The following is a 49,369-nucleotide window of genomic DNA, read 5'->3' on the forward strand; positions in this document are numbered from 1 at the left end:
TTAAATTGGGAACAGACTAACCTCAAAACGAGGAACTTTCAGGGGAGCAGGTCATCGTCGATCGGCCAAGAGCGCTCAGCACGCGCTAGATTGGGTGAAACGCCGACACTTGTTTCTTGGCGCAACGTGGCCCGCTTTGGTGAGGTTAAACCACTAAGAGACGTTCTTCTGTCGTCTCGGATTTCCGATCAAGCGAAACAATATATCACGTCACTTGATGATGATGATTTTAGGGAGAGATTTCTTAGAAGAGTCCACTTCGACTGCGGGGCCTTACAATCCAACCTTCTCAGACGACAGCTTGATTCAAAGGTAATTAAGGCGCTCCGGGAGCGCGGTGGAACGGCCTCTCAGGCAAAGCAGTGCGTCAATTCACTTCTCATTTTTCTTCTAAGAAAGACCGTCGAGCTTAACCGTGACGACCGCGTCGTCAACAAGGTAGATTTAGAATCTCTTTTTGAGAGCGCGACGCATGTCAACATCAACCGCGCTCAACTTGAGGCACAAACTGACCTAGTGAATAGAGCGCTATCGGCCGTCATTCCAACGGCTACCGATCTCATATCATCGGTGCAGCTTCCTAGGTCTGTTGGCGAGTTTCAGCTTCCGCCTGCTTTTGCTCCGAGAACCGAACACATTGATAGGATCATATCTTGTCTCTCTGAGGTTGGTATCGCTTGGGTCTACGGCGCGGCGGGAGTAGGCAAGACATTCGCAGCCAAGCTCGCGGCTCGGCAAATTGGCGGGAGTTGGTCGCTCGTCAACTATCGGGGCCTCTCGAGCGATCAGGCTAGCCAACTGATTTCGCAGCTTGCCGACCACGTTAGCGGTGAAAAGTCCATTCGCGGCATTCTCGTTGATGACTTGGAATGCACGCTTGAACCATCTGCGGTAGACGCTCTTCTTCTCCTATTGTCTACGTGCAAGTGCCAAGACATTCTTGTGCTGGTGACTGCTCCTCGCCCTCTTCAAAGCGACGTGGCTTTTGGTGCAGGTCTATCGGTAGACATAGAGACAAAGTTTGATGATTTTGATGAAGCAGACATCGCACACGTCCTAAGATCGTTAGGCGTGGAAGATGAAAACTGGGCAAAATACATCCGCGTCATTTCTGGTGGCGGGCATCCTCAGCTCGTAATAGCCGCGATCCAATCGATGCAGCGATCGGGTTGGAATGTTGAGGAGTTCAAAACGTTGAACTCTTTATTGGTTGGCAACCCAGAAGTTAGACAAGTGCGGGCTCAAACACGGGCACGTTTGCTTCGAGAACTGCCGGAAGGTAGCCGACGCCTGCTTGAGCGCCTTTCCGTCACGCCCTTGGCATTCAGACGAGCGCTAGCCGTGGATTTGGCTCGAATGACTCCCGCAATACCGGATGGAGGTATTCTCTTCGAGGAGTTGATTGGTACTTGGATAGATCAGCTCAATGGAGAACGCTTCTCGTTGTCGCCTCTTTTGTCTGATTTCGCGGCGAACACTTTGACTACCAGTGAAGTCAAAGCGCTGCATTTCAACGTTGCGGATTCACTTGTGCGAAATCAGCCTATTGACCCAGTTGATGGAGATTCGGCGTTACTATCTGCATGGATTGGTGGCAATTCTGGCGTTTTGCTAAGACTCTGCCTTTCTCTTCTGGGCTGCGACAATCGCGATGTTCTATTGATAAGTCCCCACTTTCGGTTCCTCCGAATGTTGAGAACGGACACGGCGGCATATCCCGATGACGAGAATGTCAGCCAAATTATCCGTGGCGCACAACTTCTCATTCTCGCGCATTCAGATGATGGGGCGAGGGAATATCTTGCTGCGCTCGATTGTTTCGAAGGGGAGTGCTCTTCTACCAGACAAGCAGGCAAACCGGATTTGTCGCTAGTAGTCTACGCAAAGATTTTGCTGTCAACACCGCCTTTCGGCGCGATCCCACAGTTCTGGCGAGTTGTCGAAAAGTTTGATGAATTTTTAAGTGCACCGGACGGAAGCATACCAGAAAAGCTACTGGCTGGATTCGGCGAGCAAACTGATGCATCCACAACCGTAGGGTTTATGTTCCTTAATCAAATTCGCCAAATTCGAAAAATTCAAGAGCTGATCCCAGCATTTGAGTTTCTCGATAGGTGCGACTTTGCTCTACGCAGCCGCATATTTCGGGTTCTCGACGACCCCAACAGGAGCGTTGACGCCGACATATACGTTAGCGGCGCTTGGCTTGCGGAACACGCTGCTGGGACAATGAACCCGGAACAGCACGTTGAAATCTTTCGGCAGCTAGAAGAACTTGCGATTGGATGGCCTCGACAAGACCTCGCTGTTGCATGTTGCAAATATCAAGCAATCATTGCCGATGAGTACGGCAACGACAGGGAAACAGCGCTTTCCATTCTCGAAAAAGGCTTTGATAGATATGGCGCAACGAATTCCGAGCTAGTGAGAGCCAAAGCAAAAGTCTTCTATCGAGCTGAGAACCATCAGGCCAACTTGGAGCTCGCGGCGGATCTCATTGAGGGTGATGCTAAACTAAGCTATGTCGAGAAGGCCTTTCTGGGCAGAGACGCCGCGATCAGCGCGGAAAAGCAAGGCGACTTCCAAAGGGCCCGCCGTTACTATCTATTTGGCGCGGAGGCAGCGAAGTCCAGTGAGCTTCCCGATATGCGCCCCATGCACCTAGGCCTACGCGCTGATGCTGCCCTCGCAGCTTGGCAAGATGAAGATCGACCCACCTGCTTAGTGGACCTAGTAGATGTAATTGCCGATACAGAAAAACTGGACCCTAAGAGTTCGCTACGCGCATCGCACTGCCATGCCTTAATTAGGCACATCCTACTTTGGCTGGATCAAGAATCTTCGCGCGAAGATCGAAACATCGCCGACGCAGCGCGCGCTCAGATTTACCCTGGAGTAGTAAGTAATCCAGAGCCGCATTCTGAAATCGGGGAACGCTTCCTGCCCGTCATGGAAGTATCTTGGTATATGCTCGCAAAAATCGAATGCCAATGCCTCTTGGACTTGGGCATAGCGGACAATATCGACAGTCATCTGAAGGGCGGGCCTGTCTACATTGGCCAGAGTTTGCTGATGCATGCTCGACTTGAGAAGTCGATACGTACGGCAAATTTAGAGCTGTTTGCCAGTGAACTCGAAAACTTTGTTGCTTTCAGTGTCTTCCTTGCAAGTGATCCCAGCAACCGCAGCAAGTGCGGTCTGGAAACGCCTACATATGGCAAAATCCCGCGACCGAGCAGAGAGGAGATTTCGAGGCAGACGGATATAGCCGAACGTGAAGTTCTCAATTTCGCGGTCCAGTCTTTGTTTCAGGGTGACGTGACGGTTCTTGATTCTCTGTATTCATTGCAAAACGACCGGAACGGCTTTGCTATCAGAGCTGAGTTTTCGAAGGCGCTTGCCGGCAGCGGTGAGCGCACGGATTTTAACCTAACGCTTGCGGCCATCATTCATCAGCTTGGAAGCGATATAAAGGGAAACGACCTCCTGACACCGATTCAAGTTTTCGATCTGTCGATGAAGGTGCTGCAGCTTGCTAAGGTTACAGTGTCGGGAGACACTGCCAGATTGCGGCTCTACGAATGGCTTTCGAAAAAGTGGGTTTTCATTTGGTCGCAACAGAGGTTCTTGCTCAACAACTCCGCGTTACACGAAAGCGCGATCATGAACGCGTTCTCTGCCGGGCGCGGTCTGAATAATGAGATTGTGACCATACTCGAAGCAATATTGCCTACCCTCGGGATTTCGAATGAGCAGGAAATGAGGGACCATCTGGCCGAACTTCGGGACAGCGGATAACTTACTAGGAGTTGGATCGAATTGCAGTAGTGCAAAGCTGCTTCTTTGATTTCGTAAGTGAAAGCAGACAATCCCCCCGGTCCCAATTCGGTCATTCGTTCCGACAGCAGCAAACTCCCGCTCCTCGCCCATCCCAGACACCACCCCTCAATGAAAATCCCGGCTCGGGAACAGCCGCTTGGCCTGTTCGCGCGGGTGCATGGCACGGGTGCGTTGGGCGTCTGATTTCAGATGCACAGGCACGTCGTCGGTCTTGGTGGTCGTCTGCCCCAGAACGTCGTCGTTGGGGTGGCCCAGAAGGGACAGGTCGCGGGAGCGGTCCTCGATGTGGTCGGCGATCAGGTGCACGACCATGCCTTCGCGCTCCAGCCGCCCGGTGACCTTCAGGAGCCGTCCGCCAAGAACGGCGGGCCTGAATTTTTCGTACATCTTCGGCCAGACAACCACGTTGGAAACGCCGGTCTCGTCCTCCAGCGTCAGGAAGATCACACCCGAGGCCGTGCCCGGGCGCTGGCGGGTGATCACCAGCCCGCAGACGGAAACGCGGCGCGCCTCGCGCGGGGTCAGCGCCGCCAGCCGGTCATGCGGGGTCAGATGCGGGATGTGCGGGCGCAGCAGTTCCATCGGGTGGGCGCGCAAGGTCAGCCGGGTGGACAGGTAATCCTCCACCACTTCCTGCCCCAGATGCATGGTGGGCAGGAGGACATCCGGCTCGAAGATCGCCTCGCCGTCGATGGGGTCGTTGAAGAGCGGCAGCGGTTTGGGGCTGCGGATGGTCTTCACCTGCCAGAGGGCGGCCCGGCGGCTGAGGCCCATGCCGGCAAAGGCATCGGCTTCGGCCAGCCGCTCCAGCGTGGCCGGCATGACGCCGGTGCGCAGCCACAGGGTTTCCGTGTCCGGATAGCCGTTGCCGCGGGCCGCGACGATCCAGGCTGCGTCCTCCTCGCGCAGGCCCTTGATCTGGCGAAACCCCAGGCGCAGGGCCAACGCGCCGTCGCTGCGCCGCTCCAGGGTGTTGTCCCACAGGCTGGTGTTGACGCACACGGGGCGCACCTCCACCTGGTGCTCGCGGGCATCGCGCACGATCTGCGCCGGGGCATAAAAGCCCATCGGCTGGGCGTTCAGCAGCGCGCAGGCGAACTCGGCCGGGAAGTGGCATTTCAGATAGGCCGAAACATAGGCCAGCATGGCAAAGGCGGCCGCATGGCTTTCCGGAAAGCCGTATTCGCCGAACCCCTCGATCTGGCCGAAGCAGTTCTGCGCGAATTCCAGCTCGTAGCCGCGCTCCAGCATGCCGGAGATGAACTTGTCCTTCAGCTGCCCGATGGTGCCCATGCGCCGGAAGGTGGCCATGGAACGGCGCAGCTTGTCGGCTTCCGATGGTGTGAACCCGGCGGCGACCACGGCGATCTGCATGGCCTGTTCCTGGAACAGCGGCACGCCAAGCGTCTTGCCCAGCACCTCCTCCAGCGCCTTTGAGGGGAAGGTGACCTTCTCCCGGCCCTGGCGGCGGTTGATGTAAGGATGCACCATGCCGCCCTGGATCGGGCCGGGGCGCACGATCGCCACCTCGATGACGAGGTCGTAGAACTGGCGCGGGCGCATGCGCGGCAGGAAGTTCATCTGCGCCCGGCTTTCCACCTGGAAGACGCCGATGGCATCGGCCACGCACAGCATGTCATAGGTCTTCCTGTCGGCCTGGGGCACGGTGGCGAGGGTCAGTTCCTGGCCGTGATGGCTGTCGATCAGCTCGAAGCACTTGCGGATGCAGGTCAGCATGCCGAGGCTCAGCAGATCCACCTTCAGGATGCCGAGCGCGTCGATATCGTCCTTGTCCCATTCGATCACCGTGCGGTTTTCCATGGCCGCGTTCTCGATCGGGCAGAGCGCGTCGAGCCGGCCTTGCGTGATCACGAAACCGCCGACATGCTGGCTGAGATGGCGCGGAAAGCCGATGATTTCGCGGATCAGCTCGATGGTCTGGCGAACGCGCGGATTGTCGAGATCAAGCCCGATCTCCTTCATCCGCGTTTCTTCCGGCCCCTTGCTGGAACTGCCCCAGATCTGCCCGGCCAGCGCGGCGGTGACATCCGCATTCAGCCCCATCACCTTGCCGACCTCGCGGATCGCCGCGCGGGTGCGGAAGTGGATCACCGTGGCGCAGAGCCCGGCGCGGTGGCGGCCGTATTTTTCATAGACATACTGGATCACCTCCTCGCGGCGCTCATGCTCGAAATCGACGTCGATGTCCGGCGGCTCGCCCCGATGTTCGGAGATGAAGCGCTCCGACACCATGGTGATGGTTTCCGGCCCCACATCGGTGATGCCGAGCGCATAGCAGATGATGGAATTGGCCGCCGAGCCGCGCCCCTGGCACAGGATGTTCTGGCTGCGGGCAAAGCGGATGATGTCATGCACGGTCAGGAAATAGGCGGCGAAGGAAAGTTTGCGGATCAGCTTCAGTTCCTTTTCCGCCAGCGCCAGCGCATGGTCCGGCACGCCCACGGGATACCGCCTCTCCAGCCCCTCGTAGGTCAGCCGTTCCAGCCGCTCCTGGGGCGGTTCGTTGCCCGTGATCTCATCCGGATATTGGTAGGAAAGTTCGGACAGATCGAAGCTGCAGCGGGTGGCGATCTCAAGGGTCCGGCGAAGGGCCGCCGGATGGTGGCGGAACAGCCTGGCCATGTCTGCCGGCGCCTTCAGCCGGCGCTCGCCATTGGGCAGGGCCCGTGTGCCGATGTCATCGATGGTGCAGCCTTCGCGCAGGCATGTCAGCACATCGGCCAGCCGGCGCCGGCCGGCATGGTGCATCATCACATCGCCAACGGCGACCATCGGCGCGGCAAGCGAATGCGCGGCGCGGGCGCAGGTGCGGAACCAGGCCTGGTCGGTGCCGTCATAGCGGGGCGCCGCGCCCAGAAACACATGTCCCGGCGCTTCCTGGCGCAGGCGGCGAATGTGATCCTTAGCCGTCTCACAAATCGTCTCGCGGGCCATCTCCGGCTGCGGCAGGGCAATCAGGATCATGCCCTTGCAGGCGTTCATCAGGTCGGTAAAGTTCAGGTGACACTCGCCCTTTTCCGCGCGCCGCTTGCCAAGGGTAAGTAACTGGCTCAGCCGCTCATAGGCGGCGCGGTCGGTCGGCAGCGCCACCCAGTGCAGCGGGCTGTCCTGCAGGCAAAGCCGCGCGCCGACGATCAGCCGCGGCAGCTTCAGCGTCTGCGGCGCAGGCAGGGGCGGGCTCGTGTTCGTCTCCTTGCGGGAGGACGTGTCGATCTGCGAATGCGAGCGGATCTGAACGCCTTCCTCGGCCGCGGCCCGCTTGATCTCCTTCAGCGCCGAATAGGCCCGGACAACCCCGGCCAGCGAATTGCGGTCGGTAATGGCAATCGCATCAAGATTGAGCATGGCGGCCCGGGTCACCAGCTCCTCCGGATGGGAGGCCCCCCGCAGGAACGAAAAATTCGACGTCACGGCCAGCTCCGCATAGCGGACCGGCTCGGGCCGGAAGTCGTCAGGAGACGGAAGCACGCTCACCGAAGGGCCTCCCTGTTCTTTCCGATGATGTTCTTGCAAAGACAGATGCACGAGACCCCGTGTCCCTGTGTGCCGCATTTGGCCGGGGAAGCAGCGGAGGCAAGGCGTAAACTGCGGGAACCCATCAGCCGAACTCCCCTTGCACGAACCAGGCCGGGTGCTGGGGCGTGTGGAACAGCCACAGGCGCTGGCCCTGGTGGGTGGCGATGCGCCAGTAGTCGCGCAGGCCCTTGGCCCAGCTGTCGTCCAGGTCCCACCAGGCAGGGGTGATCCGCTCCGGTCCCTCGGCCTCGAACACGGTCAGCGCCCGGCCGCGCCAGCGGAAGCGCCGGGGCGGTTCGAAGCCGGTGCCGGAAATCGGTTCGGGGGCGAACAGGCGGATCGGGCGCGGGCGGTTGGCGGGCCAGGCTTGCGCCGGGCGGCTGTAGGCGGCGGGCACCAGCTTGAAGCTGCGCTCGGGAATGTGGCTGTCGACCGGCTGGAACCGCAGGATATTGTCGAGGCCCACCCGGTTGCCCAGCTGGGTGATGAGATCATCTAACCCGTCCTTCTCCAGGCCTTCGGTGCGGTCCAGCTGGCGCATGCCGAGCGGTTCCACCTCTGTTGCCTCCAGGCGGATCATGTCGATGCCATAGCCCGCATCCACCGAGCTGACCCCGCGCTCGAAAAGGGCGAGGATCCGTTCCGGGTCGCGCATCGGCCGGGCGAGTTTCAGTTCCACCGCCTGGTTTTCCTGGTCGACCCGGCGAAAGGTCAGCTTCAGGCTGCGCGCGCCCTTCTGTGCGGTGTCGAGCCGCTGGCACAGATGCGCGGTCAGCCGGCGGGCGGCGGCCATGACATCGTCCAGAAGGCCGACCGGATCGGGCAGGGTCATGCGCACGGCAAAGCCCGGCTCCTCGCCAAGGGGGGAAATCTGCTCGGGCAGGGCCCCCAGCGCCTGATCGAGGCGGCGCAGGACATCGGGCTCGTACCGCCGGGCAACGGTGGCACGCGGCAGATTGTAGAGCTGCGAGACCGTGGCGATGCCGAGCCGTTCCAGACTGGTGCAGGTCTGGTCGGACAGCCGCAGGGCGGACAAGGGCAGCGGGCCGATGCGGGCAAGGGTCTCGCCGGTCTCGGCAATGCCTTCGGCAAACCGGGACAGCGCCCAGGCCGTTCCCGGGGTATCGGCAAGGCCGAGCCGGGCGGTCAGTCCCGCCCGGGCCAGCCGGGCACGGATGTCGTCCAGCAGCGGCTCCTCGCCGCCCAGCAGATGGGCGGAGCCGGTGATGTCGAGAAAGAGGCCGTTGCGCCCGTCAAGGCCCACCCAGGGGCAGTAGCGGGTCGCCCACCGGGCCAACAGCCGCAGGAAGCGCTGGTCGGCGGCCGGGTCCGCCGGCCGGGTCAGCAGGCCGGGGCAGAAACTGCGGGCGTGAACCAGCGTCATGCCGCGGTTGAGACCGAAGCTTTCGGCGCGTGGGCACAGGTCGTAAAGGCGTTCGGAATTGCGGTCGAAAAGACTCAGCGCAAAGGGCGCGTCGACCGGCCGGGCACGCAGGGAGTGCTCAGCCGCCAGCCTCGGAAACCACAATGACACGATGCGCCGCTGCATCCCAACGTACTACCCATTCCGATAATGTTCCTATTTTGTTCTTTATAAGCGACCAGCGCCAATGAGTCGAGTCATGACCATTTTGACGAGGCGCCGGGGTAAGCCCGGAAGTGGAAGCGGACGGGGCCGGAATGCCGGTGCTGCGCCAGCGGGTTTCGGCCGCATTGCTGCCCGCACCTTCCGGGATCAGCAGGATGGCCGTGGTGCGTCCGGCCTCGGCCGCCAGCTGCAGCCGGCGGCCCTCCGTCAGTCCTACAGTGCCGGACAGTTCGGCCACCACCAGCCCGGCAGCGCCGGACCTGAGCGCGGTTTCCGCACTTGCCAGAGCGGTCAGCTGGTTGGCGGCGCGGGTCAGAAGCAGCCGGCCCGGATCGCAATAGGGGGCAAGGCCTTCAGGGTTCACCGTCGGCCGCCAGTCTTCCGAAATCCACACGACGGCCCCCTTGGTCATCCCGGCGGTTATCGCGGCAAAGCTCAACGCGCTGTCGCCGCACACTTCGTGGGCGCGGGCGTGTTTCAACGGAAAGACGGAGGAGAAGTTCAAGGACATGCGAGGATCGTCTGTAGCAATCGGTTGAGCAAAGCCTAACCCATGGAAGCTGTTTGCGGAACCGGATAGAGGCTGTATCCATTCCAAACAGCCGTTGCCGGGCAGGAGCCGGGTTGCTATACGCCCCGGCACAACAGGCAGGAAAGCACCAATGACCAGCAGCCTTCTGGATGGCCGGAAGATCAGGACGATTTCCATCGTCGGCAACGGACCGATTTCCGAGGCCGATGCGCCGGAAATCGACAAGGCGGACCTGGTGCTGCGCTTCAACAGCGCGCCAGCGCTTGGGGCCGCGGGCCAGCGGGTCGACGTTCTGATGCTCAACCGGGCCCGGGTCTATATGTCGAAGCGGATCAACCCGCTTGCCCTCGAGCGCGCGCCGGAAGTCTGGGTGAACGACATAAAGGAGAACGGCGAGGTCGACTGGCTGTTCGCGCGCGAATGCAAGCCGCGCTATCTGGGCTTTGGCCCTGCGAACAAGGCGCGGGAACACCTGAAGAGATTCGATCCGTTCGACCGCAGCAACCCGACATCGGGCGCGTCCATCATCGCCGAATTCCTGGATGTTCTGCCGGACGCTGAAATCCACCTGTTCGGCTTCACCCATCAGGGCAAACAGCACACCCATGACTGGGATGCGGAAAAGCAGTGGGTCCAGCAGCTCTGCGACGAGGGACGCATTCACAAACATCTGACACCGGGGCCGAAGCCCCGGCGGAGCGTCATGGGCAGGCTGGAATATGCGTTCCGCTTTCTGGAAAAGCGGGCCAAGCATTATCTTTACAACAAGATTCTGCATTCCTCCGAAAGCACGAAGCGCCGGATTTTCGGGCAGGACGCCTGAAGGCGTGGCAAGGCGGGCCGAAGCCGTCTGCCGGGTCCGGACCTTATGTTCCAGGCCGGTAAGCGATTGAAAAAATCTGCACTTTCCACAGGCCAGCGAATGTCATCAAGAGTTCATATGAACGACTGATCAGTTTCATATGAGCCATCTAGAGTCAGTAAAAAAGCCAGCATTAACCGGGAATGCGGCTCAGGCGAAGCCGTGTCCGCAGGCGTGCCTTTGCGGCCGGAGGGGATCGCAAGTTCCGCTGCAACCGCAGCCTTGCATCCACTGAATGGCCAGGATTCTTCAAATTTAATCCGTTCCCTCTTGCGGACGCGGTCAAGGCGTCTTTTAATGTTCATATGAGCGTCATATAACGTTCATATGAAAACAATACGAAACGCAGGCGTTATCGTTTCTGGTGCCGATGAAGCCATTTCGGCGCCAAGTGAGAACCAACTGCTGACCGGGGCAAAAACGCCCTGCTAGATGGGAGCAAATGAACATGGCTTATCGCAAGACCGTCGCCAGCCTCGTGGCTGCGGCCGCCCTGTTGGGCACGTCCTCCGCTTCATATGCGGCGACCGACATCTCCTGGTGGCACGCCATGGGCGGCAAGCTCGGCGAAGTCGTTGTCGACATTTCCAACGGCTACAATGAATCCCAGGACGCCTGCCAGATCACGCCGGTCTTCAAGGGCACCTACGAAGAGACGCTGACCTCCGGCATCGCAGCATTCCGCGCTGGCGAACAGCCGAACATCCTGCAGGTGTTCGATGCTGGCGCCGCCACTATCATCGGTGCAAAGGGTGCTGTTGTTCCGGTTGAAGACCTGCTCAAGGACAATGGCGTTGCCTTCGACATCGAAGACTACATCGCCGGTGTTCGCTATTTCTACGCCGACAGCGACGGCAAGATGATCGGCATGCCGTTCAACTCCTCCGCTCCGATCCTCTACATCAACGAAGATGCGATGAAGAAGGCCGGTGTCGAAGCTCCGAAGACCTACGAAGAGTTCGAAGCCATTGCTCCGAAGCTGAAGGAAGCCGGTTACGTGCCGCTCGTTCAGTCGCACCTGCCGTGGGAATTCGTCGAGAACTTCAAGTCCCGTCATAACCTGCAGTTCGCAACCAACAACAACGGTTACGACGGCGCGGAAGGCACCGAGCTGGTTTTCGGCGAGCCGATCAAGAACCACTTCAAGGCTGCCAAGAAGTGGCTCGACGAAGGTCTCTTCGGCTACTACGGCACCGGCTGGGGTGACAACCAGACCCCGTTCAACGAAGGCAAGGTTGCCCTCTGGATCGGTTCTTCGGGCTCCTTCGGCGGCATCGCCGACACGGTCGACTTCCCGTTCTCCGCAACCTTCCTGCCTTACTGGGAAGCTGTTGAAGGCGCCAACAAGGCTTCCTTCATCGGTGGTGCGGCTCTCTTTGCAATGTCCGGCAAGTCGGCTGAAGAGAACAAGTGCGTTGCGTCCTTCTTCGAGTACCTGACCTCTCCGGAAGTCCAGTACATGTGGCACAAGGAAACCGGTTACGTGCCGGTCACCGAAGCTGCCTATGAGCTGGCCAAGAAGGACGGTCACTACGAGCGCACCCCGGCAGCCGAAGTCGGCATCCAGCAGCTTTCCCTGGAAGGCGGCGAGTGGACCAAGGGCTACCGCATGGGCTTCTACGTCCAGATCCGCGACGTCATGAACCGCGAACTCGGCAAGGTCTTCTCCGGCGAAACCAGCGTCGACGACGCGTTCGCAACGATCAAGGCCGACGGCGACAAGCTTCTTGAGCGTTTCGCCAAGACCACCAGCAACTAAGTCTGACCTGGTTGCCAGACCGATAGGGGCGCCCTGCGCCCCTATCGACCTTTGAGCGTGGCTGTATAGGCGTACCCATTCTGCGGAATTTGTGCGTTCATGGCCCGGGCCGACCGACATTCAGCCGGAGGGGGCGGGGTGGTCGATGTCGATCCGCAGCGAAATGAATGAAATTTCGGGCATTCGAACCAATGCCTGACGTTTCGGGCAGGCCGTCCCACAAGGGGTGGCCGGCACCAATCGTTCCCGGTGGTCGAGAAACGAAATAATGAAAAAAGTCCAGTTTCAGTCTCCGTGGCTGCCGTATCTGCTGCTCCTGCCGCAGCTTGGCATCGTGACGGTTTTCTTCCTGTGGCCGGCCGCGCAAGCGATCCAGTCCTCCTTTTATCTCGAAGACCCGTTCGGCTTCGGCTCGACCTACGTCGGTCTCGATAATTTCAAGGACATGGTCACGTCCACCGACTATGGCCGGGTGGCGCGCTTCACGGCGGTCTTCACCTTCTTCGTGACGCTGCTGTCGCTCGGGATCGCCCTTCTGCTGGCGGTCAAGGCAGACAAGGTTCTGCGCGGGGCGTCGTCCTACAAGACCCTGCTGATGTGGGTCTATGCGGTTGCTCCGCCCGTCGCCGGCCTGATCGGCGTACTCCTCTTCGACCAGCATGTCGGCCCCATCGTCGAATTCTTCGCCCTGTTCGGCTGGAAGATGCAGATCGGCGTAAGCTACTTCGACACCAGCTTCGCCATGATCGTCACTGCTGTCTGGAAGCAGATCCCGGTGAACTTCATTTTCTTCCTGTCCGGTCTTCAGGGCATTTCCAAATCCGTTCAGGAGGCTGCCAGCATCGATTGCCGGTCCGGCTTCCGGCGGTTCTGGACCGTTACCTTCCCGCTGCTGGCCCCCACTGGGTTCTTCCTGCTGATCATCAACATCACCTACGCCTTCTTCGACACCTTCGGCATCATCGACGTCATCGTGAAGAACGAGCCCGGCAACAATCCGGTGACCCTGGTCTACAAGGTCTACCTGGACGGCTTCCGCGGTAACGACCTTGGCGGATCCTCGGCCCAGTCCGTGATCCTGATGGTGATGGTGTTCATCCTGACAATCATCCAGTTCCGCCTTATCGAGCGGCGCGTGCACTACACGTAAGGGAGGCGGCGATGAAAAAACTGCAGATCTCGGATCACATCATTCTTCTTCTGGGCGTCTTCTTCATGGTCACTCCGGTGGTGCTGGCGTTCCTGACCAGCACGCACGATGCGATCACCATCTACAAGGAAGGCATTCAGTTCACCCCGGGCGGCAAGTTCATCGAGAACTACAAGACGGTCCTGTTCGAGGCCGGTGGCTTTACGAAGGAAGTCAACGGCTTCGTGATGCTCAAGAACTCGATGATCCTCGGCCTTGGCTTTGCCATCGGCAAGATCGTCATTTCCATGCTGGCGGCCTATGCCATCGTCTACTTCCGCTTTCCGATGGCAACCCTGTGCTTCTGGGTGATCTTCGCAACGCTGCTGCTGCCGCTGGAAGTGCGCATTTTGCCGTCTTATGAAATCGTCCAGTCCCTCGGCATGGTGAACACCTATTCGGGCCTGATCGTGCCGCTGATCGCCTCGGCGACAGGCACCTTCTTCTTCCGTCAGTTCTTCATGTCGGTACCGGACGAGCTTCTGGAGGCCGCGCGCATCGACGGCGCCGGTCCCTGGAAATTCTTCAAGGACATCCTGGTCCCGCTGTCGCAGACCATGATCGCGGCAATCTTCATCATCATGTTCGTCTATGGCTGGAACCAGTACCTCTGGCCGACGCTGATCACCACCGACGAGAGCCTGTTCACCCTGGTTCGCGGCATCAAGCAGATCCTGCAGGTCTGGGTCGGGGCGCAAATCCCGGACTTCAACGAGGCCATGGCGCTGGCGATCCTCGCCATTTTGCCGCCGGTGCTCATCGTGGTGATTTTCCAGAGCTGGTTCGTCAAAGGGCTCGTCGAGAGCGACAAGTGAGGTTTTTAGATAAATGGCAACGATAACTCTCGACAAGGTCCGCAAGGTCTATGGCGGCAACGTGGAAGCGGTCAAAGGCGTTTCCATCGACATCGCGGACGGTGAATTCATCGTCCTGGTCGGTCCGTCCGGCTGCGGCAAGTCTACGCTGCTGCGCATGATGGCAGGCCTTGAGGAAATCACCACCGGTGACATCCGCATCGGTGACAGGGTGGTCAACAACGTCGACCCGGCCGACCGCGACATCGCGATGGTGTTCCAGAACTATGCGCTCTATCCGCATATGACGGTCTACAACAACCTTGCCTACGGCCTGAAGAACCGCGGCATGGCCAAGGACGAGATCGACCGCCGGGTGAAGGAAGCCGCGCGCATTCTGGAAATCGGCGATTACCTGGAACGCAAGCCGCGGGCCCTGTCCGGCGGCCAGCGCCAGCGCGTCGCCATGGGCCGTGCCATCGTGCGCGAACCTGCGGCTTTCCTGTTCGACGAGCCGCTGTCCAACCTCGATGCCAAGCTGCGCGTGCAGATGCGCGTTGAAATCAAACGCCTGCAGCGCTCGCTCGGCACCACCAGCGTCTATGTCACCCACGATCAGCTGGAAGCCATGACGCTGGCCGATCGGCTCGTGGTTCTGAACGGCGGCAACATCGAGCAGATCGGTGCACCGATTGATGTCTACGACAAGCCGGCCTCCACCTTTGTGGCCAGCTTCATCGGTTCGCCGGCCATGAACCTCCTGAAGGTCAAGGCGGACGGCAACGGCCTTGCGCTTGCAACCGGCACAGGCCTCAAGGGCCCAAATCCAAAGGGCCGGGATGCCTACATCATCGGTATCCGTCCGGAGCACCTCGAAGTGGTCAGCGCGCCTGGCGAGGGCGAGGGCATCCATCTGGAAGCGAGCGTCAACGTGCTCGAGCCGGTCGGTGCGGAAAGCTATCTCTATTCCAGCTTTGCCGATGGCGGCGACGAGATCCTGGTTCGCGTGTCGAGCCATGCCCGTCATGAACCCGACGAAAAGCTCTATCTGCGCGCGGCGCCGGAAAACATCCATTATTTCGACGCCGAAACCGGACGGCGGATCGACTGATCAGCAAACGTCAGGCGAGGCGGTTTGACGAGGGCCGCCGAACCCGGACAAGCCACCCCGGTTATGCCGGGGTGGCTTTTTGTTTGTCGGACAACCGGCCCGGTCAGAGCGCTTCAACCTGCGAGCGCGTCGACCTTTCCACCTCATCCTGAGACAGCGCTGGCGTGCTTCCTCAGGATGAGGTCGTGGAACCCTCCTGACGGTGCTTGTCAGGAGAGTGGCAGGAGGTGTCTGGAACTCATTCGGAAGCTCTGGCAAACACCTCGACAACCGTGTCGGGGAGAAACCTTTGGAACCCTTCAAGAACAACATTTCACCGGATCTGGTGCGCTGCATCAGCAGCCATGTCGCGCAACATCATGCCACTTTTGACCGTCTGGGCTTTGAAGCGGACATCCTGTCGGAGCTGGAAGATCTGGAACTCAAGCAGCGGGCCGGCCTGATCGCAAGGCATCTGGACCGGCATCTGCCAAGGGATCTGTCGTCCCGCTTTGCCATCCTGCAGGCCATGCTGCACCCGATGACGGAAATCGCCTTCGACCGGGGCAGTGACGAACGCGGTATCCGCGGTTGGGGCATGATGCCGCTTGGCATGTTTGTCGCGGCCAGCGGCCTGGATGATTTCGATGCTTCGTTTGCGCTCTTGAAGGAAATGACCAAACGGGCGACGGCCGAATTCGACGTGCGCCCGTTTCTGGCACAGGATCAGGAACGGGCGCTCGCCATCATGGCCCCCTGGGTGAAGGACGAAAGCGTACACGTGCGCCGTCTGGTCTCTGAAGGAACCCGCCCGCGCTTGCCGTGGGGCATGCGGCTTCAGGCCCTGATGGCTGACCCCACACCCACTCTGCCGCTTCTGGAAGCACTGAAGGACGACCCGGAAGATTATGTCCGCCGGTCCGTTGCCAATCATCTCAACGACATTGCCAAGGACCATCCTGATCTGGTCGCCGGGATCGCCAAAAGCTGGCTGAAGGATGCGGACAAACCCCGTGAAAAACTCGTGCGCCATGCCTGCCGGTCGCTGATCAAACAGGGCCACACGGCAACGCTGGACGCCTTCGGGCTCAATCCGCCGGAGATCCGGGTCGAAGGCCCGCAGATCACGACGCCGGAGATCGCCTATGGAGACGTAGTCGGCTTCAACGTCGAGCTGGTCTCGACGGGCCGAAAGCCGCAGGATCTGGTGATCGATTATCTGATCCATTTCAGGAAGGCCAACGGCACGCTGGCGCCCAAGGTGTTCAAATGGACCAAGATGACACTGGACCCGGGCGAGCGGCTGACCCTTTCCCGCAGCCACGCCATCCGGCCGATCACCACACGTGTCTACTACGGTGGCACGCAGGCGGTCAGCCTCAGGATCAACGGTAAGGATTTCGGATTTTCGGAGTTCGAGCTGATAATGGAAAAAGAATAAGTCTTCTGAGGAAATGTGCAGTCCTAATATAGTTTGTCCTTATTTTCGATTTTTCGCATCCAAATAGCCAGAGCAAGAACGGCTGTGTACATCGAGAAAAGAAAAAGTCCGTAAAATAAGTGATTTAAAAATATTAACTTGCTATTCAGTTGTGTCACTAAGTAGTAAGAAGTCCATCCGACGAAACAAATTACAAATTCGTTGAAGAATGATGGGTCCTCCTGCTTTCTTTTTCTGTTGATGAGCTGTCCGAACAAAATGATTGTAAGAGATGCTAGGGCCCAAAAAACCTTATCGGCACTCCTCGATTTTGCTTCAGCCATCAGCAATAAAAAGTATGCTGGCCAACCCACCGCTAACGCAATTGCCGCAATCTTGAAGTCTCTGTCGCTCACTGATCTTGCCTTATCAAAGCCGTTTGAGCCTGAGCATCCCCATAATCCCGAATGCCGGGCCAAGGGCCATCACAGCAAACACACCGGGCCAGCCGATCAGTTCTGCGCCAAGCGGCGTCAGTTGGACCGTAAAGAAGGTCAGCGCGAAGCCGAGGGCGGTTTGAAGGCTCATCAGGCTGCCGGCCTGATCGGGCGGGGCGTAGTCGGCGACAAGGGCCGAGAACTGGGCTGAGTCCGGCAGGATGGCGGCGCCCCAGACGAGGACGCACAGGATTGTTAGCCAGACAGGCCCGCCGAAGGTGAGGGCCGAGGCAAGCGCGGCAGTACCGCTGACGACCATGGCCGCAATAGCGATATTCGCCTTGCCGACGCGGTCGGCCATGATGCCTGCAACGACGCAGGCAGCACCTCCGGCCGCAATGGTCAGGAAGGCGATCAGGCGGGACAACGGGATTGCGGTCTCTGATGGCATATGGGCGGAGAACGAAACGGCAAGAGCAACGCCGATCCACGCCCACATGGCATAAAGCTCCCACATGTGGCCGAGATAGCCTGCATAGGCATAGCGGATCTTCGGGTTTGTCCAGGCGGTGAAGATGGCCTTCATCTTCATGCGGGGGGCTTTGGCGTGGAACGGCCCGAGCCCGGCAAAAAGGCACAGCACGCCGCCTGCGGCAGAGGCAAGCGAGGCAATACTCAGGCTCCAGCGCCAGTCGGTACCGCCGAAAAGAGCCAGGAGATGCGGTGCGGCAGAGCCGAAAGTGAGCGCGCCGACAAGCGTGCCGACCAGGAACCCACGATCCTTCTGGCCCCAGCCGACAGCGATCTTCATGCCGACCGGATAGACGCCGGCCAGCAGAACACCGGTGGCAAACCGCGCAAGGATAGAGGCGAGGCTACCCGGCTCGACCACCAGCAGGCTGGCGTTGAACAGTGCGGCGGTGATCGCAGTGAATGCGAAGAACCGGCGAGGGTCGATCCGGTCAGCGAGGCCCAGCAAGGCCGAGGTGACAGCGCCGAACACAAAGCCGATCTGGACGGCACTGGAAAGCGCAGCCTGGGCGAAATCGGATATGGCGAATTCACGGGTCAGATCAGGCAGGATCGCAGCAGACATGAACCACAGGCTCATGGCAGCGATCTCGGCAAGCATCAACAGACCAAGCGACCGCCATTTGCCGGCCATCTCACCCGGCAAGACCCAGCTCCTTCTGCTGCTTCCGGGTCAGCTTGGCCGCAATGATCTTGTGGGCGGTCTCGATATAGGCCTTCAGGTCTTCGTCGGAAAGCGCGCCTTCCTCTTCCATCTGAACCCATTTTGCGCGGGCAAGATAGGGCGCGGGGATCATCCCTTCCTGCTGGGTGAGCAGGGAATACGAAATATCGGAGCACTTGAAACTGAACCGCGGAAAATCACCTTCGCCCCAGCCCGAGCAGATGGCGAAGATCTTGCCTCCGACCTTCCAGACCGACGCATTGCCCCATTGGATCACATGGGTGGTTGCCGGAAGCGTTTTGCAGAAGGCGTCAAACTCGTCGCGGGTCATCGGTGGGCTCGTTAAATCTTGTGATCGGAAACAGGTCCGTCGGCAGGAGCGGCAGAGTGGCTTTTCCGGCCAGATCGCGCAAGCTGCACGGTGATGAAAAAAACGTGTCTCAGAGCCCCCTCCGGCGCTCTTTGAAGTCCGAGCCGCGCCAAAGCATCACGTTCGAGCCCGCCAAGCCGGTGTTCGAGACCTCCCATGGCAGTCATCTGAACCCAGCTGAAGCTGACCCTTGTCACGCGGTCGGCGTTTCAGGAAACAGGGTGCTGCCGTCTGGGGCGGACGAGCCGCGGTCTGCCGCGCGCCCGCCAGATGTCATTTCGCAAGAGGTCTTGGAGAAGCGCCGGGGCTTTTTCTCTCTGGGCGGACGGCCGAGGCACATTTTCAAAAGTTTCAGCAGGAGAAGCTTTCGTCGTTTACGCGCCAGCCTTCTGCTGAGGTCAAGCAGCCGGACATGCTCCGGCATCTCCTGCGGCCAGAATTCCGCATGATGCGGATAGAGCGATCTGACGGGATCGTTCCAGCTTGGCAAGCGGGTCTCGCCGCATTTCCTTTGCAAAGGCATCGAATAGGGAATGAGCATCTGCGGCTCCCTTCAATTTTGATTTTGTTGAAAGGGTATTTGCAGATAGTCTCATGAGAGGTGCCTATTCCCATGTTTTCTAATTGAAAACGAGATTTCAAAAATGAAACGAAATATCGATTGGGAAGATCTTCGGCTGTTTCTGGCTGTTGCCAAAGCCGGCGGTCTTGCCGGCGCGGCGGACAAGACAGGTGTCAGTTCCGCAACACTCGGCCGCCGGGTTGCCGCTCTGGAAAAGAGCCTCGATGTCCGCCTGGTGGAGCGCGAAGCGCGAGGCTATCAGCTCACCGCCGCAGCACATGATCTTCTGCGGTACCTGGAAGACATGGATCAGACGGCCCGCAGCATCGAAGCCTGGAAAGAGGGAGAGGGACTGCGCAGGCGGATCCGGATTTCCGCCGGCGACTGGACAGCGCGGCTTCTCATCGACAACCTGTCGTCCTTCTGGACGCCTGACGCCGGATGGACGCCGGAAATTCTCGCCGATCTCAGGAAACGGGATATTGCCCGCCGGCAGATCGATATCGGCATTCGCAACAGCCGGCCGAAACAGGCCTGGTTGGCCGGGCAGAAGGTGGGAAGGGTGCAATACGCCGCCTATCAGGCCGCGAGTGTTCCGAAAGACACGGAGCCTGGCTGGATCGGGCTCGTGGAAGACGATGCCCATTCACCGACCGGTCTCTGGCTGAAGGAAAACCATGGCGCTGAAGCGGTGATCACCGTCAACAAGGCTTCGCTTGCCTTGTCACTGGTTCGAAAAGGCAATGCGCGCATGCTTTTGCCGACCTTTGTTGGCGATGCCTTTCCCGATCTTATGCGCATTGGCGGCCCCTTCGAGAGCATGGAGACCGAGCGGTGGCTTGTAATGCATCAGGACGAGCGCCATGAACCAACAGTTCGCCAGGCAGTGTCTGCTCTGACGAAGTTCTTGAAACAGAACCCTATTTTGTCTTCATTCTGTTGAATAATTCACAGAGAAGCCAAAGCAAAAATCGCGTGAAAGTCTGGCTCCTTGAATCAATTTTAACGAAGCTCCATATTTAATCGTGAAAGGAACCTGTTGGTTCCGGTCCGGATGCCTTGAAAGGGTCCGGGCGCAAGGTCGCTTCAACAAGGACTTTGAGGATGTCACGCATGTCAGCGTTTTCTAGCCCGTTCATGCTCGGGTTTGACGATATCGAGCGCGTGCTCGATCGAGTCTCCAAGGCCGCCAACGACGGTTATCCGCCGTATAACATCGAGAGACTTCCCAAAACGGAAGATCAGGGCGATGTCATCCGGATTACCCTTGCGGTGGCAGGGTTCACAAGAGAGCAGCTTGAGGTCTCGGTAGAAGAGAGTCAGCTGGTCATCCGGGGTCGTCAGGTCGACGACAAGACCCGGCAGTATCTGCATCGCGGCATTGCCGCCCGTCAGTTTCAGCGGGCCTTTGTCCTGGCCGAGGGGATCGAGATCCTCGGAGCCGACCTGAAAGATGGTCTTCTGTCCATCGACCTGGCACGTCCGGAACCGGAGCGTGTCATCAGAAAAATAGAAATCTCCAGCGGCGAATGAACGCTCGCCGGCCAACATATGGAGAATGACTGATGCAAAACCCCAATAGCCCCTCCTGGGCAGACCGCACGCTCTTTTCCGAGTTCATGTCGGTTGATGAGTTGACCGAACTGGGCACCGGAGATGTTGCCTACATCAAACAGATCAAGGCCCGGGATCTGAAGGAAATGTTTCCCGATGTCCCGCCGCTGCACGACAACATGACGCTTTACGCGCTCCTCAATGCGGACGGTACGCCGATCCTGCTGGCGGACAGCCGAGAAGCAGCCGTTGCCAATGCCTTTGAAGCGGATCTGGAAATGGCGTCCCTGCACTGACGCCAACCGCATAATCCGAACAACCGTTACGACACCGGCCATTTGGCCGGTGTTTGTGTTTTGAGGGCAGGGAACCGCCAGGGGTTGTCCCGGGTGCTTGAACGATGCACAGCGCGCTGGAAACGGAAGCGCCCGCAGAAGGTATTCTTCCGCGGGCGTTCAGGTTCAGGGAAGGCTTCGCGCCCTGTCTCACGTTAGGGCAGGTTCGCGGGGTTCGGCCTTGGCCTTGGCGGTCGGTTCACCGCCATCGGCGGGCGGGGTCTTCGGCCGCTCGGAAGGGCTGGAGGAAGAAGTTGCCGGCGGCTTGCGCCAGGGCTGGCTCTTGTACCAGCCGGCCACATAGGCAACGGCAATCAGGGCCAGGAACCCGAAGAGGTTGGACAGGATCTGCGGCAACCAGTCGCCACGGCCCCAGACCATGTCGCGCAGGATGCCTGCAGCCTGGGCAATGACCAGGCTGGCCATGAACACCGGCAGCGACTGTTGGCCCACTTTCTGGACGACGCGCACGAACCGGCCCCAGATCTCACCGTGTCCCAGCAGGCGCCTGCCGTGTTCGCCCGCGGCGACCCAGGCCAGATAGGCCAATGCCAGGAAGTGCAGATAGCGGAAAAGACCGAATTCCGTCTTGATCCAGAGCGGTGTGATCATTTCGCGGATTTCACGGGCCCAGACCAGGTTCAGGTGTGTTTCCTGATAGGCACGGAAGTAGGCGAAGGGAACGGTGACGATCAGAACAACCGCGCACAGCACCATCAAGGGCTTGCTGACCGGTGGCGCTGGAATCCAGCCGCGCATGAAGGCAAAGCCGGTGAAGAACAGCATTTGCCAGGCGAAGGGATTGAAGAACCACTCCCGGTCGGACCAGGGTTCGGCCGGCAGGCTCAGAAGATCGAACTGGGCAGCCAGCCACAAGCCGACCGACAGTGCGAAAGCACCCGGAATCGAATAGCGGGCAACCAGCATGATCATCGGGATCAGTGAAAGGATCACCACATACATCGGCAGAATGTCGAAATAATTCGGCACCCAGGTCATCGTCAGCAGTCCGGGCAGGGCGACCTCGGTCTTGTCGTAAAGATGCTGGAGATTGAGCGAGGCGACATAGTTTTCCGTCAGATTGCAGCACTCGGTCAGATAGCCGCTGTTCTGCAGCATGACGAGGCCGACGGCAATGACCAGGAACTGGCCGATGTGCGCCCAGTAAACCTGCCACATGCGATGCAGGATCCGGGCTGCCCCCATCCCCCAGCCGTGAATATCGAAGATCTTGCCGAAGGCGAGCGCGGACGCCATGCCGGAGCAGAAGACGAAGATTTCCGTTGCATCGGAAAAACCGAACCGGGCGGGGATCCAGAGCGTCCACCAGTTCCAGGGTAGATGGGCAACGTAGATAATGAACATTCCAAGGCCGCGGAAAAAATCGAGCCGCGGATCGCGTGGTCGTTTCGTTTGTGTGTGAGCGTTCACGATGGGTCCAGAGATAATTGGTCAATCGAGTGCCGGCAGGGGATCATACCGAGCCGGTAGCCCTGAGTTTTTGGTCTTCCATCACTCGGTGGGCGCGGTGCATTTTATCGCATAGTTCAAGGCGTTGTTCGGCAAATCGATCCAGCGCACCGCGTTTGCGCGTTCGGCTGTTGAGCAGCCGTTCCGCATCCTCAGGCATGCCTGCCCGCAGGGCTGCATCGATCGTGATTCGCTCGAAAACATCGCGCTGGGCGTGCGAGCCGCCGACCATGTATAGATTGTCTCTTGCCGAGTCCAGCAGCGCGAAGGCGGAGGCGTAATTGCCCTTTCGGTATTGTTCCAGGCCGAGGCCTGTCGGCAGTCCGGCTTCCGCGGTGATACGGCCAATATCCGTTTCGCTTTTCGCGCGTTCCTTCAGACCGGTCAGCAGCCGCTCGGCCCCCATGCGGCGGCCTCCGTTCAACAGGGCCAGAAGGTAATGCAGGTCGGCAAAGACGTTGCTGCCGTCTTCGGCGCGCTTGTCGGACAAAAGCGCCAGTTCGTCCCACCGCGCACCGGTGTCGATGCCTTCAATCTCCAGGCGGACAAGCAGAGAGGCCGCGTTGGAAATGTCGCGGTAATCGTCTGTCTTGTCCTTCCGGACATCGTTGTCATAGAGCGCCAGCGCCTTGTCGGCCTGGCCACGGTCCAGATACATCAGCGCCAGATGCCACCACACGTGATAGCCGAAGTTGTTGCAATGAGCCCAGCCTTCCGGCTGGGATTCCAGCCAGGCCGCGCCTTCTTCGGAGCGGCCGGTCATGTCATGCACATGGGCCACGGCGTGAAGGCCCCAGGCATCGTCGCGGGCAAACTCCAGCCCTCTGCGGCCGGCAGTCTCCGCCAGGCGGTAATCGCCGGTCTCTTCCAGCGAAAACGCGCGGCAGCCAAGCAGGTAGCCGTAGGCAGGGTGCGTTTCGTCATAGGCCGCATGAACCCGTTCGATCGACTTCCGCATCCCCGTCGCGTCACCCAGAACGAAGCGGATGGCGTGAACCAGCTTCATGATCAAGGTGTCTTCCGGAACCGTCACGAGCACGGCATCGAGAAGATCTGCGGAGCGTGTCGGATACCCCTGCAACCAGGTTCCAAGGGCATCGATGACAGCCTGTTCGCGGGCCGTAACCGGTGTGTTCCGGGCCGAGGTCCTGGCAATCGACAGGCATTCCTGTGCCGTTGCGGTCATCTCGCGGCGGCCAAGCAGCAGGCAGAAAAGCCCCCGGGTGGCATGCCCCAGCGCGAAGTCCGGTTCCAGGCCAAGACAGGTCTCAAGATATTGCGGGGTGGTCCTGCCATGTGCCAGAAAGGCTTTCACGGTCTCGTTCCAGGCGGTCAGGGCTTCCTTGCCGGACAGGGTAAGCTCATATCCGAATTGATCAGTTAGACGCATAACAGGCCTTTTTGTTTCTCACTCCGGTCCTCTGAAACCGGGTCCCGCCAACCGCGGCAACAAAGCTTCGGTCGGCTGAATATTCCCATTCAAAATCCGCAGGCAGCACTTGAACTGCAAAACACAAAAAGGTGTTGGCAATGTGTAGGTGAAGAAAAGACACCTTCGTTGCGAAATTAAGGCGGGAAGTGCAAGTCTTCGTATTGGGGTTTGAAAGTCGGATCTGCGCGGGAGCAGCAATACATGGCCTTGGCCGTCGGGAAATCTCAAGCAGCCGTTGTCGCCATCGCGGCCGGCCTTCTGGCCATGGTCGCCCTGGGCGCTTATGGCGAAGCCGGACCGCGCCAGGCGGTGGCCGCCCTGATCGGCGGTCTCGCAGGCCTGTCGCTCTATCATGCAAGCTTCGGTTTCACGGCTGCCTGGCGGCGGATCGTCACGGAAAAACGCGGCGGCGGCCTCAGGGCGCAATTCGTGCTCATTCTTCTGACCAGCGCCGTGTCCTTTCCCCTGATTGCCTGGGGGCATGCGTTGGGCTGGCCGACGGGTGGCTTCGTGTTTCCCTTCGGTCTGGCGGCCGCGTTCGGAGCCTTCCTCTTCGGCATCGGCATGCAACTGGGCGGCGGCTGCGGATCCGGCACGCTGTTTACCGCCGGGGGCGGCTCCACCCGCATGATGATCACCCTGGCAAGCTTCATCCTCGGTTCGGTGGCGGCCACCGCGCATCTGCACCTGTGGGGCCGTCTGCCCAAACTTCCGCCAATGTCGCTCATTCGGGAGTTCGGGCCTCATGGCGCGTTTCTTCTGACTGCATTTGTGCTCGGCCTGCTGGCAATTGCGACCGTCGTCATCGAGCGGCGCGCTCACGGCTCGATTGCCGCAGCAAGGCCCACAAAGTCATTTTTCGCCGGCCCCTGGTCGCCCATGATGGGAGCGGTGATGCTGGCGATCGTCGGCATTGCCACCTTGGTGGTGATCGGCCGGCCCTGGGGCATCACCTCTGCCTTTGCGCTCTGGGGTGGCAAGCTGCTTCATGCTGCCGGTGTGCCGGTGGACAGTTGGCCTTACTGGACCTGGCAGCGCGGCGCGCTGGAAAACCCGGTTCTGCGTGACACCACTTCCGTCATGGATATCGGCATCATTCTGGGCGCAATGGCCGCCGCAGGTCTGGCCGGCCGCTTTGCGCCGGTCTGGCGATTGAGCCGCCGCGACGTGCTGACGGCAATCGCGGGCGGTCTGATGATGGGCTATGGCGCCCGTCTGGCCTATGGCTGCAACATCGGTGCTTATCTGGGCGGCCTTGTATCGGGTTCGCTGCACGGCTGGCTCTGGCTGGTCTTCGGTTTCCTCGGCAGTCTTGCCGGAACCCGCGTGCGCCTGCGTCTCGGCATGGACTGAGGCAAGGGGCTGGCCCGCCACACCGCATTGTGAGGCGCCCGTGAGGCAGACGCCGCTAGAGTGAGCCGCACTGCAACATCGCTCGCGGGAGAATGAAGATGCGTCTGTTTGCCCTGGTTTTTGTCACCAGCCTGTTGGCCGCCGGACTGGCGAAAGCGGACGGACTGTCCGGCCGTGAGGGCTGGCAGGTCCTGCCCACGGAAAAAAGCTACACGGCACTGGTCGATGATCTGAAAAGCGCGATCACGGACGAAGGCATGCTGGCTGTAACTCAGGCCAGCGCGTCCGATGGTGCCAAGGGCAGAGCGATTACCATTCCCGGCAACCGGATCATCGGCGTTTACCGCAACGACTACGCCGTCCGGATGCTGGAAGCTTCCGTTGCCGCGGGCATCGAGGCGCCGATCCGGTTCTATGTGACCGAGAACGCTGATGGAACGGCAACGCTTTCCTGGAAAACACCCGGCTTTGTCTTCGCGCCATACATGGAAGAAGGCGGCTCGGCCCTGCAAGAACTGGCAGGCGAGCTCGACGAAGTGTTCCTGTCCATCGCCGATAAGGCTGTGGCCGCGCGGTGACACTTCTGTGAATTGCGTAACGGATTGGCAATCGCGCCTTGATTTTAGGCTTGTGAAACGGGTTTCGCGACCCCACACTATCAGTGTGTTCAACAACTGAAAGGAGGTGTGCCCATGTCTAATGAGTATCGGTGCGTGACCCAAGTATCTGGGCGGAATCGAACGGTGCTGGAGCAGCCTCTGGTAGTGCGAGATTTCGCTGGGATCTGATCCGGGACTTGTGTCACGTCGATCTCATGGGAGGGCCGCTAGCGCGGCCCTCTTTTGTTTTTGCGGCTTCGTTGGCCTATTCAGGTCCTCGCCTGGTTGAAATGCCCTCAGACTGGAGCGTCGACAGCAATCAAATCAGGCCGACAGACTTGCGCACATCCTCGTCGCGCAGCGAGCAGTCCACGCCGCGATAGGCATCGCCGGCAGGCGTGCACAGCCAGCAGATGGCTTCTCCCACCCAACTGGCCGGAATATGCACCGAAGGGTCGAGCTGGCTGACCGGGTTCAGTCCGGAAGACTTGATGTCGACCTGCATCTGCGTTGCCACCGTGCCCGGGCTGAGGCCGACGATGCGCAGGCCCTTGTCGCCGAATTCCTTGTCGGCACAGCGGGTGAGGGAGAGCGCGGCCGCCTTGGACGCGCAATAGTGGCTCCAGCCTTCCAGCGCGCTGACCGCAGCACCCGAGCTGATGTTGACCACGGTGCCGGCGCCCTTGGCCAGCATATGTTTGGCCGCCGCATGCAGGCCGTAGTAGACGCCCTTCACGTTGATATCGATGACCTTGCCCCACTCTGCCGGATCGCTGTCCTCGATGCGGGCGATGGGTTCGATCACCCCGGCATTGTTGACCAGGATGTCGAGGCTGCCATAGGTGTCGACGGCGGTCTGCACCGCCTTGACCACGTCATCGTAATCGGCAACGTCGCAAACCACGGCGGTCGCGTCGTAGCCTTCCGCGCGGATCTCGCCGGCAATGCGTTCGATATTCTTGCCGGAGCGCGCCGCCAGCACCACCTTGGCGCCATATTTCGCAAGGCTCCGCGCGGCAGCTTCTCCGATGCCTCGGCTCGCGCCCGTCACAAGGGCAACTTGTCCCGTCAAATCAAACATGTAACGCTTCCGTTCTGGATGGGCCTTTCCGGCCTCTGTACCTGCCGGCATTCGCGGGCGGTCGCAGGAACGCCGGAATGCAGACTGGTTCTGAAAAGTTTCGAGCCTCCTGCGTTCAGTGGAATTCAGGATGTCCCGGTTGATTAACCGCGGACATTAGTGCGGTCGGACGTGAGAATAAACAGCTTGTTTGCAGCAGCGTCGTGCGTCATCCGCACGAATGATCTATCTAGCGCACAAAGCGTATGCCGGTTAGGCCGGCAAGGAACAGGGGAAGCCGATGGCAGACACGAAGCGGAGTTTGCAGACAGTTCTGCGGCAGCTCTATTACGGCGACACGGTCAGGTCGCGGGCTTTCCGGTATTCGCTTCTTGTATTCGATCTGGTGACCATCGGTTATTTCATCGTCTCGTCGATGCTCGACAAGGACCGTATCCATCATGAACTGGATTACGCGATCGCCGGGGTTCTGGCGCTCGACTATGTTGCCCGCCTGATCGCCGAAAACCGGCGGGCAAAATATGTCGTCAGCTTCACCTCGCTTGCCGACCTTGTGGTGATTGTCTCATTGGTCGCCCCGGCCTTCTTCGATAATTTCGCTTTCCTGCGCGTCGTGCGGATGCTGCGGCTGATGCGCTCCTATCACCTGTTGAAGGAGCTGCGGCAGGCGTCGAAGTGGTTCCGCCGTAACGAGGAGATCTTCCAGTCGGGCATCAACCTGATCGTCTTCATTTTTGTCGTCACGGCGCTGGTGTTCGTGGTCGAGAACGACCGCAACGACAACATCAACAATTATCTCGACGCGCTTTATTTCACGGTGACAACACTGACGACCACCGGCTTTGGCGACATCACCATGACCGATAGTGTCGGCCGATTGATGACCGTGTTGATCATGATCTTCGGCGTTGCCCTGTTTCTGCGCCTGGTCCAGACGATCTTCCGACCGTCCAAGGTCAATCTGCCCTGTCCCGATTGCGGTCTGAACCGTCACGACCCGGACGCGGTACATTGCAAGCATTGCGGCCGGATTCTGAATATTCCGACCGAAGGCGCGTGGGACTGATCGGGTGCGGTCACCGCCCCCTTCTCGCTGATTTGTGAAGACTTGCCGCTGGACAAATGCCGTTTGCAGAGCATCCTTACCGGCGCAGCGGGGCAGTGGGTTTTACCATGCAAGGAGCACTTCATGTCATTGGCGACAGTTACCGGTCTTTCCAGACGCCTCAGCCTGCTGGCGGGCGTCGTGGTTCTGGCCCTGGGTGCGTTCAGCGCGCCGTCTCAAGCGGCGGGAACCGCAGGCTGCGGCGAGGAAAAGCCCTGCGAGTTGGCAAACGGTGAATATTACATTCATCTGCCGGCCAACCAGCCGGCGGACAAGCCAATGGGCGCGATCTTCTTTCTCCATGGCTATAAAGGCAAGGCGATCAATGAGATCCGTAACCAGAGCTTCCTTCAGATGGCGGATGACCTGGGAGTTGCCTTTGTTGCCGTGCAGGGCGTGAACGGCACATGGTCTTTCCCGACGTCGCCGCGCGACCTGCGCGACGAACCGGCCTTTTTCGACAGTGTCCTTCAGGATCTTTCCGACCGCTTCGGTATCGACCGCAGCCGCACGATGCTGTCCGGCTTTTCTGAAGGCGGATTCATGACCTGGTATACGGCCTGCGAGGATTCGGGGTTGTTTGCCGGATACGCCCCCATTGCCGGAGCCTTCTGGGAGCCTCTGCCGCAATCCTGCGAGGCGGAGACGCCCTATCTGTTCCACATTCATGGAACCTCGGACACCGTCGTGCCGCTGGAAGGGCGCTGGCTTGGCGAAGGCAAGTGGAAACAGGGTGATGTTTTCAAGAGCTTCGACGTCTGGCGCCGGCAGGACGGGCTGGCGGATACCGAGCCAAAGACCTACACCGACGGCAATCTCACCTGTGAAACCTGGCAGCCAAAGAAAGGTTTCCTGGAACTCTGCCTCCACGACGGCGGCCACAGCGTCAGGGCAAACTGGATCAAACGCGCCTGGAACGAACTCGCCGAGATGAAGGGCTGGGCGACGTAGGCAAGATTTGTTTTCAGGGACGTCGCCTGCCAACTCCACTCAAAGAGAAAAAAGGCGCAAGCTACAAGTCTCCTGTACCTCTCTCTCCTGTGTCATTGCCGGACTTGATCCGGCAATCCATGCCAGTTCCTCACAATCATGCAAGGCCGTGTTCTGTATGAGGGCGAACGGCATGAATGCCATGGTCAAGCCATGGCATGACGCAGTTAGGGCGAGGCAAACATGCCCCAGCCTTCTCTCTTGTTGGTGGGGAAATGGAGTTCGCCATTCCTCTTCCGTCCAGCCAGGTGTCCTTGTTCGCACGAGCCCGTGTCTCCGCGCGAATGTGCGCATACGTCTTCCCGTTTCTAACGAGAAAGTGAGGTGGCTTGTTCGGAGGGCTTGCGCTGGCTTGTTGACGGCGCCCACCGGCCTGTGGCCTTTACCGGAAAACGTCATTTCGAAGGTGAGCCTTGTCCCAGCTGTCCTCTGCCGCACCCGGTGCCTTGTCTGGCCTTGTTGTTCTCGACCTTTCCCGCATTCTCGCCGGGCCGACCTGCACGCAGATCCTGGGTGATCTTGGTGCAGAGGTGATCAAGATCGAGCGTCCGGGCCGGGGCGACGACACGCGCGGCTGGGGACCACCCTTCCTGAAGGACGGCGAGGGCAGGGAGACCGGCGAAAGCGCCTATTACCTTTCCTCCAACCGCAACAAGGCCTCCGTCGCAATTGACCTTGCGAGCCTCGAAGGGCAGCAGCTTATTGCCGATCTGGCGGCAAAGGCCGACATTCTGGTTGAGAACTTCAAGGTCGGCGATCTGAAGCGGCGCGGGCTTGACTACGACACGCTGAAAGCTCGCAACCCGCGCCTGATCTATTGTTCCATCACCGGCTTCGGGCAGACCGGTCCCTACGCACAGAGGGCCGGTTATGATTTCCTGATCCAGGGCATGGGCGGGATCATGTCGCTGACCGGATTTCCGGATGAGGACGGCGGCACGGAAACCAAATGCGGGGTCGGCATCGCCGATGTCATGTGCGGCATGTATGCGACGGTCTCCATCCTCGCCGCGCTCAACCACCGCAACAGCACCGGCGAAGGCCAGTCCATCGACATTTCGCTGCTGGATGCGCAGGTCTCCTGGCTGATCAACCAGGGTGTTGCCTATCTCACCTCCGGCAAGGTTCCGGGACGGCTCGGCAATGGTCATCCGACCATCGTTCCCTACGAGACGTTTCCGGCGAGTGACCAGTCCTTCATTCTGGCGGTCGGCAATGACAGCCAGTTCGGCAAGTTCTGCAAGGTCGCCGGTGCGCCGGAACTGGCTGATGATCCGCTTTTTGCCAAAAACGCCGACCGGGTGCGCAACCGCGCGGAGCTGATCCCGAAAATCCGCCGCCTTACCATCGAGAAGACCGCTGCAGAGTGGATCACCGAGCTCGAGGCCGCGGGCGTTCCCTGCGGTCCGGTGAACGATCTGGAACAGGTCTTCGCCGATCCGCAGGTGATTTCCCGGCAAATGCGCATCACGCTGCCACATCGGCTTGCCGGTGACGTCGATCTGATCGGCTCGCCCATCAATCTGGAAAAGACGCCGGTTGCCTACCGCTGCGCGCCCCCGCTTGTGGGAGCAGACACCACGGACGTTCTGACCCGTCATCTCGGCCTGAGCCCGGCCACCCTTTCCGATCTTGCCGGCAGAGGTGTTCTCGACCTCGGCCCAACCCCGCCAGACGCGGCGACTGAAGGACACAGCAGCAAATGACGACCGGTGCGGATATCATCGCAGGCAAGCTTCACGCGGCGGGCTGCCGTCACGCCTTCGGCATTCCGGGCGGCGAGGTTCTGGCCCTCATGCAGGCGCTGGACGAGGCCGGGCTGAATTTTGTCCTGGTGAAACACGAGAACGCTGGCGGCTTCATGGCCGAAGGCGGCTGGCATGCCGACGGCGCGCCGGGCGTGCTTCTGGCGACGCTCGGACCGGGTGCGGCCAATGCGGTCAACGTCGTTGCCAACGCGTGGCAGGACCGGGTGCCCCTGATCTTCCTCACCGGCTGTGTCGACCAGGGCGAGGCGGAAAGCTACACCCACCAGGTGTTCGATCATCAGCAGCTGCTGCGCCCCATCGTCAAGGCCAGCTTCTCTGCCCGTCTCGGCGCACTGGACGTAATGATGGAAAAGGCGCTGGCCATCGCGCTCGACGGTCAGCCTGGCCCGGTGCATATCGACGTTCCGATCCGTGTCGCCGAGGGGGAAACACAGGAAGCCTGGACCCGGGTGTTCCAGTCGTCTCCCGTTTCGACGGCACCTGTATCCGGACCGGATCTCGACACCGCGCTGGAGCTTTTCAGAAATGCCGAACGGCCGATTGCAATTGCTGGTGTCGATGCCGTCAACGAAGCAGCCTCGGCGGCAATCACCGATTTCTGCGAAGCGTTTCAGATCCCCCTTGTAACCAGCTACAAGGGCAAGGGGCTTCTGGACGAAAACAATCCGCTTGCCCTCGGCGGAGCGGGCCTGTCACCCAAGGCCGACGGGCTGCTGCTGCCGCTGATCAACAAGAGCGACTGCATTTTGCTGCTCGGCTACGACCCCATCGAGATGCGCATCAACTGGCGCAATCCGTGGGATGCCGACGCGCCGGTGGTCGACATCACCCCGGTGCTGCGCACCCATGGCATGCACAGCGTGCGGTCAACCCTGCGCAGTGCCGTGCAGCCGGCGCTGGATCTTCTGGCGGCGGCACGCCAGCCGTCAAAACCGTCCTGGCCGGAGGGAGAACCCGCCGCCGTTCGGGCAGAACTCGACAAGGCCTTCGCACCCGAAGCGGCCGGCTGGGGGCCGGGCACGGTCTTCCACACACTGCGCGCGGCTTTGCCGGCCGATACGGTGGCAACCGCCGACAGCGGTGCTCACCGGATTCTCGTCAGCCAGATCTGGCGCTGCCCGATGCCGCGACAGATGCTTCAGTCTTCCGCACTGTGCACCATGGGCTGCGCCGTCCCGCTGGCCATGGGCCACCGTGTGGTCGAAGGGGCGTCCCCTGTGATCGCCTTTGTCGGCGACGCGGGTCTGGAAATGTGCCTCGGCGAACTTTCCACCCTGCGCGACCTCAAGATCCCCGTCATCATCTGCGTTCTGGTCGATACAAGCCTGTCGCTGATCGAACTCAAGCAACGCTCCAGCCAGCGCCCGAATGTGGGGGTCGATTTCGGCGAAACCGACTTCCCGGCCGTCGCCAGGGCCTATGGCGGCCATGGGGTGTGGGTGGAGGATGCGGAGACGCTGCACCGCGAGGCCGAAGATGCGCTCACCCGCGAAGGCTTCACCCTGCTGGCCTGCCGGATCGAACGGCGGGCCTATGACGGGACGTTTTAGAGAGGGTTAGACCCAGCTCAGCGCAAAAATGAGAGTTGATGTGAATGAGAATTTTAAGCGTATTTCTTACACTCTTTAGCCTTTTTACCAATGCATGGGCCGAGAATACTACGACCCCGGTTCTTCAAATTGTTGCATTCAAAGGCGGTACATTAAGCCTGAGAGCTGAAAACATTACGGAAGTAAACGTTCAACCTGTTGCCAGGTCGCAAGAGATTGAAGTGAATATAAGAATGGATGCCGAGTACCGAGATGCTTTTCGGAAACTTAGCATCGAAAGTCGCAATCTTCTTGTCATCGTCTTGGTTTGTGGGGAGGAAGTTTTCAGACCAGTTATTCTCGAACCGATAATCAGTGGTCGAATTTACGTCGGCCAATTTTCAAAGGAACGCGCAAGTGAAACTGTCGATCTGCTCTCCGGTCGTCGTTCTTGTGGCGAATAACGCCGCGAAGCATATGTCTCCGAACGTCACGATTTGATCAGCCAGTGGAAGGCATCCCGGAGAAAGGCCTGGCCATTTTCGGACACCGGGGTGCCGTGCGCGATCAGAACCCTCTTGCAGGGCCAGTCCAGAATGTGCCGCACGGCAAACCGGGCGGCATCCCGGTTCGTGAAAGCGAGCCGGAATTTCCGTGGAACAGAAGGCGTTTGCCTTGTCATCAGGTCGAGGCGAGCAACCAGAGCACGCCATCCCTTGAACCAGCCGGGTGAAAACTGCTGCAGCAGATCCGCGAAGATAGCCGTGCCGCTGGCCCGGTGGAACAATACGGCTTCGCTGGTAATCCGGTTCCCTGGAACCACCACGACATCAATCTCTGCCTGCCAGCCGGGCACCGTGATGCCAGCGAGCTCGCCTGCGAAGACAAGATCCGGGCGCTTTTTACGCAGACCCGGTGGTGCGAGAATTTCGGCGTCGGGATAGGCCTGCTGCCATTCGGCAAGGAAGGTGTCATGCAGACTGTTCGGCGGAACGATGTAGCGGACCGTGCCGAGCGCATCGACGGCAGAACCGAGCTCCGGAGAAAAGGCAACGGGCGACCAGACGACTAACCCTTCGTTGGAAAGGCGGATGATCGCCATGCGCGTGGGATAGTGAAATCCGGCAGCGGCTCTCACTGTTGGGCCTTCCGCAATCCAGATTTCCGGTCCGAATTCCTTGAGCATGGCATGGCTCCATTTATTTACAAGAGTGTAAAATTACACTAGAGTATAAAAATGACAAGTCTGAAACGCACCGAGCGCTCGCGCGCACTCATCCTCGATGCTGCGGAAATCGCGTTTCGCGAACTTGGGTTCGAAGGGGCTACGGTTCATGTGATTGCCGAGCGCGCAGGACTGACGCGCAAGACCGTCTATAATCTCTTCGGGTCGAAGGAAGACATTGCTCTCAGCCTCATAGCGCGGGTGGAAGCCCGGGACACAGACTATCGTGAACGCATAGCCGAAGGGCAGCATGCGGTAACGTTGCTCGAAGCGGTGCTGATAGACAGTGCCCATTGGTGCATGGCCAACCCCGCAGTGGCGCGGCTTGCACTGGTGCCGGTTCAAAGACCTTCCCTCGAGCCACCGTCAGACCGCCCATCGTTTCAGGGTCTCGTGCGGGACATCCTGGCTCTCGGCCAGGCCCAGAGGCTGATCCGCAAGGATGAAGGACCGGAATTCATGGCCCTGATCGTACTGGGTGTCTATGGACAAGCCATGCTGAACGGTTTGCAGGCTGGCGTGGTTCCTGAGGCAGACATTCGCAAGATTGTGCGTCTTGTGGTGGAGGGCATTGGCGGAGTGACTGCCTGATGCATCCATGTGCAGTGACGCTGCCATTACTACCTAGCTTGCGAGCCTCCATGATGGGTCGAAGTTTAATCAGTATGGTAAGAAACTCCTAACCATCGGGCCCAAAACAATCTGCTACCCCGAGTTTCCCACCATCGGTGGTGGTGAGCGTCACCAAATTCCCCAATTCGCTGTGTCTGATTCATCTCATTGGGATGAGGAGTGACCGATGAGAGAAAAACATGCCAGGAGCGGCTACCCCTCTCTGGTGGTCGCCGTTTGCGGTTTTGTTGCCCTTGGAGGTGTGATTGCAGTGCTTACCGCCTGGTCGTTTGTCGGCCAGCGGCTGGAAGAGAGCCGAGATTCGGCACTTGCCGAAGCGGTGTCGGTCAGGGGCAAGGGGGTTGCACTCGAATTTGCCAGGGAGCTTTACCAGGATTGGCGCAATCTTCGGGTTATTGCCGTGGATATGACCGGACGGGGGGAGACGGCCATCAGGACCGCCTTGGATATGGTTGTTGCCGGTGAGGAACGAATTTCCTGGGCTGGTCTTGCGTCGGTCGATGGAACGGTCCTGACCGCCTCGGCCAGCATGCTGGAAGGAACAGATGTTTCTTCCAGCCCCTGGTTCCGGAACGGGTTGGGAGGAGATTTCGCCGGGGATGTTCTTCAGGCGGATCTCACACCGACTGCCGGAAATGACCAGCGGCGCTTTCTCGACATGGCAACACCTGTGACTGACGAGTTCGGAGAGGTCGAAGGGGTGCTGGCCTTCCACATCAATCATCAGTGGGTCGAGCAATATCTGGCAGAATCGGCGCATTCCATGGGACTGGAGGTCTATGTCATCGACCGGACAGGAAGCATTGTTGCAAGAACGGACGGTCTTTCCGACCCTATCGACAAGCTGCAGAGCTTCCGCTCTGCAATGACCGGAGCGCGGCAGACCAGGGCTGAGACATGGCCGGACGGCACAACTTACTTCACGACGGTGATACCAGACCTCGGCTATGCGGATCTGCCTGCATTCGGTTGGAGCATGATTGCGCGCGTCAACAACAGTGCGCATCCGATCGGCGATTTCACGAATGTGTTCATCGCCTACTTCGTGACTCTTGGCATCGTTCTGGCTGCCCTCACGACTTTGTTCATCCTGATTTTCGTTCGCCCTTTCCGAAGATTGGCAAACTCCGCCAGAGCCGTCATGCGCGGGGACGAGATCTACCCCTACGAGGCGAAGACAACGACCGAAGCGAACGTGCTGAGTGCGGCGGTTGCAAGACTGCAGAACGTGTTGCACCCGTGAAAGAGTGCCCCGTCAGCGGTGCGACGCCGACAGTCTTTTGGCCAGGTCGCCAAGCAATGCCCGGTAACGGGTCTTGGTGACACCGGGGGCCTCTCCTGTTGTGTAGAAGCGGCGCAGCAAGGCCTCATGCTGTTCCGGTTTCGGTTCCAGCAGCAGGCGGGCACCGTCGTCGCTCGGCAGTGTCACGACGGCATTGACGATGCCGACGCCCTCTATTTCGATCTTGACCGGCGCATCGTCATGCATGGCCGGTCCACGGATCCTGACAGAGTTTTGCGTAAGGTCGATTATCCAGACCCGGGTTCTGCCCTTGTCCGTATGAAGGATTGCCCGTTCGGGCTTGTCCTGGAAATGGATCTCGCGCCTTGGAAGTTCCACGCAGACAATCATCGTCACTCCAAGGACGATCAGGTTGTAGAACGTCCAGAACATGACAACGATTTTGCCGTCACCCGCGTCGTTATACGCAAAGTAGTCGGAGATGATTCCGAGCAGCAAGCCGACAACTGTCAGCCCGAAGAAGGTGCCAAAAAGGGCGATCAAGCGCCACTGGATGACCACACGGCTTCTGTCTCCACCTTTTGCGGTGACGGAGAAGGGATGCCCCTTCGGAAAGAACAGTCCCGTAATGGCTGCTCTGGTGATCGGCACGGCACCGAGCAACTGGCTGATGTCGTTGACGACCGGAACCACCAGACCACCGGACACGAAGTTCAGGGTAATCAGGATCCAGAGGTAATAGGTGCCGAAATACCGCAGGACTTCCTGCAAGGTCGCATCGACGACCATGATGTTGAAGTACCAGTAGAGCAGCGGATAGACGAGGATTGCGATCCGGAACGGAAAGTTCGTTGTCCAGTAGAGAACGCTGTCGATCACGCTCCAGCGGTCTGCAAGGTGCAAGCGATTTTGGGAAAAGGGGCCAAGCCTGCTGCGGGCAATCTGCATCATGCCGAGACACCATCTGGCGCGCTGGCTGATGTATTCCTTGAGCCCTTCTGGCGCGAGGCCTTCGGAAAGGGCTTCGTTCAGGTAGACAGAGGTGTAACCGGCGTCCTTCAGGCAGAGCGTCAGAAGGAAGTCTTCGGTGACACTTTCCGTCGAAAACCAGCCGATCTCCTTGAGTGCGCTCCACCGGATGACGGAGGAGGTTCCGCAGCAATAGGCAATGCCCCAGGCATCACGCGAGGGCTGGAGATAGTCGAAGAAAAAGCGCTGTTCGTCCGGATAGGACCGGCTGAGGCCGAGATTGTGCTGGATCGGATCGGCGTTGAAAAAATGTTGCGGTGTCTGAACCAGTCCAACCTTGTCGTCCTTCAGGAGAGCGACCGTTCTTTTCAGGAAATTGCTGTGCGGCACGAAGTCTGCGTCGAGAACGGCAATGAAGGCGGGCTCCGGACCTCCCGCAGCCATTTGCCGGAGCGCATGGTTCATGTTGCCGGCCTTGGCGCCCGTGTGCTCGGACCGCCTGACATAGGTAACGCCTCGCGAAGCACAGTAATTCTTCAGCCAGTCGCGCCCGCTGTCATCAAGCACATGAACGCTGAAATCCGGGTAATCGAGGGCAAGTGCCCCGACGATGGTCCGTTCCAGAATGTCCCGCTCTTCGTTGTAGGTGGGAATGAGAACGGCCACCTTCGGTGCGGGTTCCGGTTCCCACCAGTCCTGCTGCCTGCTCGCCTCCTGCCTGCGGTCGCGATGTCTCGACAGGATGAGAAACGCACTGAGCGACGACAGGCATGCGGAGCATTCGATGGCGAAGAACGACCAGCTAGCCAGACAGTCCAAGGTCAGGTCCAGCGGCGCAAGCGTGTAAGCGGCACGCCAATAAAGATATCGCCCGGTCAGCACGGCACAGGCTGCAAAGAGCAATGCCCTGTGCCAGGTCTTCTCCCTGGAGAGCAGCAAAGGCACAAGCATCCCGAATGCCAGCACCAGATTGAGCTGCACGATGCTGGAAATAGTGTCACTGAGATAGACGACCGGGAACATGTCAGAGCCAGAGGTTGCGCAGGAAATCGAGCGGTCTGGCCTCAAAGAAAACCCGGCCTGTTCGCCCGATGGCACAGGCAAGTGCCGGGTCTTCCCGGATCGTGGGCACAAGAAGCGTCACATCAAAGCGCTGCAGGTGCCGCTCGCTTGGCGCGACCGCAAGGTTCCTGTAAATCGTCTCTGCCCCGGAACCGGCCAGGCGCGTGATCGTACCGTCCAGAACCTTCTGGTCGTTGCTCACGCGAAACTTGGCAAGGTCACCGATCTTGAGACGGTTATAGACAGATTCCGCAACGCTTAGAGTGACGATCGCGGAGGAGCAATTCACGAGGCGCATCAAGGGTTCACCCCGTTCAACTGTCTCACCGTTTGCAGCCAGAACTTCCCAGATGGTTCCGTTGACGTTCGAAATGAGCTTCGAGGAGGTCATCCGGTTCACTCTGAGCCGCTCGACGTTGATGCGATTGTCCAAAGCCTCTGCCTTTGCCTTTTCCGCGGTGAGCAAGGCCTGTTTTTCGGACTGTTCGAGTGTCAGTTCCGAGATGCGTTGTTCGGAATAAGGGGCGTCATTGTACCCATCGCCAAGAAACGTTCCGTTCCGTGCTGCCTGCAGTTCGATTTCAACGACGGCAGCCCTCTGGCGCGCCCCTTCCAGGTCCTGAGCTGCCACCCGTTGCGTCGCCCTGATCCGCTCGAAAGAGGCCGAAGGTTCCAGCCCGCGGTCGGTCAGTTGCTTAGAGCGCTTGAAAGCCGCCTCTGCTTCATCCCCCCGGGCTTCGGCGGCGCCAATTTCGAACGTCAAGGCACGCAGCTCCGCTTCAAGCTGCAGGATTCGTTGCCGCTGATAGCGTTCCGATCTTGCCTGCAAATCGTTCACGGACTGTTCGATTGCGGCAACCATGTTAGTCAGCCGCCCGACCTCGGCTTTCGCAAAAGCCTTTTGGCGGATCAATTCATAAAGGTGGATGTTGTCGACAAGGGGATCATTGATCGACCCGAGTTGTTCGCCATCGCTAACGGAAGATCCCAGAAGCCTGTGTTCCAGCGTCAGGCGTCCGGCTGTTGGTGCCCGAACCGTTGTAAGCCTGGCATTGATGACGGCGTCTGCACTTGTGCCTGACAGATGTTCGCCCGCAATGACAAACCCCGCGGTGATGATGACCAGGCCTGCAAGCAACAATCTCAGAATCCGCATCGGACCTCTCAAGTGAGCCTATCGAGAATGAATGCCCCCAGTGCAGACTTCCGTATCGCGCTCTACGTGTAAAGTCAGCTTTTGGATTTCGTTGGCAGAGCAGAAGTTTTCGACAAAAAGCCAACCTATTCAATCAAAAATGATGCCTGACGGCCTTCAATCAGTAATTGTATATGGGGATGTAGCTGGCGCGATCCTGTCCCGGATATTGGTTGATCAGGCTTGGCCTGGTCTGTGACAGACATCTGTGTGCACCAGACAAAACGCATGATGTCGCAAGGCGCGACGTCCTTGCGGCGTTGCAGACGGCAGCGCAATTCAGACGCTTGTTTATGGTGTTCGCGTTTACTGACCGTCAGCCGGCTTGGGCAGATATCGGAAGATCGCATGGCCGCTGCGTTCGCCCCTTGTCCCAGGCCTTGAGCTGGTCAACGGCGCGTCTGGGGCCAAGGGTCAGGCGATAGAAATCAAACAGGCCCGGACGCACCGAGGCGAAAAAATAATTGAAGTGAAGCGCAAAGAAACGAAAGCGCAGGTGGCGAAACCTGTCTGCGGTCATCCTGTCGGGAATGCAGACGCTGAACCGTCTGGGCTCCGGGAGAGTTTCGCTTGGCCCGGCAGGCCGGGCATACCGCGCCACCGGTGCGGTGCGGCCACCGCAGAGCGGGTCGTGCGGGCCGTAAAGATCCGTCCAGTCGACACCGGACCGTGCCACCACCGTCATGGCCTCACCAAAACTGCCGTCCGGCCCGAACCCGCCCAGGCAGTCGAAAGCCGGACCCAGCGTGACAAAAGCAAAACCGCCGGGGCGCCGGACGATGTCCGGTTGCCGGCGCAGAACCGCCGCCAGAATATAGATCGCCACGAAGGTGCCGCAGCTATGAGACACGAATACGAGGTCTGTGTCGTCGTCCGCTTCGGCGGCGGCGGCAACGATCATGTCGGCGCTTTCCTCGATGCGGGCAAGCATCTCCGGGTGATCGTTGCTGGCGAGCCGGGCCATGAAGTGCCAGCTGTTGACCAGATACCGGAAGTAGGACTTTGGCTCCAGCCAGGTCATGAGCAGATAAACCGCAACCAGCCACGCCGCACTGCCTCCCAGCAACACGGACCAGGCGATTTCGTCCGCATGGTCCTGCCGGACTGCCGCGCCCACAGTGCGCAGAATGACCGGCGCCAGAAGAATGGGTGGCAGCAGGCTGGTCAGGAAATAGAGAATAAGACCTGCTGGCGGATATAGACAGAAGACCCCGTGCGCCCAGTTGCTTCTCAATGCGGCCCGATATCCGCCTGCGCGCGCCACCATCATGAAAGACCGGATCGCATCTGCAATCGTCCGCAGCCAGGAGCGTTGAAAATCGGGTTTGATGACATCCCGCCAGCCAATTTGCACGAACCTCGTGTCGACGTGGGCTTCCGGCCAGTCGACATACCCGTTCCAGCTGGAGGTGGTGCCGCCAGGCTCGAGACCTTCCTTCAGCTCGGACAAGGCTCCATCCACCTGCCGAATTTTCAGGAAGGTGTCGAACTCCTTTCGGAGCAACGGGAAACAGTGACGGGCCGGGCGCAAATCATAGCCGGGAAAATAGAGGACGAGCCGCTTTACATGCGTCTTGATAAGTCTCTCCCCCAGGTGCCGCGCCTTTGCCTTTGGCCTGTCTTCGAAAGCCGACTCTTCCTCTGGCGCTGTTGTTGCGCAAGTCTATGTCGTCTTCCTCACGCGGATCTACCTTGTAATAATAAACAGTGTCGGGGCCTGCAAACTCTCTGTTCCTTTGTACACTGGACATTCCTCTCTCCGTCATTATGCTGCACCCGCGAAAAGAAACCCCGGGCGGGAAACGGGGTCGCGGGAGGATTGAGAACGATGATCATCTGCCGGACGAAGGCGGAGATGCGCGAAGCCGTGCGAGGCTGGAAACGCGCGGGTGATACTGTCGCAGTTGTGCCGACAATGGGCTATCTGCATGAGGGCCACCTCGGCCTCGTGCGTATGGCGCGGCAAAAGGCGGACCGTGTGGTTACCACCATCTTCGTCAACCCCACCCAGTTTGGCCCCAACGAGGATCTGTCGACCTATCCACGCGATGAAGCGCGCGATCTTGCGCTTCTGGAGGCGGAAGGTACCGACGCCGTGTTTCTGCCGAGCGTTGAGGAAATGTACGGCGCCGGCGGAGATACCTTCGTCGAGGTTCCGGGCCTGTCCGTCATATTGCAGGGGGCCCTCAGGCCCGGTCATTTCCGTGGTGTGTCTACGGTCGTCACCAAGCTCTTCAACATCGTCACGCCGGATTTCGCCGTCTTCGGCGAGAAGGACTATCAGCAGCTCACCTTGATCAGGCAGATGGTGCGCGATCTCGACATGCCGCTGGAAATCGTGCCGCACAAGACGGTGCGTGAGGCAGACGGGCTGGCGATGTCGTCACGCAATGTGCGCCTGACGGCGGAGCACCGGGCCGAGGCTGTTCAGCTCAGTCGGTCGCTTACCGCTGCGGAGCAGCTTGCGAAATCGGCCCCGACAATTTCGGAGCTGGAAGCCGCTGTCCGAAAAAACCTTGGTGAAGCGCCCTCCGGAAAGGTTGAAAGCGTCGACATCCGCGATGCGGAAACCCTTGAAGAACTCTCCGGCACACTCGACCGCCCGGCCGTCGTGCTGCTGGCCGTGCGCTTCGGCACCGTTCTCCTGATCGACCAGCGGGTGATTGCACCCGCCGCCTGATAATCCGTCTCAAGCCCCTTATCGAAAGGACGCCGCATGAGCACCCAGAAACCCGTCCGCCGCATCACGGCCCCGCAGATCACCCGCCGCAAGGGCGGAGACCCCATCGTCTCGCTGACCTCCTATCACGCGCATACGGCGGCTATCGTCGACAAATATGCAGACTTCATCCTGGTGGGTGACAGCCTCGGCATGGTCATGCATGGCATGGAATCCACCGTTGGCGTTTCGCTGGAACTGATGATCATGCACGGCAAGGCCGTGGTTCGCGGCACCAGCCGGGCACTGGTGGTGGTCGACATGCCCTTCGGCACATATGAGGAAAGCCCGTCGGTGGCCTTCCGCAACGCCGCCCGCGTGATGAAGGAAACCCAGTGCGGTGCGGTGAAGCTGGAAGGCGGTGCCCGCATGGCCGAGACCATCCGCTTCCTGACAGAACGCGGCATTCCGGTGATGGCTCACATCGGCCTGACACCGCAATCGGTCAACGTCATGGGCGGTTTCAAGACCCAGGGGCGCGACGAGGACAGCTGGGCGAGCCACGAGGAAGACGCAAAGGCTGTCGCCGAGGCGGGGGCCTTCGCCCTGGTTCTGGAAGGCATGGTCGAGCCGCTGGCGGCAAAAATCACCAGACAGATCGCGATCCCGACCATCGGCATCGGTGCGTCGGCCGAATGCGATGGTCAGATCCTGGTGCTGGAAGACATGCTCGGCCTGAACCCGGCACCGCCGAAGTTCGTCAAGGTCTATGGCAATCTCGGTGGCCAGATTGAGGCTGCGGTGAAGGCCTATTCGGAAGAGGTCAAGGACCGCAGCTTCCCCGGTGAGAGCGAAGTGTACCGGTAGAGACCAGTTTCTCATCTCTCGGCTTGGCCGGGATGACGATGGAAAGGTTTGTGTTCCGGCGCTATCCGATGGAATGAAATTAACGCCCGATTTCCGGCTGCAAAGCATTCGTGCCGGGCGTAAGGTCGGGTCATGCTGATGACCCGACCCAGTTTCGACACGCTCTATGAAGCACTCCTGAACCGCGATCCGTCTTATGACGGACGCGTCTTCGTCTGTGTGGCTTCCACCGGCATCTTCTGCCGGCTGACCTGCCCGGCGCGCAAGCCGAAGCGGGAGAACTGCACCTTCTACGACACGGTTGCCGAGTGTTTTGACGCGGGCTTCCGACCCTGCAAGCGCTGCCGCCCGACGACACCGGAGGCAAGTGCCGACCCGGTGGTGAAACCGCTGATCGAGGCGCTGGAAAAACGGCCCGGCTACCGCTGGGGCGAGCCGGATCTCGTGCGCATGGGGTTCGACCCCTCGACGGTGCGTCGGGCCTTCAAGCGGCATTTCGGCATGACCTTTCTGGAAATGGCGCGCCAGCGGCGTCTGCAGGAAGGTTTCTCCACGCTTGCAGAAGGCGGCAAGGTGATTGATGCGCAGATCACGGCGGGCTTCGATTCCCCAAGCGCGTTCCGCGAAGCCTTTGCCAGGATTCTCGGCCAGTCTCCCGGGGCCTTTTCCACAAAACCGCTGCTGTTTGCCGACTGGGTGGCTTCGCCGCTCGGCCCGCTGATTGCCGTCACCGACAAGACCCAGTTGCACCTTCTGGAGTTCCTCGACCGTAAGGCCTTTCCGGCAGAGTTCAGGAAACTCCAGACTTATGCGAAGGGCGAGATCGGGTTCGGTCGGACTGAGGTTACCGACCAGATCCAGAGCGAACTCGACGGTTTCTTCGCCGGTACCGGCGGCCGGTTTGAAACAAGGCTCGCACTGCACGGGTCTGCATTCACGCGAGATGTCTGGCGCGAACTCTTGACCATTCCGCCCGGCGAGACACGAAGTTATTCCGAACTCGCCCGGGCCCTGGGGCGGCCGGAAGCGGTACGGGCGGTTGCCCGGGCCAATGGCGCCAACCAACTCGCCCTTGTGGTGCCTTGCCACCGGGTGATCGGCGCCGATGGCTCTCTCACCGGCTACGGCGGAGGCCTCTGGCGCAAGCAACGCCTGATCGAGCTGGAGCAGAGCTACCGCCAGACCCCTGCTGCTTGACGGGCACTACGTCAGGCAGCGCAAGTGCCATCGTCTTTGAGCACACGTGTTACCGGTCGAAGCGGACGGGCACCTGCATGTTCATGCGTGCAACACGAATGTCACCCGGAAACTTCGGCATGGGCGACGCCCTGCGCACCATGTCGAGCGCGGCCTGGTCCAGCACCGGGTGGCCGGATGACCGGGTGATGCGAATGCCGGAAACAGCGCCGTTGGAGGAAATCGTGAAACCGACATTCACGGTTCCCACCAGCCTCTGCCGCTTCGCTTCCCGGGGATAGCGTTTTGCCCGGCGCAGTTTCGCCACCACCTTGCCCTGATAATTGGACGTCGCTTTCGTGCCGCCGTCATTGGTGCGGGCATTCGCGCGGCCGTTGACGTTGGATTTCGCGCTTTTGCTGGTAATGCGTTCACCGCCCTTGCGGGCGTTGGTCTCCGCCCCCCTGGTCCGCGTTTTCACAACCTTCTTGGGTGTGTCACGCTGCTCCACCTTGGGAGCTTCCGCCTTGCGGACAGGCGGCTTGGGTTTGCGGGTCGGCGTCTGTGTGACCTCGGCGAGTGGATCGGCAACGGGCTGTTGCATTTCCGTTTGCGGTTCCATTGGCTTCACTGCCTTCACCGGCGCGACGGGCTCCACCCGTGCAAGGTCGACAGGCTTTTGCTGCGGTGCCGGTTTGACCGGCTTGACCGGCTCCAGTGTAACCCGGCTTTCTGTCGTTACTGGTGCTGTCACAGGCTCTGTCGACGTAACGCCTGCCATTGCCGGAACAGACGGGACAGCTTCTGACACCGGCATGTCGGGCATAGCTTCAGCAACAGCTGGGGCCGGTTGCATCTCCACCGGTTTGGCGGTTGTGTCAGGCTGCACCTCGGGTGTTGCGGTGCTTTCCTGCGCCTCTTCTATTGGCGCTACATCCGGCGTCACGTCCTCGACGGGCTGATGGTCGGCAACCGCATCCACCTGCGCTCCGGCGACAAGATCCTCGATGGACCCGATCACAGCAACGCCACTGCCTTCCGAAGCTGCGATCGAGACTTCGTCAGGGTCTTTCGCAAAGAAGGCAGCACCGGTGCCGTGAAGCACAAGCGAGAGGATTGCCCCGGCAGCCAGGAAACGCGCGAAACTCACTGCGAGCCTCTTCTTGTAATCAAAACAATGTCGGTGCTTCCGGCGTCCTTCAGGTCGTGCAGCACCTTTTCCAACGCGTCCGCCTTCAGGGTGCCGTCGGCAGCCACCTTGATCTGGCCGTCTGAGCCGTCTGTCGCACCATGTGTTGCCAGCCAGTCGGAGACACCGATTTCGGTGTCTCCGGCAAAGGTGCGGCCTTGCTGGTCCACGATGAGGGCCCCGGTGGAGCGGATGGTCTCGTCCTCAAGTATGTTCAGCGGCGGCTCGATTTTCCTGGCATCGTCCCGGGCAACCGATCCGGCAAACAGGAAGAAGATCAGCATCAGGAAAACGACGTTGATCAGCGGAATGGTGTTTTCCGGCGGTTCGCGGTGTTGTGGCAATTTCAAGCGCATGAGATCACCTATTGTCCCGTCACCAGAATGCTCTTCAACCCGCTTCGGCGGGCCGCCGACATAACGTCGACCACATCCTGAACGTTGGCATCCGGCCCTGACCAGATCGCGACGATGCTGTTTTCCTTCAGGGCGGAAAAGAGCTCAGGCATGTCCGCCTTCAGGATCGGGCGGCCGTTGAGGTCCAGCTTTTCCGGCGCATGGATGCGCAGGTAGGCCGGCCTTTCCAACGCGCCACCGCCTTCACCGCCGCTGGACAGATCCAGCGACTGATAACGCGTGAAGCTGGACGCCAGCATGAAGAACAGCAGCAGAAGGAAGATGACATCGATCAGCGAGGTCAGGCCAACGGGCTTGCGCCGGGCCCTTGCTTTAAACTGCATGCCTCGTCTCCGAAGCCTCCAGCGCCACGATCCGGGCCGAGCCGCGTTCGGCAATGGCGCCGGTGAAGAAGGCCGTGACGAGCGCTTCCATCTCGGCCTGCTCCGCTTCGATGCGGCTGTCGAGCCAGCCGACAATGGCAGACACGGGGATCGCGACCGAAAGGCCGACGGCTGTCGTCAGCAGCGCCACCCAGATTCCCCCTGCCAGAACGGAAGGATCCACCGCCGCGCCAGCGCCCTGCATGGCCTGAAAGGCTTCGATCATGCCGAGCACCGTCCCCAGAAGGCCGATCAGCGGTGCCGTCTGGGCGATCATGTCGAGCGGGCGCAGGTAGGCCCTCAGCATGTTGATCCGCTGGATGCAGATCCGCTCGACATCCTCTTTCAGAAGCTCGGTCCTGGTATTGCTGCGGGCGCTGCCCTGCACCAGTTTCAGCATGATGTCGGCAACCACGGATTTTCCGTCGGCCGCCATCGCCTTTGCTTCCTGCGGCCGTCCGTCCAGCCACAGGAACAGCGCCTTGCGGGCGGTGCCGAAGCGGCCGACCCCCAAATACAGGAACTGCAGCAGCTTGGCGGCGATCAGGGCTGCGGCCACCAGAGAAAGAACGAGCAGGAACAACACCACCGGGCCGCCCTGGTCGACAAGGCCGGAGAGCGGAGACAGGAAGTGCGGCAGGGCCGCTGAAAGGACGTCAGGCATTTTGATCACGCTTGGGTTTTCATCAGAGGATCAGGTCGATTTCCGACCGCGAGTCGATCCGCAGCAGCGGCAGGCAGTCCTGCTGCGTGGCGTCCTGAAGGTCGCAGGCACGCACCTCGTTCAAAAGGACACGGGAGATGCCGGTGCATTCCCCCTTGGCAACGTCATATTGCCGGACGCGCGTCTTGCCGGCGGGCAGGTCACCGAAGTCGATGGCGGCATAGCCGGAAACACCATCGGAGGTGTCGAACATCACCAGATCAAGACCAAGGGCGTTCACGGGCTTTTGCAGGCTATTGCGGACGACGAAGGTCAGCCGGCAGGACCCATTCACCGTCTCAGCATCATTCAACTGGACGGAAATCTCTTCGGCGGACCTGGCAGTCGTCTCGGAGGCTGCCTGCGCAACGCTCTGGGCGCTTGCCCCGGCCGCAAGCTGGCAGCTCACCATCAGTGCAATCGCACAGGTGCGAACCGGTATCGGAACCAAAGATCTCTTCATCCCTTCGCTCTCCCGCAGGGCTTTGCGGCAGGCATGGCTCCACACTGGACCGTCAGCCGCACACCATTCGAGTTAAAGACATCTCTCCAGCCGGCGTTGTCAGGTCGTCAGCCTGCCCGCAAGAACCGTCAGCCCACTGGCAAGACGATCCCATCGGGACGCGTCAACTGCGCGACTGGCTTGCAGAACTGCTGGAGAGTTTGGAGGCTGAGGCGGTTCGCGCGGTCGTCATAAACGCAGGCGCTGCCTTGGCTGTTCGATCATTACACCGAAAGTGACCGGTGAGGGAACCTGTCACATGGAAAAAAGTTGAATTTTTTTATCATGTTTTAAACGGGCTGCGGGATATGGCGGTTAATCGAGCGAAATGGCGTCGCACTGGCAGTCTCCGATGCCTGAAATGCAACCCCTCACATATCCCGACCCGCAAGGCGCGGTTCTCGCAAGCGGTCGTTCTGGAAATGGAAAGGGTAAGTCGGAGCGGAGCATATCCGCACGCCGTTTGGGCCTTGCCGGAGGGGCCTCCCTGGAAAAATGCTAAATATGTGAAACAACTGACTTAACGCCAGCAGCATGCTTTCCGATTGAAAACGTTGGGAAGGATCCATGCGGCCCTTTTTATTGCTGGCTTTGGGGGGTATCCAGACAAGATGCAACCCGCCTGTTATGTCTCTCCTGGAAATCTCATGCCAATCGCGCCGTCGTCACTCGAACGTATCTATTTGCTCTGGGACAACCTGGCCGACCACGACGTCGGGGACATCCACGCTTCCCGCAGGTTCCTGCTCGAGACGATCTGCGGCCTCATCGACGCACAGAACGCGGATTGGATCGGCTGTGTGCGATTGAACTCGCCCCAGTCGCGCGATCCGATGAAGGGCTGGCGTCCGCGCACACTGTTCACCCTGAACCCGTGTGACCGAACCAGCGCAGCCATTGACGCGGCTTTCGAGGAGATGGAGAAGGGCGAGCCGGACATCACCACCACGCGCAACGTGGAGCTGGCCGGGACGTTCCGGGTCCTCAGCCTGAAGGAGCTGGCCACGCCGGAGTGGTTCGAAGGGCCTTCCTACAAGAACTACTACAAGGCGCTCGACCGGCAGGATTCCCTCTGGGCCGGCATCCCGATCAACGAGGATTCAGAAATCCAGATCGGCTTTCACCGCAGCTTCGCCAGCAAGCCGTTCACCGCGGACGATCAGGAAATCGTCTCCCATGCGCTACGCGGCATTCGCTGGTTCTTCAAGCACCAGATGTTGGGCGAAGGCGTTGGCGTGGCAACCGCGCCGCTGACCCCGGTCGAGCAGCAGGTATTGCAAGGTCTGCTGCTTGGCCTGACGGAAAAACAGATCGCCGAGCAGAATAACCAGAGCCCTCACACTACCCACGACCACGTGAAGCGGATCTTCCGCAAATACGGCGTGTCCAGCCGTTCGGCGCTGATGGCGCTCTGGCTCGGCAAGGGATTGATTTCAAACAATAACCCCTAAACAGGGGATAGCGCCTCACCTCAAGCAGCGGCAAAAAGCTGTCTCGGACCATGCCTCGCGAAATATGTCAATCGCGGGGCCGGCGCGCACGGCAACGGCCTCCTTGCATCGGCATGGTTCCACCTGAAACCACCAGGGAGGTCCCATGCCCCGATTTGACGCCCTCTCAGCTCCTGCGAGCGGGAAGCGCCACACCGTGTGTGCCTCTTTGTCGTTGTCTGCCTGCTTTTGTCGCTGAGACGTTCATGAAAACCATTTCCGCTCATTGCATTCTGCCGCGGCTGTCGGCCCGGCTCCGCCTGTCCACCGCCCTTTGCGCCGCCACCCTGCTTGTCGCGCTGCCTCACGTGGCCAGCGCCGCGACCTTTACCGTTACAGAAGCAACCGATGACGGCAGCGGCACTGTCGCCGGGTCTCTGAGCTGGGCCATTGCCAGCGCAGGCGCCAGCGGGGACGTGATCGAGATCGATCCCGCGGTCTCGACCATTACCGTGTCCGGAACATTGCCGGCCTTTGCGCAGGACGTCACGGTTCGGGCGAGCGCTGCGGTTGAGATCACCGGTTCGCCACTCGCGGCGGGTGGCACATCGCTTGTCCTGTCTGGCGTGTCCTCCACGAACGCGCTTGCTTCCACCTTGTTGGGCACGCTGGACGGCGAGGCAGGGGCGAGCGGTGTCAGCGGCCCGGCTAGCGTCAGCGGTACGGCAGGGGACGCGGGAGCGAGCGCGCTCTCCGGAAGCGGGTTTTCCCTCACCCTGTCCGGCTCGGTAACCGGCGGTAATGGCGGTGCGGGCGGCAAAGGCGGCGACGTCGACCCCTTCGCTCCCCTCCTCGAATCGCCGGGCAACGGTGGCGACGGCGGCAACGGTGCGGCGGCGTTTTCAGGCAGCGATTTCAAAATCGAAAACCAAGGCGCAATAACGGGTGGAAGCGGCAGCAACGGCGGGGGTGGCGGCTTCGCAATTTATGAAGATGGCGGCAGAGGTGGCAACGGCGGCGCGGGTGGCGCGGGGATTGCGGGCACGGGTCTCGTCATTGAAAACCGCGGAATGATCGCCGGCGGTGCGGGCGGCCACGGGGGCGGAGGAGGTCGCTCCTTTAATCACAGTACCGGGTCTGCCGGAAGCGTAGGTGTTGGCGCAGCCGGCATCACGGGCTCAGACCTGACCATCGTCAACAAAGCGACGATTTCCGGAGGGCTCTCCGGCGGCGGCGTTCGCGCCAATGCCATTGAATTCACCTCAGGCACCAACATTCTGGAGCTGAGAGGGGGTTCGACGATCATCGGCAATGTCGTCGCGGGCGGCACCAGCGACACGCTTGTT

General features: G+C 60.0%; 42 protein-coding genes and 1 pseudogene. 24 read left to right on the forward strand and 19 right to left on the reverse strand.

Annotated elements, in window-relative coordinates:
• The first annotated feature begins 90 nt into the window (after positions 1-90).
• Positions 91-3,798, forward strand: a complete 3,708-nt coding sequence (locus tag V1T76_RS28345) for a hypothetical protein (protein ID WP_330564026.1) — start codon at positions 91-93, stop codon at positions 3,796-3,798.
• A 147-nt stretch (positions 3,799-3,945) separates the two neighbouring features.
• Here V1T76_RS28345 and V1T76_RS28350 read toward each other — a convergent pair whose 3' ends face one another.
• The 3 genes from V1T76_RS28350 to V1T76_RS28360 all read right to left on the reverse strand — a co-directional run bounded on the left by V1T76_RS28350 (position 3,946) and on the right by V1T76_RS28360 (position 9,476).
• A complete protein-coding gene (locus V1T76_RS28350) occupies positions 3,946-7,335 on the reverse strand; it encodes an error-prone DNA polymerase (protein ID WP_330564027.1) in 3,390 nt (1,129 codons plus the stop codon).
• 124 nt (positions 7,336-7,459) lie between these two features.
• Positions 7,460-8,926 carry a Y-family DNA polymerase gene (locus V1T76_RS28355; protein WP_330564028.1) on the reverse strand — a complete coding sequence of 489 codons (1,467 nt, stop codon included), beginning with the start codon at positions 8,924-8,926 and terminating at the stop codon, positions 7,460-7,462.
• Entirely contained in the window at positions 8,880-9,476 is a 597-nt protein-coding gene (locus tag V1T76_RS28360) for an ImuA family protein (RefSeq protein WP_330564029.1), read from the reverse strand. Before V1T76_RS28360 ends, V1T76_RS28355 begins: the two co-directional genes overlap by 47 nt.
• Positions 9,477-9,627: 151 nt before the next feature.
• Between V1T76_RS28360 and V1T76_RS28365 the strand changes: the two genes are divergently transcribed.
• The 6 genes from V1T76_RS28365 (at position 9,628) to V1T76_RS28390 (ending at position 16,632) form a co-directional block, all read left to right on the forward strand.
• On the forward strand, positions 9,628-10,320 hold the full coding sequence (locus V1T76_RS28365; protein WP_330564030.1) for a hypothetical protein: 693 nt from the start codon (positions 9,628-9,630) through the stop codon (positions 10,318-10,320).
• Between the two features lie 487 nt (positions 10,321-10,807).
• On the forward strand, positions 10,808-12,118 hold the full coding sequence (locus V1T76_RS28370; protein WP_006933991.1) for an extracellular solute-binding protein: 1,311 nt from the start codon (positions 10,808-10,810) through the stop codon (positions 12,116-12,118).
• Between the two features lie 268 nt (positions 12,119-12,386).
• The gene (locus V1T76_RS28375) at positions 12,387-13,268 is read left to right on the forward strand and encodes an ABC transporter permease subunit (RefSeq protein WP_330564031.1); all 882 of its coding nucleotides are present in this window, start codon (positions 12,387-12,389) and stop codon (positions 13,266-13,268) included.
• 11 nt (positions 13,269-13,279) lie between these two features.
• Positions 13,280-14,122, forward strand: a complete 843-nt coding sequence (gene ugpE, locus V1T76_RS28380; protein WP_330564032.1) for a sn-glycerol-3-phosphate ABC transporter permease UgpE — start codon at positions 13,280-13,282, stop codon at positions 14,120-14,122.
• A 13-nt stretch (positions 14,123-14,135) separates the two neighbouring features.
• Positions 14,136-15,212, forward strand: coding sequence for a sn-glycerol-3-phosphate import ATP-binding protein UgpC (locus V1T76_RS28385; RefSeq protein ID WP_330564033.1), 1,077 nt, complete (start codon positions 14,136-14,138; stop codon positions 15,210-15,212).
• Positions 15,213-15,501: 289 nt separating this feature from the next.
• Positions 15,502-16,632 carry a DNA alkylation repair protein gene (locus tag V1T76_RS28390; protein ID WP_330564034.1) on the forward strand — a complete coding sequence of 377 codons (1,131 nt, stop codon included), beginning with the start codon at positions 15,502-15,504 and terminating at the stop codon, positions 16,630-16,632.
• A 23-nt stretch (positions 16,633-16,655) separates the two neighbouring features.
• Here the strand turns inward: V1T76_RS28390 and V1T76_RS28395 are convergent, their stop codons facing one another.
• The 4 genes from V1T76_RS28395 to V1T76_RS28410 form a co-directional block, all read right to left on the reverse strand.
• Entirely contained in the window at positions 16,656-17,027 is a 372-nt protein-coding gene (locus V1T76_RS28395; RefSeq protein WP_330564035.1) for a hypothetical protein, read from the reverse strand.
• Positions 17,028-17,040: 13 nt separating this feature from the next.
• Positions 17,041-18,225, reverse strand: coding sequence for an MFS transporter (locus V1T76_RS28400; protein WP_330564036.1), 1,185 nt, complete (start codon positions 18,223-18,225; stop codon positions 17,041-17,043).
• Entirely contained in the window at positions 18,215-18,574 is a 360-nt protein-coding gene (locus V1T76_RS28405; RefSeq protein ID WP_330564037.1) for an MmcQ/YjbR family DNA-binding protein, read from the reverse strand. Before V1T76_RS28405 ends, V1T76_RS28400 begins: the two co-directional genes overlap by 11 nt.
• A 232-nt stretch (positions 18,575-18,806) precedes the next feature.
• A complete protein-coding gene (locus V1T76_RS28410) occupies positions 18,807-19,154 on the reverse strand; it encodes a hypothetical protein (protein ID WP_330564038.1) in 348 nt (115 codons plus the stop codon).
• Between the two features lie 103 nt (positions 19,155-19,257).
• Between V1T76_RS28410 and V1T76_RS28415 the strand changes: the two genes are divergently transcribed.
• The 3 genes from V1T76_RS28415 to V1T76_RS28425 all read left to right on the forward strand — a co-directional run bounded on the left by V1T76_RS28415 (position 19,258) and on the right by V1T76_RS28425 (position 21,025).
• The gene (locus V1T76_RS28415; RefSeq protein WP_330564039.1) at positions 19,258-20,118 is read left to right on the forward strand and encodes a LysR family transcriptional regulator; all 861 of its coding nucleotides are present in this window, start codon (positions 19,258-19,260) and stop codon (positions 20,116-20,118) included.
• Between the two features lie 161 nt (positions 20,119-20,279).
• A complete protein-coding gene (locus V1T76_RS28420; protein ID WP_006934007.1) occupies positions 20,280-20,708 on the forward strand; it encodes an Hsp20 family protein in 429 nt (142 codons plus the stop codon).
• Positions 20,709-20,740: 32 nt separating this feature from the next.
• Positions 20,741-21,025, forward strand: a complete 285-nt coding sequence (locus V1T76_RS28425) for a DUF1150 family protein (RefSeq protein WP_157139770.1) — start codon at positions 20,741-20,743, stop codon at positions 21,023-21,025.
• Between the two features lie 189 nt (positions 21,026-21,214).
• Here the strand turns inward: V1T76_RS28425 and V1T76_RS28430 are convergent, their stop codons facing one another.
• Positions 21,215-22,429, reverse strand: coding sequence for an OpgC family protein (locus V1T76_RS28430; protein WP_442970200.1), 1,215 nt, complete (start codon positions 22,427-22,429; stop codon positions 21,215-21,217).
• Between the two features lie 109 nt (positions 22,430-22,538).
• Positions 22,539-23,924, reverse strand: a complete 1,386-nt coding sequence (locus V1T76_RS28435; protein ID WP_330564041.1) for a tetratricopeptide repeat protein — start codon at positions 23,922-23,924, stop codon at positions 22,539-22,541.
• Between the two features lie 243 nt (positions 23,925-24,167).
• Between V1T76_RS28435 and V1T76_RS28440 the strand changes: the two genes are divergently transcribed.
• Together V1T76_RS28440 and V1T76_RS28445 are read left to right on the forward strand one after the other, a co-directional pair.
• The gene (locus tag V1T76_RS28440) at positions 24,168-25,319 is read left to right on the forward strand and encodes a YeeE/YedE family protein (RefSeq protein ID WP_330564042.1); all 1,152 of its coding nucleotides are present in this window, start codon (positions 24,168-24,170) and stop codon (positions 25,317-25,319) included.
• 98 nt (positions 25,320-25,417) lie between these two features.
• A complete protein-coding gene (locus V1T76_RS28445; protein ID WP_330564043.1) occupies positions 25,418-25,897 on the forward strand; it encodes a DUF302 domain-containing protein in 480 nt (159 codons plus the stop codon).
• A gap of 340 nt (positions 25,898-26,237) precedes the next feature.
• Here the strand turns inward: V1T76_RS28445 and V1T76_RS28450 are convergent, their stop codons facing one another.
• A complete protein-coding gene (locus tag V1T76_RS28450) occupies positions 26,238-26,999 on the reverse strand; it encodes an SDR family NAD(P)-dependent oxidoreductase (RefSeq protein ID WP_330564044.1) in 762 nt (253 codons plus the stop codon).
• 280 nt (positions 27,000-27,279) lie between these two features.
• Between V1T76_RS28450 and V1T76_RS28455 the strand changes: the two genes are divergently transcribed.
• From V1T76_RS28455 to V1T76_RS28475, 5 genes are all read left to right on the forward strand, one after another.
• Positions 27,280-28,065, forward strand: a complete 786-nt coding sequence (locus tag V1T76_RS28455) for an ion transporter (protein WP_330564045.1) — start codon at positions 27,280-27,282, stop codon at positions 28,063-28,065.
• A gap of 123 nt (positions 28,066-28,188) precedes the next feature.
• Complete coding sequence (locus V1T76_RS28460; protein ID WP_330564046.1) at positions 28,189-29,055, forward strand: alpha/beta hydrolase family esterase; 867 nt, start codon at positions 28,189-28,191, stop codon at positions 29,053-29,055.
• 452 nt (positions 29,056-29,507) lie between these two features.
• Positions 29,508-30,800, forward strand: coding sequence for a CaiB/BaiF CoA transferase family protein (locus tag V1T76_RS28465; RefSeq protein WP_330564047.1), 1,293 nt, complete (start codon positions 29,508-29,510; stop codon positions 30,798-30,800).
• Entirely contained in the window at positions 30,797-32,413 is a 1,617-nt protein-coding gene (locus V1T76_RS28470; protein WP_330564048.1) for a thiamine pyrophosphate-binding protein, read from the forward strand. The genes V1T76_RS28465 and V1T76_RS28470 overlap by 4 nt, the downstream gene beginning before the upstream one ends.
• 44 nt (positions 32,414-32,457) lie before the next feature.
• Positions 32,458-32,856 (forward strand): hypothetical protein, encoded by a 399-nt coding sequence (locus V1T76_RS28475; RefSeq protein ID WP_330564049.1) that lies wholly within the window; start codon positions 32,458-32,460, stop codon positions 32,854-32,856.
• Positions 32,857-32,882: 26 nt separating this feature from the next.
• Here the strand turns inward: V1T76_RS28475 and V1T76_RS28480 are convergent, their stop codons facing one another.
• Positions 32,883-33,578 carry a DUF4336 domain-containing protein gene (locus V1T76_RS28480; protein WP_330564050.1) on the reverse strand — a complete coding sequence of 232 codons (696 nt, stop codon included), beginning with the start codon at positions 33,576-33,578 and terminating at the stop codon, positions 32,883-32,885.
• A gap of 51 nt (positions 33,579-33,629) precedes the next feature.
• On the opposite strand from V1T76_RS28480, the gene V1T76_RS28485 reads away from it, so the two are divergent.
• Positions 33,630-34,208, forward strand: a complete 579-nt coding sequence (locus tag V1T76_RS28485; RefSeq protein WP_330564051.1) for a TetR/AcrR family transcriptional regulator — start codon at positions 33,630-33,632, stop codon at positions 34,206-34,208.
• A 208-nt stretch (positions 34,209-34,416) separates the two neighbouring features.
• A complete protein-coding gene (locus V1T76_RS28490) occupies positions 34,417-35,493 on the forward strand; it encodes a cache domain-containing protein (protein ID WP_330564052.1) in 1,077 nt (358 codons plus the stop codon).
• Positions 35,494-35,505: 12 nt separating this feature from the next.
• Here V1T76_RS28490 and V1T76_RS28495 read toward each other — a convergent pair whose 3' ends face one another.
• From V1T76_RS28495 to V1T76_RS28505, 3 genes are all read right to left on the reverse strand, one after another.
• Positions 35,506-37,485, reverse strand: coding sequence for a glycosyltransferase family 2 protein (locus V1T76_RS28495; RefSeq protein WP_330564053.1), 1,980 nt, complete (start codon positions 37,483-37,485; stop codon positions 35,506-35,508).
• 1 nt (position 37,486) lies between these two features.
• Positions 37,487-38,680, reverse strand: a complete 1,194-nt coding sequence (locus V1T76_RS28500; protein ID WP_330564054.1) for an HlyD family secretion protein — start codon at positions 38,678-38,680, stop codon at positions 37,487-37,489.
• Between the two features lie 355 nt (positions 38,681-39,035).
• Positions 39,036-40,169 carry a hypothetical protein gene (locus tag V1T76_RS28505; RefSeq protein WP_330564055.1) on the reverse strand — a complete coding sequence of 378 codons (1,134 nt, stop codon included), beginning with the start codon at positions 40,167-40,169 and terminating at the stop codon, positions 39,036-39,038.
• Between the two features lie 378 nt (positions 40,170-40,547).
• On the opposite strand from V1T76_RS28505, the gene panC reads away from it, so the two are divergent.
• The 3 genes from panC (at position 40,548) to V1T76_RS28520 (ending at position 43,442) form a co-directional block, all read left to right on the forward strand.
• On the forward strand, positions 40,548-41,399 hold the full coding sequence (panC, locus tag V1T76_RS28510) for a pantoate--beta-alanine ligase (RefSeq protein WP_330564056.1): 852 nt from the start codon (positions 40,548-40,550) through the stop codon (positions 41,397-41,399).
• Between the two features lie 36 nt (positions 41,400-41,435).
• The gene (gene panB, locus V1T76_RS28515; protein ID WP_330564057.1) at positions 41,436-42,245 is read left to right on the forward strand and encodes a 3-methyl-2-oxobutanoate hydroxymethyltransferase; all 810 of its coding nucleotides are present in this window, start codon (positions 41,436-41,438) and stop codon (positions 42,243-42,245) included.
• 132 nt (positions 42,246-42,377) lie between these two features.
• Positions 42,378-43,442, forward strand: a complete 1,065-nt coding sequence (locus V1T76_RS28520) for a bifunctional transcriptional activator/DNA repair enzyme AdaA (protein ID WP_330564058.1) — start codon at positions 42,378-42,380, stop codon at positions 43,440-43,442.
• A 49-nt stretch (positions 43,443-43,491) separates the two neighbouring features.
• Here the strand turns inward: V1T76_RS28520 and V1T76_RS28525 are convergent, their stop codons facing one another.
• Genes V1T76_RS28525 through V1T76_RS28545 form a run of 5 tightly spaced genes read right to left on the reverse strand, consistent with a single transcriptional unit; the run spans position 43,492 to position 46,554 of the window.
• Positions 43,492-44,571, reverse strand: a complete 1,080-nt coding sequence (locus tag V1T76_RS28525; protein ID WP_330564059.1) for an energy transducer TonB — start codon at positions 44,569-44,571, stop codon at positions 43,492-43,494.
• The gene (locus V1T76_RS28530) at positions 44,568-44,966 is read right to left on the reverse strand and encodes an ExbD/TolR family protein (RefSeq protein WP_330564060.1); all 399 of its coding nucleotides are present in this window, start codon (positions 44,964-44,966) and stop codon (positions 44,568-44,570) included. The genes V1T76_RS28525 and V1T76_RS28530 overlap by 4 nt, the downstream gene beginning before the upstream one ends.
• 8 nt (positions 44,967-44,974) lie before the next feature.
• The gene (locus tag V1T76_RS28535) at positions 44,975-45,349 is read right to left on the reverse strand and encodes an ExbD/TolR family protein (RefSeq protein ID WP_330564061.1); all 375 of its coding nucleotides are present in this window, start codon (positions 45,347-45,349) and stop codon (positions 44,975-44,977) included.
• Entirely contained in the window at positions 45,339-46,052 is a 714-nt protein-coding gene (locus tag V1T76_RS28540) for a MotA/TolQ/ExbB proton channel family protein (protein WP_330564062.1), read from the reverse strand. The genes V1T76_RS28535 and V1T76_RS28540 overlap by 11 nt, the downstream gene beginning before the upstream one ends.
• A gap of 22 nt (positions 46,053-46,074) precedes the next feature.
• The gene (locus V1T76_RS28545) at positions 46,075-46,554 is read right to left on the reverse strand and encodes a hypothetical protein (RefSeq protein WP_330564063.1); all 480 of its coding nucleotides are present in this window, start codon (positions 46,552-46,554) and stop codon (positions 46,075-46,077) included.
• A 686-nt stretch (positions 46,555-47,240) separates the two neighbouring features.
• On the opposite strand from V1T76_RS28545, the gene V1T76_RS28550 reads away from it, so the two are divergent.
• Both V1T76_RS28550 and V1T76_RS28555 read left to right on the forward strand, forming a co-directional pair.
• Complete coding sequence (locus tag V1T76_RS28550; protein WP_330564064.1) at positions 47,241-48,044, forward strand: helix-turn-helix transcriptional regulator; 804 nt, start codon at positions 47,241-47,243, stop codon at positions 48,042-48,044.
• A 245-nt stretch (positions 48,045-48,289) separates the two neighbouring features.
• Positions 48,290-49,369 (forward strand): annotated as a pseudogene (locus tag V1T76_RS28555) (autotransporter domain-containing protein); the annotation flags it as partial.

Origin of the sequence: Roseibium sp. FZY0029 (assembly GCF_036350355.1) — a bacterium.
Classification (GTDB): Bacteria; Pseudomonadota; Alphaproteobacteria; order Rhizobiales; family Stappiaceae; genus Roseibium.

Bases quoted from the DNA above. Each gene is read 5' to 3' on its own strand.
- V1T76_RS28355 (WP_330564028.1), bottom strand. From the start codon at position 8,926: ATGCAGCGGCGCATCGTGTCATTGTGGTTTCCGAGGCTGGCGGCTGAG.
- V1T76_RS28360 (WP_330564029.1), bottom strand. From the start codon at position 9,476: ATGTCCTTGAACTTCTCCTCCGTCTTTCCGTTGAAACACGCCCGCGCC.
- V1T76_RS28365 (WP_330564030.1), top strand. From the start codon at position 9,628: ATGACCAGCAGCCTTCTGGATGGCCGGAAGATCAGGACGATTTCCATC.
- V1T76_RS28370 (WP_006933991.1), top strand. From the start codon at position 10,808: ATGGCTTATCGCAAGACCGTCGCCAGCCTCGTGGCTGCGGCCGCCCTG.
- V1T76_RS28375 (WP_330564031.1), top strand. From the start codon at position 12,387: ATGAAAAAAGTCCAGTTTCAGTCTCCGTGGCTGCCGTATCTGCTGCTC.
- ugpE (WP_330564032.1), top strand. From the start codon at position 13,280: ATGAAAAAACTGCAGATCTCGGATCACATCATTCTTCTTCTGGGCGTC.
- V1T76_RS28385 (WP_330564033.1), top strand. From the start codon at position 14,136: ATGGCAACGATAACTCTCGACAAGGTCCGCAAGGTCTATGGCGGCAAC.
- V1T76_RS28405 (WP_330564037.1), bottom strand. From the start codon at position 18,574: ATGACCCGCGACGAGTTTGACGCCTTCTGCAAAACGCTTCCGGCAACC.
- V1T76_RS28410 (WP_330564038.1), bottom strand. From the start codon at position 19,154: ATGCTCATTCCCTATTCGATGCCTTTGCAAAGGAAATGCGGCGAGACC.
- V1T76_RS28415 (WP_330564039.1), top strand. From the start codon at position 19,258: ATGAAACGAAATATCGATTGGGAAGATCTTCGGCTGTTTCTGGCTGTT.
- V1T76_RS28420 (WP_006934007.1), top strand. From the start codon at position 20,280: ATGTCACGCATGTCAGCGTTTTCTAGCCCGTTCATGCTCGGGTTTGAC.
- V1T76_RS28425 (WP_157139770.1), top strand. From the start codon at position 20,741: ATGCAAAACCCCAATAGCCCCTCCTGGGCAGACCGCACGCTCTTTTCC.
- V1T76_RS28430 (WP_442970200.1), bottom strand. From the start codon at position 22,429: ATGTTCATTATCTACGTTGCCCATCTACCCTGGAACTGGTGGACGCTC.
- V1T76_RS28435 (WP_330564041.1), bottom strand. From the start codon at position 23,924: ATGCGTCTAACTGATCAATTCGGATATGAGCTTACCCTGTCCGGCAAG.
- V1T76_RS28440 (WP_330564042.1), top strand. From the start codon at position 24,168: ATGGCCTTGGCCGTCGGGAAATCTCAAGCAGCCGTTGTCGCCATCGCG.
- V1T76_RS28445 (WP_330564043.1), top strand. From the start codon at position 25,418: ATGCGTCTGTTTGCCCTGGTTTTTGTCACCAGCCTGTTGGCCGCCGGA.
- V1T76_RS28450 (WP_330564044.1), bottom strand. From the start codon at position 26,999: ATGTTTGATTTGACGGGACAAGTTGCCCTTGTGACGGGCGCGAGCCGA.
- V1T76_RS28455 (WP_330564045.1), top strand. From the start codon at position 27,280: ATGGCAGACACGAAGCGGAGTTTGCAGACAGTTCTGCGGCAGCTCTAT.
- V1T76_RS28460 (WP_330564046.1), top strand. From the start codon at position 28,189: ATGTCATTGGCGACAGTTACCGGTCTTTCCAGACGCCTCAGCCTGCTG.
- V1T76_RS28470 (WP_330564048.1), top strand. From the start codon at position 30,797: ATGACGACCGGTGCGGATATCATCGCAGGCAAGCTTCACGCGGCGGGC.
- V1T76_RS28475 (WP_330564049.1), top strand. From the start codon at position 32,458: ATGAGAATTTTAAGCGTATTTCTTACACTCTTTAGCCTTTTTACCAAT.
- V1T76_RS28480 (WP_330564050.1), bottom strand. From the start codon at position 33,578: ATGCTCAAGGAATTCGGACCGGAAATCTGGATTGCGGAAGGCCCAACA.
- V1T76_RS28485 (WP_330564051.1), top strand. From the start codon at position 33,630: ATGACAAGTCTGAAACGCACCGAGCGCTCGCGCGCACTCATCCTCGAT.
- V1T76_RS28490 (WP_330564052.1), top strand. From the start codon at position 34,417: ATGAGAGAAAAACATGCCAGGAGCGGCTACCCCTCTCTGGTGGTCGCC.
- V1T76_RS28495 (WP_330564053.1), bottom strand. From the start codon at position 37,485: ATGTTCCCGGTCGTCTATCTCAGTGACACTATTTCCAGCATCGTGCAG.
- V1T76_RS28500 (WP_330564054.1), bottom strand. From the start codon at position 38,680: ATGCGGATTCTGAGATTGTTGCTTGCAGGCCTGGTCATCATCACCGCG.
- panC (WP_330564056.1), top strand. From the start codon at position 40,548: ATGATCATCTGCCGGACGAAGGCGGAGATGCGCGAAGCCGTGCGAGGC.
- panB (WP_330564057.1), top strand. From the start codon at position 41,436: ATGAGCACCCAGAAACCCGTCCGCCGCATCACGGCCCCGCAGATCACC.
- V1T76_RS28520 (WP_330564058.1), top strand. From the start codon at position 42,378: ATGCTGATGACCCGACCCAGTTTCGACACGCTCTATGAAGCACTCCTG.
- V1T76_RS28530 (WP_330564060.1), bottom strand. From the start codon at position 44,966: ATGCGCTTGAAATTGCCACAACACCGCGAACCGCCGGAAAACACCATT.
- V1T76_RS28535 (WP_330564061.1), bottom strand. From the start codon at position 45,349: ATGCAGTTTAAAGCAAGGGCCCGGCGCAAGCCCGTTGGCCTGACCTCG.
- V1T76_RS28540 (WP_330564062.1), bottom strand. From the start codon at position 46,052: ATGCCTGACGTCCTTTCAGCGGCCCTGCCGCACTTCCTGTCTCCGCTC.
- V1T76_RS28545 (WP_330564063.1), bottom strand. From the start codon at position 46,554: ATGAAGAGATCTTTGGTTCCGATACCGGTTCGCACCTGTGCGATTGCA.
- V1T76_RS28550 (WP_330564064.1), top strand. From the start codon at position 47,241: ATGCCAATCGCGCCGTCGTCACTCGAACGTATCTATTTGCTCTGGGAC.